At 60.5% G+C, this 50124-nt stretch carries 43 protein-coding genes (1 of these 43 only partly in view); 23 read left to right on the top strand and 20 right to left on the bottom strand.

What is annotated here, in order from left to right:
* The 4 genes from traC to EP165_RS19535 form a co-directional block, all read left to right on the top strand.
* Positions 1-262, top strand: the 3' portion of a protein-coding gene (traC, locus tag EP165_RS19520; protein ID WP_127524530.1) for a conjugal transfer protein TraC. Its footprint begins 2 nt before the window's first position; the window shows 262 of its 264 coding nt (coding positions 3-264); only part of the start codon is in view: it crosses the left edge, with 1 base visible at position 1; it ends in the stop codon at positions 260-262.
* Between the two features lie 4 nt (positions 263-266).
* On the top strand, positions 267-482 hold the full coding sequence (gene traD / locus EP165_RS19525) for a type IV conjugative transfer system coupling protein TraD (RefSeq protein WP_127524531.1): 216 nt from the start codon (positions 267-269) through the stop codon (positions 480-482).
* Positions 469-2391, top strand: a complete 1923-nt coding sequence (gene traG, locus EP165_RS19530) for a Ti-type conjugative transfer system protein TraG (RefSeq protein ID WP_127524532.1) — start codon at positions 469-471, stop codon at positions 2389-2391. Before traD ends, traG begins: the two co-directional genes overlap by 14 nt.
* 77 nt (positions 2392-2468) lie before the next feature.
* Positions 2469-2756 carry a WGR domain-containing protein gene (locus EP165_RS19535; RefSeq protein WP_127524533.1) on the top strand — a complete coding sequence of 96 codons (288 nt, stop codon included), beginning with the start codon at positions 2469-2471 and terminating at the stop codon, positions 2754-2756.
* A 48-nt stretch (positions 2757-2804) separates the two neighbouring features.
* On the opposite strand, the gene EP165_RS19540 is transcribed toward EP165_RS19535, so the two are convergent.
* From EP165_RS19540 to EP165_RS20805, 4 genes are all read right to left on the bottom strand, one after another.
* Positions 2805-3122, bottom strand: a complete 318-nt coding sequence (locus EP165_RS19540) for a DUF736 domain-containing protein (protein WP_127524534.1) — start codon at positions 3120-3122, stop codon at positions 2805-2807.
* Between the two features lie 618 nt (positions 3123-3740).
* Entirely contained in the window at positions 3741-4535 is a 795-nt protein-coding gene (locus EP165_RS19545; RefSeq protein WP_127524535.1) for a hypothetical protein, read from the bottom strand.
* Positions 4535-5464, bottom strand: coding sequence for an ArdC family protein (locus EP165_RS19550; RefSeq protein WP_127524536.1), 930 nt, complete (start codon positions 5462-5464; stop codon positions 4535-4537). The genes EP165_RS19545 and EP165_RS19550 overlap by 1 nt, the downstream gene beginning before the upstream one ends.
* 276 nt (positions 5465-5740) lie before the next feature.
* Positions 5741-6121 (bottom strand): helicase, encoded by a 381-nt coding sequence (locus EP165_RS20805; protein WP_348629568.1) that lies wholly within the window; start codon positions 6119-6121, stop codon positions 5741-5743.
* Positions 6122-6311: 190 nt separating this feature from the next.
* On the opposite strand from EP165_RS20805, the gene EP165_RS19560 reads away from it, so the two are divergent.
* On the top strand, positions 6312-6983 hold the full coding sequence (locus EP165_RS19560) for a hypothetical protein (RefSeq protein ID WP_245440260.1): 672 nt from the start codon (positions 6312-6314) through the stop codon (positions 6981-6983).
* Positions 6984-7048: 65 nt separating this feature from the next.
* Here EP165_RS19560 and EP165_RS19565 read toward each other — a convergent pair whose 3' ends face one another.
* From EP165_RS19565 to EP165_RS19615, 11 genes are all read right to left on the bottom strand, one after another.
* Complete coding sequence (locus tag EP165_RS19565) at positions 7049-7636, bottom strand: hypothetical protein (protein ID WP_127524537.1); 588 nt, start codon at positions 7634-7636, stop codon at positions 7049-7051.
* A 357-nt stretch (positions 7637-7993) separates the two neighbouring features.
* Positions 7994-8230 carry a hypothetical protein gene (locus EP165_RS19570; protein ID WP_348629569.1) on the bottom strand — a complete coding sequence of 79 codons (237 nt, stop codon included), beginning with the start codon at positions 8228-8230 and terminating at the stop codon, positions 7994-7996.
* 107 nt (positions 8231-8337) lie between these two features.
* Positions 8338-8799, bottom strand: a complete 462-nt coding sequence (locus EP165_RS19575) for a UCP036055 family protein (RefSeq protein WP_127524539.1) — start codon at positions 8797-8799, stop codon at positions 8338-8340.
* Between the two features lie 87 nt (positions 8800-8886).
* On the bottom strand, positions 8887-10566 hold the full coding sequence (locus tag EP165_RS19580) for a ParB/RepB/Spo0J family partition protein (RefSeq protein ID WP_127524540.1): 1680 nt from the start codon (positions 10564-10566) through the stop codon (positions 8887-8889).
* A 255-nt stretch (positions 10567-10821) separates the two neighbouring features.
* Positions 10822-15927, bottom strand: a complete 5106-nt coding sequence (locus EP165_RS19585; RefSeq protein WP_127524541.1) for a helicase-like domain-containing protein — start codon at positions 15925-15927, stop codon at positions 10822-10824.
* Positions 15928-16013: 86 nt separating this feature from the next.
* Complete coding sequence (locus EP165_RS19590; RefSeq protein ID WP_127524542.1) at positions 16014-16412, bottom strand: DUF3085 domain-containing protein; 399 nt, start codon at positions 16410-16412, stop codon at positions 16014-16016.
* A gap of 8 nt (positions 16413-16420) precedes the next feature.
* Entirely contained in the window at positions 16421-17017 is a 597-nt protein-coding gene (locus EP165_RS19595; protein ID WP_127524543.1) for a DUF1419 domain-containing protein, read from the bottom strand.
* Positions 17018-17145: 128 nt separating this feature from the next.
* The gene (locus tag EP165_RS19600; protein WP_127524544.1) at positions 17146-18120 is read right to left on the bottom strand and encodes a DUF3991 and toprim domain-containing protein; all 975 of its coding nucleotides are present in this window, start codon (positions 18118-18120) and stop codon (positions 17146-17148) included.
* A gap of 479 nt (positions 18121-18599) precedes the next feature.
* A complete protein-coding gene (locus EP165_RS19605) occupies positions 18600-19040 on the bottom strand; it encodes a hypothetical protein (protein ID WP_025030042.1) in 441 nt (146 codons plus the stop codon).
* A gap of 166 nt (positions 19041-19206) precedes the next feature.
* Positions 19207-20253, bottom strand: a complete 1047-nt coding sequence (locus EP165_RS19610) for a nucleotidyl transferase AbiEii/AbiGii toxin family protein (protein ID WP_127524545.1) — start codon at positions 20251-20253, stop codon at positions 19207-19209.
* Positions 20250-20918: a DUF6088 family protein gene (locus EP165_RS19615; protein ID WP_127524546.1), complete on the bottom strand. Its 669-nt coding sequence runs from the start codon at positions 20916-20918 to the stop codon at positions 20250-20252. Before EP165_RS19615 ends, EP165_RS19610 begins: the two co-directional genes overlap by 4 nt.
* Positions 20919-21072: 154 nt before the next feature.
* On the opposite strand from EP165_RS19615, the gene EP165_RS19620 reads away from it, so the two are divergent.
* The 4 genes from EP165_RS19620 (at position 21073) to EP165_RS19635 (ending at position 31531) form a co-directional block, all read left to right on the top strand.
* A complete protein-coding gene (locus EP165_RS19620; RefSeq protein ID WP_127524547.1) occupies positions 21073-22344 on the top strand; it encodes a metallophosphoesterase family protein in 1272 nt (423 codons plus the stop codon).
* Complete coding sequence (locus EP165_RS19625; RefSeq protein ID WP_127524548.1) at positions 22344-25826, top strand: AAA family ATPase; 3483 nt, start codon at positions 22344-22346, stop codon at positions 25824-25826. Before EP165_RS19620 ends, EP165_RS19625 begins: the two co-directional genes overlap by 1 nt.
* 188 nt (positions 25827-26014) lie before the next feature.
* Complete coding sequence (locus EP165_RS19630; RefSeq protein WP_127524549.1) at positions 26015-28660, top strand: AAA family ATPase; 2646 nt, start codon at positions 26015-26017, stop codon at positions 28658-28660.
* A gap of 204 nt (positions 28661-28864) precedes the next feature.
* Positions 28865-31531 carry a UvrD-helicase domain-containing protein gene (locus EP165_RS19635; protein ID WP_245440262.1) on the top strand — a complete coding sequence of 889 codons (2667 nt, stop codon included), beginning with the start codon at positions 28865-28867 and terminating at the stop codon, positions 31529-31531.
* A gap of 96 nt (positions 31532-31627) precedes the next feature.
* On the opposite strand, the gene EP165_RS19640 is transcribed toward EP165_RS19635, so the two are convergent.
* Complete coding sequence (locus EP165_RS19640; protein ID WP_127524551.1) at positions 31628-33223, bottom strand: hypothetical protein; 1596 nt, start codon at positions 33221-33223, stop codon at positions 31628-31630.
* Between the two features lie 226 nt (positions 33224-33449).
* Here EP165_RS19640 and EP165_RS19645 point away from each other — a divergent pair, with 226 nt between their 5' ends.
* Complete coding sequence (locus tag EP165_RS19645; RefSeq protein ID WP_127524552.1) at positions 33450-34238, top strand: hypothetical protein; 789 nt, start codon at positions 33450-33452, stop codon at positions 34236-34238.
* Between the two features lie 130 nt (positions 34239-34368).
* Entirely contained in the window at positions 34369-34947 is a 579-nt protein-coding gene (locus EP165_RS19650; protein WP_164743107.1) for a poly-gamma-glutamate hydrolase family protein, read from the top strand.
* Between the two features lie 39 nt (positions 34948-34986).
* Here the strand turns inward: EP165_RS19650 and EP165_RS19655 are convergent, their stop codons facing one another.
* Complete coding sequence (locus EP165_RS19655; RefSeq protein ID WP_127524554.1) at positions 34987-36093, bottom strand: RHE_PE00001 family protein; 1107 nt, start codon at positions 36091-36093, stop codon at positions 34987-34989.
* Between the two features lie 260 nt (positions 36094-36353).
* On the opposite strand from EP165_RS19655, the gene EP165_RS19660 reads away from it, so the two are divergent.
* Positions 36354-37316: a recombinase family protein gene (locus tag EP165_RS19660; RefSeq protein ID WP_501981695.1), complete on the top strand. Its 963-nt coding sequence runs from the start codon at positions 36354-36356 to the stop codon at positions 37314-37316.
* Between the two features lie 85 nt (positions 37317-37401).
* Positions 37402-37611: a hypothetical protein gene (locus EP165_RS19665; protein ID WP_127524555.1), complete on the top strand. Its 210-nt coding sequence runs from the start codon at positions 37402-37404 to the stop codon at positions 37609-37611.
* A gap of 43 nt (positions 37612-37654) precedes the next feature.
* On the opposite strand, the gene repC is transcribed toward EP165_RS19665, so the two are convergent.
* The 3 genes from repC to repA all read right to left on the bottom strand — a co-directional run bounded on the left by repC (position 37655) and on the right by repA (position 41584).
* Positions 37655-38971 (bottom strand): plasmid replication protein RepC, encoded by a 1317-nt coding sequence (gene repC, locus EP165_RS19670; RefSeq protein ID WP_127524556.1) that lies wholly within the window; start codon positions 38969-38971, stop codon positions 37655-37657.
* 191 nt (positions 38972-39162) lie between these two features.
* Positions 39163-40167 carry a plasmid partitioning protein RepB gene (gene repB / locus EP165_RS19675; RefSeq protein WP_127524557.1) on the bottom strand — a complete coding sequence of 335 codons (1005 nt, stop codon included), beginning with the start codon at positions 40165-40167 and terminating at the stop codon, positions 39163-39165.
* A gap of 205 nt (positions 40168-40372) precedes the next feature.
* Complete coding sequence (repA, locus tag EP165_RS19680; protein WP_127524575.1) at positions 40373-41584, bottom strand: plasmid partitioning protein RepA; 1212 nt, start codon at positions 41582-41584, stop codon at positions 40373-40375.
* A gap of 518 nt (positions 41585-42102) precedes the next feature.
* On the opposite strand from repA, the gene trbB reads away from it, so the two are divergent.
* From trbB to EP165_RS19730, 10 genes are all read left to right on the top strand, one after another.
* On the top strand, positions 42103-43074 hold the full coding sequence (gene trbB, locus EP165_RS19685; RefSeq protein ID WP_127524558.1) for a P-type conjugative transfer ATPase TrbB: 972 nt from the start codon (positions 42103-42105) through the stop codon (positions 43072-43074).
* Positions 43064-43435 carry a TrbC/VirB2 family protein gene (locus tag EP165_RS19690; RefSeq protein WP_127524559.1) on the top strand — a complete coding sequence of 124 codons (372 nt, stop codon included), beginning with the start codon at positions 43064-43066 and terminating at the stop codon, positions 43433-43435. The genes trbB and EP165_RS19690 overlap by 11 nt, the downstream gene beginning before the upstream one ends.
* A complete protein-coding gene (locus EP165_RS19695) occupies positions 43428-43727 on the top strand; it encodes a conjugal transfer protein TrbD (protein WP_127524560.1) in 300 nt (99 codons plus the stop codon). The genes EP165_RS19690 and EP165_RS19695 overlap by 8 nt, the downstream gene beginning before the upstream one ends.
* 6 nt (positions 43728-43733) lie before the next feature.
* Positions 43734-46181, top strand: coding sequence for a conjugal transfer protein TrbE (locus EP165_RS19700; RefSeq protein WP_127524561.1), 2448 nt, complete (start codon positions 43734-43736; stop codon positions 46179-46181).
* The gene (trbJ, locus tag EP165_RS19705; protein WP_127524562.1) at positions 46153-46950 is read left to right on the top strand and encodes a P-type conjugative transfer protein TrbJ; all 798 of its coding nucleotides are present in this window, start codon (positions 46153-46155) and stop codon (positions 46948-46950) included. The genes EP165_RS19700 and trbJ overlap by 29 nt, the downstream gene beginning before the upstream one ends.
* Positions 46947-47150 carry a TrbJ/VirB5 family protein gene (locus EP165_RS19710; RefSeq protein ID WP_127524563.1) on the top strand — a complete coding sequence of 68 codons (204 nt, stop codon included), beginning with the start codon at positions 46947-46949 and terminating at the stop codon, positions 47148-47150. Before trbJ ends, EP165_RS19710 begins: the two co-directional genes overlap by 4 nt.
* Positions 47131-48297 (top strand): P-type conjugative transfer protein TrbL, encoded by a 1167-nt coding sequence (trbL, locus tag EP165_RS19715; protein WP_127524564.1) that lies wholly within the window; start codon positions 47131-47133, stop codon positions 48295-48297. Before EP165_RS19710 ends, trbL begins: the two co-directional genes overlap by 20 nt.
* A gap of 8 nt (positions 48298-48305) precedes the next feature.
* A complete protein-coding gene (locus tag EP165_RS19720) occupies positions 48306-48968 on the top strand; it encodes a conjugal transfer protein TrbF (protein ID WP_127524565.1) in 663 nt (220 codons plus the stop codon).
* Between the two features lie 121 nt (positions 48969-49089).
* Positions 49090-49869, top strand: a complete 780-nt coding sequence (trbG, locus tag EP165_RS19725) for a P-type conjugative transfer protein TrbG (RefSeq protein ID WP_245440274.1) — start codon at positions 49090-49092, stop codon at positions 49867-49869.
* Positions 49870-49873: 4 nt separating this feature from the next.
* On the top strand, positions 49874-50124 hold a 251-nt coding region (locus EP165_RS19730; RefSeq protein WP_501981696.1), incomplete at its 3' end, for a conjugal transfer lipoprotein TrbH.

A 50124-nucleotide genomic window follows, 5' to 3' on the forward strand; every position in this document is an offset into this window, starting at 1 on the left:
GAGAAAACCCTCATCGAAAATCAAAGAAGACATCGCCAGACTGCAGGAACAGCTCAAAGTCGCTGAAACACGCGAGGCCGAACGCATCGGCCGGCTCGCGCTCAAGGCCGGTCTCGGAGAGATCGAGATCGACGACGCAAAGCTCGTCCAAGCTTTCGAGGATTTGGCGAAACGGTTTCGCGGCGGAAGCAGCGAGACCCGGAAATCTCCGCTCACGCAAAACCCGGCTGGCGCGTCTTCGGGCGCGAATAACGAGGCTTGAGCGCATGCGGCAGGCGAGCCAGTCCGACGCGCGCAGGAAGGACACGCGCGAGAAGATCCAGCTTGGCGGTCTGATCGTCAAAGCTGGTCTTCGCTATGAGAAGCGGGCGCTGCTGCTAGGACTGCTGATCGACGGCGCCAGCCGGATAACAGCGGACGAAGCGGAGCGGGAGCGGCTGACAGCGATCGGAGCGGAGGCGTTTTCAAATGACTCTGAATAAGCTTCTCCTCGTGATCGCTCCGGTCGGTTCTATGATCGCAGTGTGTCTTGGGCTCACCGGCTCCGAAATCTGGTTGGCAAGGTTCGGTAGTTCAGCCGACGCGCAGCAGACGTTGGGGCGGATCGGCATCGCCCTGCCCTATGTTGTCGCCGCAGCCATAGGGATTGTCTTCCTCTTTGCAGCGCGCGGCGCCATGGCGATCAAGTCAGCCGGTGTCGGTGTTCTGATCGGTGCGATCGGCGTGATCGCCGTTGCAGGAATGCGCGAAGTGACGCGCCTCAGCGATTTCGCGGACGCGGTCCCCGATGGACACCGGCTGATCGAATATGCCGATCCTTCGACGGGCATCGGGGCGATGGTCTGCTTTGTCACCGGCTTTTTCGCCCTGCGCGTTGCGCTGCGCGGCGATGCCGCCTTCGCAAGCATGAAGCCACGCCGTCTGACGGGCAAGCGCGCCATCCACGGATCAGCGGACTGGATGTCACTCGGCGAGGCGAAACGGATGTTCGGAGAAGATGGCGGGATCGTTGTGGGCGAGGCCTATCGCGTCGACAGAGACAGCGTTACGAGCCACACGTTTCGCTCCGATGACAAGCCGTCCTGGGGGGCCGGTGGCAAGTCGCCGCTCCTGTGCTTCGACGCTTCGTTCGGATCGACCCACGGTCTGGTCTTCGCCGGGTCGGGCGGTTTCAAGACGACATCGGTCACGATCCCAACAGCGCTCAAATGGGGCGGCGGGCTGGTGGCGCTTGACCCATCCAATGAAGTCGCACCCATGGTCATCGATCATCGACGCAAGGCCGGACGTGAGGTCTTTGTGCTCAGTCCCAAGGATGCCTCGGTCGGCTTCAACGTGCTCGACTGGATCGGCCGGTATGGCGGGACAAGGGAAGAGGATGTCGTCGCCGTAGCGAGCTGGGTCGTCACCGACGTCGGCAGGCAGACATCCATGCGGGACGATTTCTTCCGGGCTTCGGCCCTGCAGCTCATCACCGCGCTGATCGCCGATGTCTGCCTGTCCGGGCATACGGCAAAGGAAAAGCAGACGCTGCGCCAGGTGCGCATGAACTTGTCCGAACCAGAACCGAAACTGCGCGAGCGCCTGCAGTCAATTCACGACAATTCCGAATCCGGGTTCGTGCGGGAAAACGTCGCCGCCTTCGTGAACATGACGCCGGAAACTTTTTCCGGCGTCTACGCCAATGCGATCAAGGAGACCCATTGGCTGAGCTATCCGAACTATGCGGCGCTCGTGTCCGGATCGAGCCTGTCGACGGACGATCTCGCGAACGGAAAGACGGATATCTTCGTCAATCTTGACCTGAAAACCCTTGAGGCCCATCCGGGCCTGGCCCGCACGATCATCGGCGCATTGCTGAACGCGATCTACAATCGGAATGGAGAGACGAAAGGCCGGACGTTGTTCCTGCTCGATGAGGTCGCGCGGCTTGGCTATTTGCGCATTTTGGAAACCGCGCGGGACGCCGGACGCAAATACGGGATCAGCCTGCTTCTCCTCTTTCAGTCCATCGGGCAGATGCGCGAGACCTATGGCGGTCGCGATGCGACATCGAAATGGTTCGAGAGCGCGTCCTGGGTGTCCTTCGCCGCAATCAACGATCCGGAAACCGCCGAATACATCTCGCGGAGATGTGGCAACACCACCGTCGAGGTCGACCAGTTGAGCCGGACATCGCAGATGTCGGGCTCGTCTCGAACGCGCTCGAAACAATTGGCGGCCCGGCCCCTGATTCTGCCGGAAGAAGTGCTGCGGATGCGCGGTGACGAGCAGATCGTGTTCACTTCGGGCAATCCGCCGCTCCGCTGCGGGCGTGCGATCTGGTTCCGGCGGGAAGACATGAAATCGGTCGTGGCGACGAACCGGTTTGATCAGGTAGACCGAAGATGAATGGCGTGAATCGATGACGGGTTATCGATTCATAGAACTGATTGGACACAAGAGTCCCACTCGGCGAGACTCTTCTCATGTCCCTACGTGAACCCGAGCCGGTCCATCTTCGCCGCATCGATCCGGCACAGAACATGCGGCGCTTTTATAGCCTGAGCGTTCAGCCGACGCTGTTCGGCGGTACCTCGCTCATTCGCGACTGGGGAAGGATCGGGAGACGCGGCCAAACCATGATGGAGACATTCGACACGGCCGATGATGCCGGTCTGGCATTCGAGCGTCTGAAGCGAAGCAAGCGTCGCCGCGGGTATCGCGATGCGTTCGGGGCTCAAGCCGCATCGGTGGGTGCGATCGATCAGCACTGACATGCAAAAGGCCTCGCCTTGCGGCGAGGCCCTTGACTTCAGGGGAGATCAGTCGCGATTGGTGTTCGGGCGCGACCAGATCAGCTGCATACCCTCTTCGCCTTCCACCTCGACCAGGGTGGCGTAGATCGGAGCCGGGAAGCTCGGGTCGTCCAGCTTGACCGAGAGATAGTCGCGTTCGGTTCCCTTGGCCTGCTTCTGCCAGGCGGCGCCCAGTTCGACGGCGCCGGAGAAGATGCGGAACTGCGGGCCATTGTCGGAGGGGTTCTCGACGCGCTCGAAGCGGGCCTTGACGTTGAGGGCGAGGGTCTTGATCTGACCGGTGAAGCCGTTCTTGGTGGTGGTGAAAGTGCCGATGTTTGCCATTGTCCTATTCCTTTTCGATGTTTCGGGCCGCGCCCATCGCGGCCTCGATGGCTGTCAAAGAGACCGGTGACGATCGGCGCGCACCTGAAAGGCCGGAATGAAATGGAGGACGGCGGTCCGGGGCTTTCTTGTATCGCGAGGAATGGCGGCGCAGCCGCCAGGGGAAGAAAGTTCCGGACCGCCGTTGCGACAAGCCGGGCGAGGCGAAGCCGTTTGCCGGTCAGACATGCCAAATCGAGACCGCGTTGGGCGAGCTCCGTGAGAGACGACGGAAAAAGGAATAGGCCATGACGCGGCGAACATCCCCACTGTCACCCTTCACGGACGCACATTCGGCAGATCGACCTCGGCAGAGTGCAAGGTAGCCCAACTGCCGGATCGGGAATCCTGGCACTATTGGTCAGCCATCTGCCAATCTTCGGTGACCGAACGCGCGATCGGAAAATAGAGAAAAGGCAACGGTACGAAAGTGACATCCCTCTGCAAGGCACGCGGTTGTTGCGGGGGTTCTGCTCCTGCACGGCATGGTGAGATTAGGCGAGCGCTGCAGGAGCTCTGTCGGCCTGACCATCGTACTGAACTCTGATGACGAGAACGCACCGCTGAAGCGGACTGACTTCATATGCCGCACATCCCCTCGCACTCGCTTGGCCAGAGATCGAGCTCCTCGAGAGGAACACCGGACCGGTGCAAATAGACCTCGCCGCGAATGCCACGGATCCCGGTTCGGATCGCACGGTCGACATCAATCGCATCGCGCCAGGCCTCCTCGTCATGATCGCGCATGGCGCGCCATCGGGAATTGTCGTGGAACGGACAACCGATGCAGGCGGATTTTGGTGGATCGGGATAGCCGCGTTCCCGCAGCCAGGCGAGGCAGTCACGGCGGGTCATCCGCTCCTCGATCAGCGGCCAGCGGTTGCGCTGCCAGGCCTCGCGGCTCGGTTTCATGCGGATCACTTCGTCGAAGGAAATCCCGATCCACTGCTCGACGACCGCGAAGACTGGCGAGCGTTTGCGGGTGAGCTGGATGAGTTCCCGGACCTTGCGGCGGATCATGCCGATTGAGACATTGCCGCGACGGTCGATCGACTTGGCAAATGCGGGGATCGAGGCCCACCGCTCGCCGCGACCGGCGGCAAGCAGATTGTCGCGCATGTTAGCCGGCCCGACGATGAAGACCGGAAACGGCAGCACGTTCGGCGACATGAGCCAATCGAGATGCTCGTAAACGGCTCTCGGCTCCCAGCCGGTATCGGCAAAAATCGCACAGTCCGGCATGGGCCCGACCGCGCGATGCGCCGCCATCAGGGCGAGCGTCGTCGACTGCACGCCAGCGCCGAGCGACAGCGCGCGCAGCCGAATGGCGGAGGGCTGGTCGCCCTTCGCACCTGCATTCGAAAGGGAGAGCATCAGGCCGCCTCCCGCTGTTCAATCACATCGGCGGGTTGAAGCCCGTGAAGGTAAGTCACCGCGCGTTGCGCATGCGCCGCTGCTTGGAAGATTGCCCGCTTGTCATCCTTGAGCACACGCAACCACGAGTGAAGGTAGCTTGCGTGATCGGGTCGGGGCTCGAGCTCCGGCACGATGCCGAGATCGGCGCAGAGGAAGCAACTTCCGAGCTCGGCAATGAGTTCTTCGCGGGCACGTTCGGAGCGATCCTTGTGATAGCGGGAAAGATCGCGTCCGACGCGGTGCTCTGGCGCTGTCCAGTGGGTGGCCTCATGGCTGAGAACGGCGACGTACGATTCCGCATCCCGGAAGCTCTCGAAAGGCGGCATCTGGATGTGGTCGCTGGAGGAGGCGAAGTAGGCCTTCGACCCGCCATGGCGGATCACCGCACCGGTGTTTTCGAAGAAGCGGTCGGCATGCTCGATCCGGGACACCGGGTCGATGATCTTTTCCGGCCGGTGATAATAGTGATCCGGCAGCCCATCGATCTGGTCGCAATTGAAAACGGTGTAGGTTTTGAGAAACGGGATATCCCGCTCAACCTCGTCGCCACGGGAATCCGTTTCGGTCTTGGTGAAGCGGCTCGCATAAACGACCGTCGTGCCGGATTCGCCCTTTCGGACCTGCGCACCGATTTGCGATGCCTGCCGATAGGTCATCCAGAGCGGCGCTTCGAAACCCCGGGCGATACTCTCCGACCAGAGGAGCAGCACGTTGATGCCCGTATAGGGCTCGCCGGTGTGCCGGAGCGGTCGCGTGATCCGGCCTTCGAGACCGCCCGCGCCCCAAGGTTTCATCCAGGGGCGGACGCCGTTTTCCAGATCGGCGACGATCGTCTCGGTGATCCGCGCATAGATATCGATGCGCGGGCTCTTCTCTTTCCTTCTCATTTTCAGACCTCCTGATTTTCAGGACCGCGCCGATCGCGGTCCGTCACGAGGTCCGATCACGGCGGGGCTTAAGGCAGGAGCGGCACCCGAGCCTGGGCCCCGGTGCGCGCAGCGCAGCGGGGTGGCGAAGGGCCGAAACGAAGAGGAGGACGGCGAAGCCGTTGCCGGTGCTGCCGGCTCCGCCCGGACCTTACCCGGGACGGACCACGGTCGGGGCATCCGCGGAGCGGAAAGGCGGCGTCTGGCGCCGCCTTCGAGGAGTGAGAGGATTGGCGGTCAGTGGACCGAGTGACCGCCGGTGTAGGGGTCGTATTCGAAGAGGATAACGATCTCTGCGTCTTCAACTTCGTCTGCAGGAAGGACGCCGTATTCGTCGTCGGACTTAAAGAGGACGATTGGGGTCATGAGGGTGCGGGCGAGGTTCCAGGCGTGCTTCTGGGCGAGGGAAAGATCGTGCTGCATCTGAGGGCTCCATCGTTGGAGCGGGCCAATCCCGCTCTTGATGGCTCCGTCAGTGTGCGGCTTAGCGGACGCGATCACCGCGCAGGCCAAAGCCAAGCGGCCGCCGCTTGCGAGCGGACCCTGTACGGGTTGATCGTGGAAGTCCGCGCCGCACCAGGAATGCCATCTCTCAAAGAGCGGGATTGGATCGGCCATGATGGACGCCTGGTGCACAGATTGAGACGCGCAAATAGGCGAGACCGTCTCGGCGACCGTGCGGAACGACGGGGTCTGGATCAAGGCCGGAGAAGGCACACGCCTGCACACGATAGTTGTTTTGCGCACGGTATTGATTTTTCATGCGTAATCTTTATATTTGATGCATAACAGCGACATTGCAGGGCCTATGATCATGGCTTTTCGAGCAGACGAAGCGGCAACCAACGGATTTGAGCGCGCCAGGAATTACCTCGTTTCGAGAAACTTCTCGCCGGAAGAGCGCGAACGAAGCGAAAAGGCGTTATTGGACATCATCGACGAACACGGCCCAGTGGTGGAAGGCTATCCGACTTGGCATCCCTTGGTGGTCAATCACGACGACCGCAATCCAGAAACATATCCCAGCGACCGCTGCGGATACCGGGGGCTTGATCACACGATCCACTTCGCCCACGCCTTCCTGACCTGCCCCTATGTGAGCGGCGAGGAAGTCGTCCGGTCGGTGGAGGAGCTTCCCTCACACCCGTGCGCTACGGTCAGCGCGGATATCCTGGACGTGCCCTTTTACAATACAAATACGCAGCCGGTGCTGGTGAGTTGTGAATGGGAATCGTTGCTCGATCCGGGACATATGATTCCAAAGAAGTTGGCCGTACCGCTGATGCTGGAGAAGGAACTTCCGGTATGGCGCTGGTCGTCCCGCGCGGAGAACTGGGAGACCATGCGGCCCTACATGCTGGGCGCGCCCCATGGCAGCAGGTCATCACTTTTCGTCAGTCAGGACACGGCCCTCGCGATGAAGAAAATCTATATGGCGATGGCGGAGAGCGGGATGTTTGGTCCGATGAAAATGGGCTGATGTCCGGCTCATAGTCGCCAATCTAAAGGCGATATCGGGCGGAGCCGAAGCTCCGCCCGAGCGGCTCAGCCAAGCGCCGCCATCTGCAGTTCGGCCGCCTTTCGGTCGACGGTCTGGCCGGGATTTTCGACCTGACGTTGGAAGGGCTTCCACGCTTCGCCGACGACTTCTTCGTAGGCGGTCACGGCGCCTTCGGCCGCGCAGCGAAGCGCATGGGCCTGAATGCCCATATCGGCTGCGAACTCTCGCTTGCGTTGGGCATTGCTGTCGAACCCGACAGGACCGTCAAGATCCTCGTCGCGCATATCGTTGGCCAACTTCGCGGTCGCATCTCGGGCTTCGGAGACCGCCCGGGAATAGAACTGCCCGGCCCCATGGGCGGAACCGACATAGGAGCCGACGATGCGCTGAAGATGGATCTGCATGGCCCGGTCGCCGAGGCCTTCGTTCAGGGAGTCGGCCGTCTCGACGATGATCTTGTGATGGAGATCGCGAATGCCGTCGCTGTCGATGACGGGAAGACCGAAACTTTCGGAAATGAGGGAGGCCTGGGCGCTGTCAGGGCAGGCGAGCCGGACCGTTTCGAGGGAAGCGCCCTTGCGGAGCTGGACGATCTTGCCGGATTGACGGGAGGAACGAGCGTTGCTGGTCATGTGAGGTCCTTTCCTTCACTGTTTGACCGAAGGCTCGAGCCGGCCCTGCCGGCCTTCCCTTCGGGCGCGGGCAAAAGAAACCGGCGGAAAGACGGGGGCTTCAGGGTCCGCACGGACCGAGCCGAGCGAACCTGTCCTGCGGGCCAGCAGGGCTTTTCAAGCCCTCGCGCAGTCTCGCGGGGCCGGTTTGGCGAGGATGGTCCGGGCGGCCGCACCGCGGCGCGTCAGCGGCCTTGAAGGCTCCGGCCGCCGGTTTACGACCGCGACCAGAACCGAAGGGAGGGCCGGCAGGGGTGGCATTACACCGGCGCCCAACGTGAAGGATATGACCGTGGCCCGCTGCATATGCTACTGCCGTCACGATAAGGCTTGCGCAACCGCTTTGCTGGTTGGTCCGTAGCTGATGGTCTTTGCCCTGACGACCGTGATCGCATGCTCCTGCCGGGTGAGCTTTCGGTTGAGGGCATCGATTTCGCCGCGCCGCTCGAAGTTCAACTGGTCGACATATGCCCGAAAGAGGGCTTCATCCGACCGTGTCCAGCGCGATCCCCCACGGGGATGTCTTCGGGCCTTCGCCTTGGCGGTCGTGGTCATGCGTTCCGCCCTTGCCGATATCTGACGTTCTATCCGTTCGAGATGCGCCCTCGTCTGACGGTGGGCTGCTTCCATCCGGGATCGTTGGTTTGTTCCCCCGGGGAGACTCACGCCGCCCTCCCTGTATCCGGCGCCGGCGCCGTGACCTCCTGCAGCTCGGCTTCGGGATAACCGTGCCGGGTGAGCCAGTCTTCGGCGGCGCTGCGGTTTGCGGCAAGATGGACCAGCTCCCCGAGGTCGCCCGGGCGGCTCATGACGAGGACCGAGCCGGGTTCAGGCAACTCCCGCATCGTAAAGTCCCGTGCTGAGTTTACGTCGAAGGTCTTGTGAACCCGCATGACGATCGTGCCGTTGGACCCGTAATCGCCCTCATGCAGAGTGAAAGATGCGGGGATCGCATGGGCGCCGCGCTCGACGGCGGAACGCTTGCAAATCAGCCGCCCAACCCCGTTGCGGTTTTGCCAGTCGGCAAGTTTCCTGCGGTGACGCTCCGGCGGCCGCGGCGTGCCGTCCGAATAGGCGATGATCTCGCCAATCGGCGCATGGTCGAAAATGAGTTTGGCGGACATGGTGTGCTCCTTGTTCAAAGTGTGGAAACGAAAACGCCGCCGGACGATGCCGGCGGCGTGACGTGCGTTCGGAAGGGAAGAAGACCGCTATTCGGCGGCTTCGCGGAAACCTTCGGAGACAGCATCCGGGTCGATGTCGGCCTCATCCGGCTCCTCGACGGAGCCGTCGACATCCCCGGCGTCCTCGTCTTCGGAGAGCTCATTGCGTGCCTTCCAGTCGGCGAGTTCGTTCGCGTCAGGCGCGAACAGCGCCGACCCGTGGACGAAGCGTTCCTCCTGGAAATGCTCGACGAGCGCGGAGCGGGTGTCGCGGACCTTGTTGCGCGGCAGTACCGAAGTGTCCGCGCACGCGCCTTCGAGGGCCTGCCGGGAGAGGCACAGAAGAAAGTCTTCGGTCCCCATATTGGGCAGGAAGCTGTCGGCCCCGACGACCGCGCCGGCGATCCGCGAGACGATGCCGCTGTTCGACATGTTGCGGCGGCACGACAGCACCTCGATCAGCACCGAGCGGACCACGATGCGTAGCGTGTCCTGGTCGAAGGTGAGATTGCCACTTTGATCGACGAGCGTCGCGGCATGGGGTGCGATCTGGCTGCGGAACGACCCCGTATTGCCCGATCCGCTATCGACGCGGACGTTCTGACCGGCGAAGGCGATGACGAGCAGCGCCATCAGCGTGTCGTCCTCGATCGGCGCGCGTTGAAGCGCTTCGTGCAACGCGTCGGTGCGGAAATCGCCGATCATGTCCTGCCCCTTCTGGGTGACATCGGGGCGCTGCGCCGGCGCGACGGCGCCGCCGTCCCGACCCTTGCCTTTCGCCGACATTCCGTTTGCTTTTTGGGGCTCGGGCATCCGGTAAACGACCGACTGCACCTTGCCCTCACGGTCGAGATACATGGCCGTGCAATCAGACTTCTTCGCCTTGCCGTAGACGCGCTCGGCCTTCTTCGGCAGTTCCGGACCGTTCCAGCCATTGATCTCGGTGATCATGCCGTTCTTGGGCAGATTGTTGGTCATCCATTCCTGCTGGGCACCAAGGAACGCCTCGACATCGGTCGTATAGCGGCTGTCCTCGTCGGCGGGCGCGAAGAGGTCCTCGACCCAGGCGATGCCGTAGGCCTGAGCGAGCTCGTCGTCGAAGCTGGCGTCGCGCGCATACATGCGGGTCTTGGAGAGGCCATTGGCGACCGACCACCAGGACGTGGTCTCGTTCTTCTTGGGCTTGTGGGCCTTCCAGACCTCTTTCTGCTCGGCAATCGAGGCGGCGGCAATGGTCCTGAGCTGCCGCTCGTCCGGCATGTCGCCCTTGGCCATCTGGTCCAGCATGGCGGGAAGCACATTGGCAAGCAGCCGGAGCTTCTTGATCTGGCGGACCGATAGGGACAGCGCCGCCGCGATCCCCTCTTCCGTCCAGCCGAGCGCGACCAGCCGCTCGATCGCGCGCCATTGATCGACGGGGTTGAGCGGTTCGCGGGCGATATTCTCGACCATGGAGCGCATGGCGCCGCCGTCATCGGCGGGATCGGTCACAATGACCTCGATCTCCTCGAGCTCGGCCGCGATCGCGCCCCTGATGCGGCGATGGCCGGCCTGGATGATGAAGCCGTTGCCGCCATCGGCTTCGGGGGAGACGACAGGCGGCTGGATGATGCCGACGGCCTTGATGGTCGCGGCGAGCAGCGCATCGCCCTGCGGCGTGGATTTGGACTTGCGGGCATCGTCGGGATTGTCCTTGAGCGCGCGCGGGTCGATCTTGATGATATGCATGGGAAGCTCCTGTTCACGGTTGTGGGTCCGGCATGCCGCCGGCTCCCTTTCTCGTCTTCTTCTCGAAGACATCCCCGGGACCGCGGAGCGGGCGGGCCGGTGCAACTGCGGCCGAGCATCCCTGCCCGGCCGGACAAGCGGGGCTCACAAGCCCTGCGAAGGACGCCGGGCCGGGATGGCGCAGGCGGCGGTTGAGCGGAAGCGTCACGGGACCCGACCGATCTGCGACCGGTCCCCCTCTCGCTTCTTCTTTCCTCAGGCCGCCTCCATGGCCTGCTTCCCCTCCTTCAGAACCTCATCCGCCAGATCGGCCTCGATGGCATCGAGTTGCCTGCGTTTGTCGGCAAGCTCGTCCTCGAAACCGAATTCCCCGCCCTGGCGGGACTGGTAGGAGGCCAGCCGTCGCTTGGCGTCGTCGAGCCGGAACCGGTACTGCGACCGCTCGTCCTCGAAACCGGCCAGGACATGTTCGATGCGCGAGACAGCGCCGAGCGGCGTGACGGTCAGGCCGAGATCGATGTCGGTCTCCGCGCCGGTTCTTGCGAGCACGACATCATATTGGAATTCGTCGTTTCCGAAGCGCTGGCCGGAGAAGATCAGATCGAAGCCGCCGATCTTGGCGATCATCTTTTCATCCTCCTCTTGCAGATGCACGAGCGTCATGATTTCCTTCATCAGGGCGCGGCCGGCGGGCTTGCGCTCGGTGAAGGATTGCCCGCCTACCGTCATGGCGAAGGCTTCGCCGGCGGTCGGAGTCCTGCGCCCGATGTCCTTGGCGATCTCAGCGATGCGCCGCGTATCATGTTCGATATCGCGCTCGGCATTACGGATCTGGCGGCGAACGGCGAAGAGATCGTCGCGATGGGCCGCGCGCAAGCGCTCAAGCCGGGCGATATCGGCCTCGAGGCCCGCCTTCTGCATCAGGCGTTGATCGCCGGACGCGATCGCTTTTGCCATGGCGAACTGGTTGGCCTGGCCCTCGCCGAGATCCTCCAACCGGCGAACGGAGGTGTCGCCGGACAGCGCCGCGGCGATGAACCGGGCCTTGCGCTCGTTGTTCTGCCACATCTGCGCGTCCATCGAGCCTTCGGTGGCGTAGGCGAAGATGTCGATCTCGTCGTGCTGATTGCCCTGCCGCTCGATGCGGCCCTCGCGCTGTTCGATCTGCGAGGGAAGCCAGGGGACGTCGAGGTGATGGAGCGCCTTGAGGCGAAGCTGCGCGTTGACGCCGGTGCCCATCGTCTCGGACGACCCGATCAGGAAGCGGACCTTGCCGGCATTCACGTCGGCAAAGAGCCGGTGCTTCGCCTCGGTCTTCTTGTAATCCTGGATGAAGGCAATCTCGGAGGCCGGAACGCCGAGCCGGACGAGTTCGTCGCGGATCCAGCGATAGGCGGAAAAGCCTCTGCTTTTCTCGACGCTGATCGTCCCGAGATCGGAGAAGATCATCTGTGCCGCGCCCGGCAGGTCGAAGGGCTTGCCGTCGCGGGTCAGGTAGGTGTTGGCGGCGGTCTCGCGCCAGATCCGGAAACTGTTCTCGATCAGCTTGTTGAGTTTGTTATCCGGCTCGTTGTCATTATCGCGATCGACCAGCCTGAGATCGATGGCAGCGTGCCGCCCGTCGGTGATGACGGAGAGGAGAATGTCGTCGCCGGGCTGCGCCGGACCCTCGCGCTTTTCGATCGCCTTGATGCGTGCCTCGAGCACCTGCTGATAGAGCTTGAAGTCGGCGGTCGGTTTGGCGGTGACGATCTGCCGTTTGCCCGTCGAGACGGCCGGGATTTTCACATATTGCTTCAGGTCCTCCGGCAACACGACATCGGCGAAGGAGCGGAACATGGCGATCAGTTCCGGCACGTTGACGAAAGTGGCAAAGCGCGAGACGGGCTTGTATTTGCCGGACGGCTGCAGCTCGAGTTCGGTCGCCACATCGCCGAAGGTCGAGGCCCAGGCGTCGAACTCGTGCAGCCCGCGTTCCTTGAGCGCGTCGAAGCCGAGGAAGCGCTGCATCGAGAACATCTCGCCGAGCGTGTTGGTGATCGGCGTGCCGGAGGCGAGCACCAGCGCCCGGCCCGGGTTCTTCGTCTCGATGAACCGCGATTTGACATAGAGGTCCCAGGCCCGCTGCGACCCGTTCGGATCGACGCCTTTCAGGGTCGACATGTTGGTGGCGAAGGAGAGTTTACGGAACTCCTGCGCCTCGTCGACGATGATCTGGTCGACCCCGATCTCGGAAATCGTCAAGAGGTCGTCCTTGACCGAGCCGAGCGCCTCCAGCCGGTCGCGCAATCCCTCCTTCAGCCGCTCCAGACGCTTGCGCGACACCCGGTCGTCGCTTTCGACCCGGGTGAGCAGCTCCTCGTAGAGCGCGAGCTCGTCCTCGATCATCTGCTTTTCGAACTCAGTGGGGACGGCGATGAACTTGAAGGCCGAATGGGTGATGATGATTGCATCCCAGTTCGCGGTCGCGGCGCGCGACAGGAAGCGATGGCGCTTGTCTTTGGTGAAATTCGTCTCATCAGCCACGAGAATGCGGGCAGTCGGATAGAGCGCCAGGAATTCGCGGGCGGCCTGCGCCAGGCAATGGCCGGGCACGACCAGCATGGCTTTCGAGATCAGGCCGAGCCGGCGTTGTTCCATGATGGCGGCCGCCATCGTCATGGTCTTGCCGGCGCCGACGGCGTAGGCGAGATAGGTCGCGCCCGACGAGATGATCCGCCAGATGCCGCGTTTCTGGTGGCCATAAAGAACAAAGGCGCCAGAGGCGCCTGGGAGTTTCAGATGGTCCCCGTTAAAGGATCGGGGCGCGATATTGTTGAAGGTGTCGTTGTAGACCCGCGCCAGCCGGTCGGTCCGATCCGGATCGGACCAGACCCATGTCTGGAAAGCGGTCTTGATCTTGGTGAGCTTCTCCTTGGCCGCCTCGGTGTCGACGACATTGAGGACACGCCGTTCGCTGTCGCCATCCTTCACCGTATCGAAGATCTGCGGGATACGGCTGTTAAGCGCATCGGCGAGCAGTTCGCCGGCATGCCGGCGCTTGGTGCCCCATTCGGACGTGCCCTCGGCGCGATAGGCGAGCATGCGGGCATCGACCGTCCAGGAGGCGAGTTCCGGCATGTGACGAATGCGGATGTCGGTCGCCATCGTCTCTTTGACGAAGTCGACGACATCCGAGGCTGGAATCCACGGCGCGCCAAGCCGCGCGGTGATCTCGGACGGGCTGAGGTCGGCCGGTTGGACCGCCTCCAGAGCCTCGACATTGCGGCTGTAAGCCGGGTCGAGCTCGGCGGCGGCCTCTGCGATCGCCAGCTTGTCGCGCACAGGACCGGAGAGGTAGGCGTCGGACATCTGCCATGACCCATCCGTTGGATCGCGATAGATCGCGCTGCCGAGTTCCTCGATGACCGTGTCGCGGTCTTCATGCAACAGCTCGGCGATATGGTCGGGATCGACATGACCGCGTTCGTTGAGAACGACCGCAAGCGCATCGGCGGCACTGGTGATCACCGGTGGCGACGGCGGAGCGATGACCCGCTCGGAAAAAATCGGGCCGGGCTTGGCCGTGTCCGTATCGAGATCGTAATTCTCGATGGAGGCGACCAGCCAGCAGTCCGGATCGTCGAGGAAGGGCTGCAGGTTTGGGCGCCGATGCGTTTCGCGGGTCTCCCCCGTCGCCTCGTTCTCCGTGATCGACACCCTGGTGTGGTTGATCGGCCCGAAGTCGCGCACGAAGCTCGACCAGGCGATGCGCAGCTTCACCTGCAGGTCGCGCCACGGCCGATCGGTCTCCTGGGCCTTGAGGACCGCACGCACAGCGTCCCGCACGGGGATCAGCTTCCTGACGATGTTGATCTGCTCCTCCGAAAACCCTTCGCCGGACCGGCCCTTGCGGACGGGAACCGGAAGGGGTTTGCCGTCGAGCACCTGCATCAGGCCCCTCGACGCATCGAAGACAAAACTGCCCTCGCGCACATGTGCATCCTCGGGTCTGACGGCATCGGTCAGGCTCGTCCCAAGTTCGAGATCGATATCGATCTCGGCGGGCTCGCCGTCATAAAGGGCGTCCGGAAGAGAGAGGATGGCCGCATCCAGATCGGCCTCGAGATCGCCCTCACCGGGCAGGCACGTATAGGCTTCGCCGAAGGGACCGGATGTGGTCGCGTGGCGGCCGAGCACTTGGTCGAGATGGTCGGCGAACCAGCGATTGACCCGGATGGCCTCGCGGTTTTCGCTGGCGGGAACGACCTCGGCAAGGTCCAGCCAACTCACGTCGCCCTGTGGCTCGCCTGGCTTACGCTTGCGGAAGAACAGGATGTCGACGACGACATCCGTGCCAGCGTCCTGGCGGAAGCAGCCCTCGGGCAGACGGATCGCGGCGATCAGATCGGCGGACTTGGCGATGTGCTCGCGGGCCGTGGCGTCCGCCTTGTCCATCGTCCCCGACGACGTGACGAAGGCGGCCAACGCGCCGGGTTTTAGAAGATCGATCGACCGGGCGATGAAATAATCATGCAGACGCAGACCCATCGAACGATAGGCGCGGTCGGACCGCACCGTTCGGTCCGAAAACGGCGGGTTGCCGATGGCAAGATCGAAATGCGCCGGCAGATCGGTGCGCACGAAATCGCCTTCGATGATGCGGGCGACCGGCTGCAGGAGCCGGGCGATGCGCGCGGTGACCGGATCGAGCTCAACGCCGGTGACGAACGAGGTTTCCCGCAACGCCTCCGGCATCAGGGCCGGAAACAGCCCCGTCCCGATGCCCGCTTCGAGCACACGGCCGCCGCGCCAGCCGAACCGTTCGAGCCCCTTCCAGATCGCCCGAATGATGAATTCCGGCGTGAAGTGAGCATATTGCGTGCAGCGGGCAAGCGAAGCGTAGTCGGCCTCGCTTACGGCCTCCCGCAAGTTCTCGCCAAGGTCCTCCCATCCCTTGCGGAACCCGTCCTCGCCGGGCCGGGTGAAGACAGCGTTCGCCAGATCGGAGGCGCCGAAGCCGGAGAACCGGATGAGCCGCTTCTGTTCTGCCGCTGTCGCCGGCCGATCCTCGGTCGCGATCGCCGCGGCAAGAGCGATGGCGTCGAGATTGTCCCGCGCCCGCGCCTTCCAGCCCTTTGCCAGAGCTCGGCTTCCGGAAAGATGAAAGTTGGTGCCACGCTCGGGCGCTTCGCTGGCCGTCCGTTTCGCGGCCTGCAGTCTCGCGGACAGCTTGGCCGATGCTGCCGGCGACGGGATGTCTCCGTCGGGTTCGGTTGCGGGTCTTTCGGCGAAAGCGGTCACGCCGATGCCGAGTCCGGAGGACAGGGCGTTCTGCGAACTGCCGAACATGTCGAGAGTGAAGGGGTCGTTGTCGGACATGATGATGTCTCCTGTGAGGTGGGCGCACCAAGCCGCGCCGCCGGGAGGCCCGGCAGCGTTCGCCACGTGCGGATTTGAGAAAAGGGTTAGCGGGTGATCAGCGAGAACGAGATGTCGTTCTCGGTGAGCTGGATACCGAGATGGGTGATCCCGAAGCTCCGGCTAAAGCTTGGAACCAGCAGATCGGCATCGATGAACTCGATGCCGTCATCGCCGCCGAAGTGCCGGCGCTTGTAGTCCCACCAATCGGTATCGCCCTTCGGGTGGCACTCGGTCGAATAGACGACGAGCGGTTTTTGGCCCGAGGCGAGCTTGCCGTTGGAAATGATGTAGACGCCCTCGTCGCCAACGAGCCAGAAGCCGGGTTTCTCGCCCTCCCCCGGACGGGTGCCGTAATAGGGATTGCGGAAGCCGCCATTGGCCGCGGCATCCTCTTCGCCGCGCGCGATGACCTTGCGCACCGCAAGAATCGGGAATGTGAACATGGCGGACCTCACGCGGCTTCAGGCAGCGGCAGGTGGCGGAGATGAACCGGCAACTTCTCGGAGATCTGCGCGTCGGTCAGGCTCTCGAGCAGTTGGAAACGTGTGCCCGGCTTGCCGTAAACGATGACGGTGCGTTTGCCGCGATGCTCGGGCCGGAAGTCGGCTCCCGCATAGCCGCGATAATCGTCATGCGTGGCGCTCCAGATGTGCTCGATCCGCTCGCCGCGCGTCATCGCCTTGACCGGGCGCCGCTCGCGCTCGACGATGGCGTCGCGCATCTCATAGGGCGAGCGCGGGTCGGACAGATCGCAATAGGCGTGGAAGTATCGCGTCACACCGTTGATGCTGAGCGTGTAGAAGACGCTGGTGATGCTGCAGGTCAGGAATTCGCGCATGGCGAACATCTCGCCACGCATCCAGAGCGGCGGCAGGATCTCGAGCATGTAGTCATGCTGGGCTTGTGCGATCTCGAACCACTCGCCGGTGTAAAGCGCGCTGTCATCGTTCTGCCAGCGGTTGGGCCGCTGGGCATGGCGGTCGAATAATCTGAACATCAGGTGGCGGTCGGCAATGCCGAAATAGATCTTGCGGATGGGAGAGGTCATGGCGGGCTCCTTCGGGGCCTGTCCCGGGCTGGAGCGCGGCGCACCCTCATCGGCATCACCATCTTCTTCAACCCTTCCGGACCCTTTCCCGCGGCCGCCTCTCCGTCCGGCCGGGTCAAGGGCCGGCGTCAGCCGGGCGGAGCTTCACCCTTGAGGCGGACGGCGGGCATGCGGCAGCCGTCCCTCACCTCCTCCCTTTCATGCTTCTTTCTTCTTTTTGCCTTCAGATCCTCGTTCCAGTCCTCCAGCTCCGGCCTCAGCCGCACGAACCCGCAACCGGCATCGGCGGCGAGCGCTTCGAGCCTCGCGGCAAAGGTCTCCCCTTGCGCATTGTTGTCGGTGGCCGCCACGAGATGCGCACCTTTCCGAACGGCGAGATTGAGCAGGGCCTCGGAGCTCGCCGGCGACCAGCCGCCTCCGGTGCTCAGATAGCGCGTGTCGGGGCGTTGGTCCTCGAGTGCGGCAAGGCTCATGGCGTCGATCGCCGCCTCGGCGACGCACAGGCGCAGCGACATTTCTGCACCGAATGCAAAGAGCAGTTTGGCGCCGCCGGAGGCAAAACCGCGCCAATCCGGCCCGCGCTCTTCCCAGCCGGTAACGGCGCCCGTGCGATCGCGGTGCGCCGCCCACATGCTCCCGTGCGGGCCTTCCCGCAGGATGTCCTGTGCAATGGCGGCTCTCAAGACAGCTTCTGGAATGTGGCGCTCGTCGCGCAGATAGCACCATGTGGCTGATCCGCGCCAAGGCTTGCGCCGCGCGTTCCATCGTTCGGGGATGGTGAGGTCGGGCGCGCGCTTCCGCGACTGACGCTTCCATTCAGGCTCCTTAGGCACGAAACCAATCAGATCGGCGACGACATAAAGCGCGGCCGCAAAGGGAAGGCCATCGAGATGCTCGACCAGACGGAAGACGTCGCCCTTGGCGTCGGACAGGGGATCGAACCAGCCCTGGCCATTGTGGATGACGATAATGATCTCGTCGCCGCGGCGGTATTTGACCGCGCGGCGCGTGCTTTCCTTGGGGTCGACCGCAAAGCCGGCGGTCTCGAGCACTGCACCGCAGGCGACCTTTCCCCTCAGCTCTTCCAGGTCTGCTTTTTCCATTTACTCTCCGCGTTTCGCGCGGTCCTCTGTCCGGTTTCCGCTCCCTTTTCTTTAGGGGCGAAACCCGGAGGCCGCGAAGAGCAAGGCAGGACAAGGGCGCGTCTGGCAAGTCGGCACTTGTGCCGGGTCGCAATTTTCGGGGCCAGGTGCGGCGAAGCTTCCCTTGCCGGCCGTTGCGCGCAAGCGGCACGAGGGGCGTTTCCGTTGCTCTCCAATTCTCCCGGCCGCCCCCGCGTCAGGGATGGCTGCCCGCATGGGTGAAGACCACTTGTGGGCTTCAGCTTTGCCAACAGCCCGGCCCGCAGGGCGACGTCAAACACCGACCCGAGGTGGTCGCCAGCGAGTCACGATAACTGAGAACTATCAGGGCCTCAGAAGCGCGTAGCAATCGCCAGCGCTCTGTCGGGTCAGGCCTGTTAATAGCCCGTGTGTTCTGGCTACTGACCAAAGATTGTATTTAATCTTCGGTCAGTAGCTGCCTATCGTGCCGTCAACAAACGGCAGGCCAGTTCCCGGTCGCCCCAACGTGTCGAAAAGGTATCGGAGACTTCGAACCAGCTTCCGTCGTTGCCGGCACCGTGGTTAGCGCCCATGCATGAACATTGGCACTCATGACCGAGCGCTTCCTGGCATGCTCTCGCGCAGATCTCCTGCTCGCGGTAGGGCTGAATGATGTAGATCTTGCCATATCTGACCAGCGCTCGATCGACGAGGTCATTGAACCAGGATTTCGGCAACTCCCAGTAAGCTTCTGTGCCGCCGATCCATTCGGGAGCAGTTCGCCGCCCGTTCTGAAGCCAGTGCCGATTGTCGTCGGCGAATGGTAGTCGCACGCGAATGCGCTCGCCTCGCCCCGTACGGCGCAGCACAACAGGTATTTGCTTCTGCTTCCAGACGTAGGAGAGGGTGAGCTGATCCATCATCTGCCTCAGCTTTTCTCAGAACGCAGGACACGGGACTAATTCTAGTGCTCCGGATTGCCAACGCCCGATGGTTCCGTCTGTCCTGCTCCCAATGGACGTATCACCAGAGTACCAACGCAGCTCTCACCTCTGTATTCTGGCGTTTTACGTCCTTGTTCTCGCATCAGGTTGCGACCTTGTTCAATTGATGTTCGATCGCTGCTGCGGATGCAAGCACGTCCTCAAATTCAGGCGCCGTTCCGAAGATCATTGCGGTCGTGTTGGCGTAGTCTTCCTTGAGCGCCGCCACCATGCCGTCGACAGGCTCAATAGCGAATGTACCCGGCATGGCCGAGGCGAGGTCCATGTCAGGTCGGTTGAAGAACATCCGCGCATGTCGGACGCAATCTGCACCGAGATCAAAATCTCCGAGGGCAGCCAGGCCCACGTCTGAGTTTAGGAGGCAATGAAGATCGTAATAGTGCCGCGACACGCGTTGACCTTCTTGGCGAAGGACGCCACGCCGCTCATACCAGCGGCGCAAGCCATGCGCGATGACAACCTTGTCCCAGAAGGTCCGTGTTGCCTCGACAGTGGTTACGTCAGCTACTGCCAAATCCAATGATGACGCCTCGTCGGCGATGTAGGGGCGGATCGTGACGGGCCGGTTAGGATCAAGCGCTGACTTTGCGCCGGATTCGATTCGAACGGCTGGGCGCACATATGCGCCGTCGCGCGGCTCAACCTCTGGATACCAGACCAGAAGTGTCTGTCCATCGGGATCGGCTTCATCGATCTCGATCCGCCCTGCACCGCTGGTGATGTCGGCGAGTTGCTCGGCAAGAAGTTCTCGTAGCGGGCCAGTGATATAGGTGCGGCACGCATCCCGGACTGCGTCCAGTCTGGCGCGACGCTTCTTGTTCGAAAGCGTCTCAAGTTCTTCGACCGATGCTGGTTCGTCGAGATCATCGCGGAAAACGGTGATGTCGATATCCTCGGAGAACCGTTGAATGAGACCGTAAGCCTTCGATAACGATGTGCCCCCTTTGAAGAGTAGGCGCGGTGCTCTGGCAGGTCGCTCGTGATACAGCGCGTTCATGGTCCAGCAGACCCAGAAATCCTTCTCGATATTGCCCACTGGCGCTCCGAGACGGTTGGCTGTTGCCAGGAATAGATCGAGCCGGTCCCGCGCAGGAGATTCCATGACCTGCTTGTATGCGGCCGAGCTCATTGCTCGACCTCGTTGGTATCGACAGGAGTGATCAGGTCGCGCAGGTATTCCTGCATCCAGATCGGCAGGGCTGAAAGGCCGGCGCGAAGGTCGTCATGGATCGCTTTTCCGTGTTTCGGATCAGCGAACAAACGGCGCAGCACATCCCCTACCCGGTCTCGCTCGTCGTCATGGGACAGCATATCCTGCATCCAGTACAGGGCCTGGACGACGCGCATGGCCGGTCGGTCGGCCCAGTAGAGGCGGCTCGGGGCGGCGAACTTGAAATGAATTTCCTGCTTGCCGAGTTTGATCGGCTTCAGCCGTGCATCAACCAGCACTTCGATGCGCGCCGGGACAGCGGTGGTAAGTCCGAGATCGTTTGCTGCGGTCATGCCATCGACAACAGCCCGCGCCTGGTCGCGACGGGTTACAGCTCGGATCACAGCCCGATAGTCCGGAACGGTGGGCTGTCCCGTCAGAGAGTTTTTACGCGGCCGATCATAGAGACCGCGATCAATGCGGCGGAGCTCGCCGGCGGCGGCGAGCCGCTGCAGGGTTTTGTCTATGGCGGCACGCCCGCCGAGATCGGCGAAATCGGCAGGCGTCCAGACCTCGTCGGGCTGAGACGCAACCCGAGCAAGCAGTTTGGAACGCAGATCTGTATCTTGAGTTGGATCCGTCATGTCCGAAATATGCTACATTTTTCGGACATCAACAAGAGAGTCCGAAGAATGTCACATTTTTCGGACTCGCCTCGACCGCTAAGCACTGACCGATTCGCCGTGAATTGCATAATTGCGTTTTACTTTCATCGCTCAGGTAATGGACAATGCACCTATGGCATTCCGATTCATCCATACCGCTGACCTTCATCTCGATTCCCCGCTACGTTCGCTTGCACTCCGCAATGGTAACCTCGCCGAGCTGATAGGTGACGCTACAAGGCAGGCCTTAGTGACGATCGTCGACCTGTGTATCGATGAACAGGTCGATGCGCTGATTATCGCCGGCGATCTCTATGACGGCGACCAGACATCGATGAAGACTGCCCGGTTTCTGGCCAGCCAGTTGCAGCGGCTCAACGAAGCCGGCATTGCGACCTTCATCATCCGAGGGAATCACGACGCCCTTTCGCGCATCACGCAGGAACTGATCCTGCCGCCATCGGTGACCGTTTTCGGCGGGCGCGCTCATTGCGTCGACATCACCAAAGACGGGCTCGCACTTTCCATTCACGGCCTGAGTTTCGCCAAGCCTCAGGCTCCGGAAAGCCTTCTTGAGAAGTATCACCGCCCTACTCCGGATGCTGTCAATATCGGGATCATGCATACTAGCTTGGCGGGCGCTCCTGGGCACGATCCTTACGCGCCTTGCAAGCTAGCCGACCTCCAGGGCTGGGGATTCGATTATTGGGCACTTGGACACGTCCATGTCCGGACCGAATACGCCGGCGATCGCGTAGTGGTCATGCCAGGAATGCCTCAGGGACGGGACATCAATGAAGCCGGGAAAAAGACAGTCACCCTCGTTACGGTCAATGACGATCAAAGCCTCAGGATCGAAGAACGCACGACAAGCACCGCCCAGTTCGAACGCGTGACGGTCAACATGTCCTCGGCGGAGACCTGGCGAGAGGCAGCCGATCTGATTGAGGCAGAGATTTCTGGAGCACGCGAACAAACACGATCTCAGCACCTTGTGGCTCGTCTTCGATTGACAGGTGCGACCCCGTTGTCGTGGCGGCTGCGACGCGATCACGATTTGCTGCTGGCTGAAACCGAGCAGCGCGCAGAGACCTTAGGAAACACCTGGATCGAAAAGATCGATTTGGAGACAACAGCGCCGGTCAGCAAACCGGTTGGAAGCGCGACCGCCGATCCAGTCCTGGAACTCGGCGAGTTGATGCGAGACGACATCATTCAACAGCATGGCGTTCGACAAATCGTGCAGGACCTCGTCAAGGAACTGCGCGATGACCTGCCGCCGGAAGCGCGCGGTTTCAGCGGCAACAACGAAGACGAGTTCAAGGCGCTGGTCGATCAGTTGCTGTCCGAAGGAAGCGAGGACATGCTGGCTCGGCTCAAAGCCAACGCTCCGGAGGTCGACTGATGCGCCTGCGCCGGCTCGATCTTACCCGCTACGGCAAGTTCACGGATTATTCGATCGACTTCGGGGAGCATGAAAGCGACACACCGGATTTGCATATCGTCTACGGCCTGAACGAAGCCGGCAAATCGACGGCGCTTTCCGCCTATCTCGATCTCCTGTTCGGCATCGAGGAACGCACGCGCTACAGCTTTCTTCATCAAGGCAAAGCCATGGAGATCGGCGCCTGTCTGGAGTTCGAAGGATCGGCCCACGAGTTCAGGCGCGTCAAGCAGCGCAGCAATTCCCTCCTGGATGCAAACGGGCAGCCGGTCAACGAGGCGGTGCTGAACGTCCCGCTCGCCGGTCTGACACGTGACGCCTATCACATGATGTTTTCGCTCGACGACCAGACACTCGAGGATGGAGGCAACGCGATCCTTGAGAGCAAGGGCGATCTGGGCGAACTGCTATTCTCGGCAAGTGCTGGCCTGGCTGGCGTCAATTCCATTCTCGAAACCGCCGCGGCCGAAGCCGACGGCATTTTTCGGAAGCGCGCGAGTTCGACCGCAATTGCAGGTCTGAAGCGACAGATCGCGGAGCTGAAATCAAAGCGCGACGAAATCGATGTGCAGGCCTCCTCTTACAAGGCGCTGACGGCAGCGCTTGAGCAAGCCCAGACTGCCTATGACGCCGCCATGAAGGAGATCGCGACGGCCAAGGTGCGTCATGAGGAGATAATCCGTACTCTGCGCGCCTACCCTTTGGCGACCGAATACCTTCAGGGGCAGGAGAAGCTGTCGGAATACAAGGACATGCCAAACCCTCCGGAGGAATGGGCGACCGCTCTTCCCGAGCTCATCGTCGAGGAGACGCGGCTTCAAACACAGACTATCGGCCTCAAACAGCGTGAGCAGAAGCTTCGTGACGAACTCGCGGGGTTGATCGTCGAGGACCGTCTGCTCGAGGTGGCAGATGATCTCGATCGGCTTGGAGACGCCGCCGCACGCTACACGACGGCTGCAGACGATCTGCCGAAAAGGAACGACGCGCTGGCTGAATGCACCCGCAAGATCGATCTTATTCTCGTGACCTTGGGACAATCCAATGTCGACGACCCCAAGACACTTCTTGTTCCAGCCTCCACGATCGGAGCGCTTCGTGATCTGATCACCCAAAAAACCGGCATCGATGTCGCGCACCAATCAGCCGAAAAGGAAGAAGCGTCCGCCCGGCAGGCTCTGGAAGATGAGCAGCGCGCTCGCCAGGCGCTTGACGGACAAGGCGTCGCGGTCGACGCGGGCAAGATCGCACAGCTTCAATCCGTACTGAAACGCCTGCGCGACGGAAACCTGGCTGCCGAACTTCGCCTTGCGGAGCGAGCCCTTCCCGAGAAGAGACGCGCCTTTGAAGATGCTATCCACAACCTCCATCCCTGGACTGGCGAGGGGACGGAACTACGCAAGATCTCGCCGCCCGAACCCGATCAACTGGCCGCATGGAAACTGATTTTTGACGGGATCGAGAAGAGACGCGCACAGATCGGCGAGCGGAAGCGGGAGCTCTCAACTAAGTGCAATGAGGACACCGCCAGGATCTCTTCCCTGCGCGAAACATCTAGCATTAAGGATGACGAGGAGGCGAAATCTGCCCTAGTTCAACGTGACGAAGCGTGGGCACACCACTTGTCCAGCTTGGATCGAGAAACGGCCGATCGTTTCGAAAGGGAAATGCGATCGGCCGATGCGATCCTCGATATACGACTAAACGGTCTCAAAGAGCTCGAGGAGTTGCGGTCCCTGTCGGCGGCGTTGTCGGTCGCAAAGGCACACCTCGAGCAGCAAGATCAATTGCTGCAAGAGACCGACAGTGAACTGGAAGCCTTGCGCCGCGAAATCCGGTCCGAGACGCCAACCGAGATCGAACTGGCTGCGGACAAACCCACGCATGCCTGGCTAACATCAGTCAGCAGCTGGGCTGAGGCCCGCACCTCGGCACTGGTTGCACATGATGACCTCCGTCGATCTCTGAGCGATATTGACGAATCGAAGTTAGCGATAACAACGGAAAAGGATTTTCTCTCTGAATCCTTGATGACCATTGGGATCGATGTCGAGGGACTGGATTTGGCTGCATTGATGCAGGCAGCTGACAACATTCTCACGGAACACGCTACCACCCGAACCAGACGCGTCGAAGCAGACAAACGCCTCGCGGAGTTTCAAGCCGCAGCGTCTCGGCGAAAAGCGGCATTGGACGAAGCCGTAGCCGCATTCGAAGAGTGGCAGCGTGCTTGGGGGAGCATCCTCTCCAACACCTGGTTTTCCGATCGTCAAGGCAGTGTCGGCGCGATACGAGAACTCCTCGACGCGATGACCGGTCTCCCCGAGGCGTTGCGCGAGCAGGAAGACCTGAGTCATCGCATCGCGTCGATGGAATCCGATCAGGCAGCCTTCGCTGATACAGTCGAGCGGCTGCATATGGCACTCGGAGAAGCGTACGATGGCAACAATCCGCTCGCCGCAGCCAAGGCATTAGTCCGACGGCACGAAGAAGCCAGGCAGACAGACGCGAAACGACAGGAACGAAACCAGGCCCTTGTCGATCTCGAACTCGAGCATGAGCATCTGGATGGAGAGATCGCAGTTCATGACTCGCGCAAGGGGGAGATGTGTGAATTCTTCCAGGTCAACGAGCTCGCCGATGTCCGACAGGCGTTGGAGCGCTGCAAGAAAAGGGACGAGTTGATCACGGAACTCGGCAAACTCGAGCGGCAGATTCTCGGGGAGACGCAGAGGCAATTTATCGAAGAGGCGGTATCCGACCTCCGCGATATCAATCTCGGCGAACTGCAGGCAGAACAAGCTGAACTCGATACGCGCCTCGCCGACCTCGACGGACGCGCGAAGGATCTCTTCGCTGACAGGGCTCGCGCAACCGACGCATTGAACGCTATCGGAGGCGATGACGCTGTCGCCCGCCTCGAAGCGAGCCGCCGGACCTTACTTCTCGAAATCGAGGATCTGGCGCTGCGATACCTACGCCTGAAGACCGGAAGCCTGGTCGCTGAATATGGTATCCGCGCATATCGGGAGAAGCACCGTAGTGCGATGATGAACCGGGCATCCGAAGCCTTCCGGTTGATTACGCGTGATGAATACTCCGGACTTGCCACACGGCCGGACAAGGATCGTGAGGCGTTGATCGGACTGTCGCGGCAAGGCGGGTCCAAACTCGCGGTCGAAATGTCAAAGGGCACACAGTTTCAGCTTTATCTGGCGCTTCGATTGGCCGGATACGAGGAGTTCGCGGCAGCAAGGCCTTCTGTACCGTTTATCGCTGATGATATTATGGAAACGTTCGACGAACCGCGATCGGAGGAAGTCTTTCGGCTGCTCGGACAAATGGCTCAGGTGGGCCAGGTGATATATCTCACCCATCACCGGCACCTGTGCGAGATTGCAGTGCAAGTCGTGCCAAATGCAAGAATTCATGAGATTTCATAGCATAACAACGGCCAAGAATCCGTATTTGCAGCGGGTCTGATAACCGGTTGCTGGGCGACAAGGGCCATTCCACACATTGTAGTTGATCTTAGACCAAATCATCTTCTGTGATAATCGGACGTATGGCAGGCAACACGGTTGTCGGTTTCAATGAGGCACATGTTCACAATTGCTGGTTAGGGGCCACAATGCCGAATGCACCGATCGACGATATCGAGGAATGGTCGACAAAGCTCTCGCCATGGAAGCGCGACGCTCTCAGGCGGTTGGCGACGACCAATAAGCTCACGCAGGCCGACTTCGACGACCTGATGGCCATGCTCAAATCCGCTGCCGGATTTGAGCTTACCGCTCCGGCCCCAACTCCCGTTCCGTTTGCTAAGCCCCATTTCAGCGGCGAAGAAAAAAGACGGAATATTGTCCTAAAGGGGATAGCAAATGTTGAAAACGTCAACCGCTTGACCCCAAAGGCGTCAGTCAATTTCGGGCCCAACTCCCTGACGGTCATCTACGGGCGCAATGGAAGCGGCAAAAGCGGATTTGTCCGAATCCTGCGCACTGCGTGCCGAACCCGGGTGGAAAATGTTGCCAAACTGAAAGTCTTATCAGACGTATACGGCGGCTCATCGGGACCACAGACCGCCGAGATTCTAATCGATGCTGGATCTGGAGAAACGCCAGTTCAATGGACGTCAGGTGCCACCGCACTGCCGGAGCTTACCCAGGTTGCCGTTTTCGACACGGCTTCCGCAGAGCTTTACGTCGACGGTGGAAACCAGATCCGCTACCTCCCTTTTGGCTTGGCCCTTCCCCACCAACTCAACACCGTCTGCATGGAACTGAAGGAAAAGCTCGACGGGGAGCGTGCGAAGGTTATTGGCGACAAAGTTGGTCTGTCATCGGTATCGTTTCCCTCGCAGCGAGACACAAAATCGCAATTATTCGAGCGGTCGGTCAACAAGAGCACCACCGATGATCAAATTGTAGCTGCAACGACGTTTACTGCAGAGGATGAAAAGCGTCTCGGAGACCTGACGGCAGCGCTCTCCGCAGGTTCGTCGGCAGCTGCTGATGTGAACGCTTTGGTGAACTGGACGAGTGCTCTTCAGGCCGAATGCGCCAAAATCAATGCTGAGTTCGGTGACGCTGCCCTCGAAACATCGAAGAGGCTCAGGGAAGAAGCGGATGCTGCGCGCCAGGCGGCGAAAGTGGCAGCGGATGCGCTTTTCACAGATGAGCCGCTTCCGGGGGTAGGTGGTGAGACCTGGCGGGTGCTCTGGGCGGCCGCCCGCAACTACTCTTTGAGCGAAGCCTATCCGGAAAGCGAATTTCCGGTCCTTGGGAACGGTGATGAACCCGCTGCGTGCGTATTGTGCCAGCAACCGCTCGCCGAAGACGGCCGTGCTCGGCTGCAGCGGTTTCAAAAGTACATGGATGACACGCTCGATGCGACAGCCGAAAAACTGGAAGTTTCTGTCACTGCGGCTGTTGAGAACTTGATGCAGCTCGCTTGCCTTGGAGCGGAGGACTTTTCCGATCGCGTTGAGCAGGTTCGCAAACGCAGTGATCAACTGGCCGACAGCCTGTCAGCGCTTCGGACTGCAGCCTTGAAGCGACGGGATGCCAAGCTTGCACTCCTTAATGGCCAGCAAGTTGATGGCTTGCCCGATCTAGTCATACCTCTCGAGGGTATCAGTGCGTTCGAAAACGAAGTCAAAGCCGAGCAAACAGCTTTGACCCAGGCGGCAAATTCAGAAGAACGAGAGAATCTCAGTGCCGAGAAAGACGAACTTGAGGACAGGAAGATAATCGCGGCGAACAGGGAAAAACTGACCACACGACGCAATCTCCTGGTGATGGATGCGGCGTTTGAGAAGGCGTTATCCGACCTCCAAACGAGAGGAATTACGCAGCGCGCAAATGAACTCGTCGATTCCCATCTGACGAAGGCGGTCACCTCGCATTTTGATGGAGAACGCGAAACCTTCGACATCATGCATTTGAAGGTAGGACTTGCTCGAAAAAGCAACCAGACAAAGGCGGAGTTTCAAGTCGACCCACAGACTAAACTCACCAAGGTGACATCCGAGATTCTTAGTGAAGGCGAGCAACGAGCGTTGGCTCTTGCCGGATTCTTGACCGAGGTTGCTCTCACAGACGGCTCCGGTCCCGTCGTAATTGACGACCCAGTTTCGTCGCTTGATCGCGACCGAAGTGCCAAGGTTGCAGCTCGGCTTGCACAGGAAGCTTCGCTTCGACAGGTAATCGTATTCACTCACGACATCACGTTCTTTAATGAGCTTTGCCGTGCAGCCGATGAGGTTGGCATCGAGGCGGAAACCGTTGCCCTTTTCAGCGACAAGTCTGCTGCCGGTAAAGTCGACCCAGCAGGAATGGTGTGGAAAGGACTGAACGTCAAAAAACGCATTGGAAGGATCAAGGACGACGCCGCGAAGTTGCCGAAGCTACACACGTCCAGCCCTGCTGATTACGAATTCTTCGTGAAGAACCTCTACGGCAGACTGCGCGATACATACGAGAGGGTCGTCGAGGAAGTCATCTTTTACAACATTGTCCAGCGCGGAGTGGACGTGGTCCAAACCCAATTGCTTCGCTATGTGCGGCTTTCCGACGAGTTAGCAGTACGATTTCACGAAGGAATGACACGAGCAAACACGCACAGTCATGACAACCCTGCTGCCGACACCGTACCAGTACCGACACCGCCAGAATTCATGGAGCACATCGCTGAGCTTGAAACCCTTATCAGCGACCTGAAGGCAGAGAGCCAAGCTGCTGAAGCGGCGAGACCTCAAATGAAACCGAAGAAGTAGCCTTACATCAGGCCTTCTGCCCAACGGCGGCACGCCCTCGATGCAAGGGCAACACCCTGGCAGACCATCGGCACGTCATGGCGGACACCCGTTGGCGTGACGATCTGTCATCGATATGGCACCTATTTCAGAATGTCTGGCAGCACACGAACATATCGACCTGGTTCTTTCGCGCGGTTTCTACCGTCCGGACGATGGAAGCTGGTGCTCAACCCTTCCAAACCAACGATGGTACGATTGATTGCAGGCGACAGTATCGATCTGCCATGCCTCGATGTGGTCGCCATATCAGTCAGCAAAGCACTCCTGTGGCACAGCGTCGAAATCCGATCCAACCACCGAGTCTACAATCTTGCCTGTCTTGGAGAACCGGACGCAACCCGACTCGCTGCTGATCTCTACAGCTTCGTCAATACCCACCTTTTCGGCTTGATCGTCTCTGAGGCCGACCGGCTGAATGAGGTCGACATCCAGCTTCAGGCCATCACGGAACGTCAGGGCCAGTATCTGGCCCACGCGGATCTTGCGCAGGCGATTGCAGGTGTCCCGGGCAACGCTGCAGCTGCATTGTCCCACCCACTTTTCGATCCGGAGACGATACCCTCTCGATTGAAGGCCACACTGCCGCCGTCGTTCAGCTTCCTCATAGATCCCGCTGTTCGTCGACAGTATAACGATGAATTCGTTGCCGCCGAACTCACCAGATATCGTTCGTTCTTCGACGATCTCGACAGCCGTTCACTGTCAGGCCAGCAGCGGGAGGCCTGCATCCGCCTCGAAGACAACAACCTGCTTGTCGCCTCAGCCGGATCTGGAAAGTCCGCGACCATGGTCGGAAAAGTGGCCTATGTTCTCGAAAAGCAGCTCCATCGGCCCGAAGAAATCCTGGTTCTCGCCTTCAACAAGAGCGCGGCGGAGGAATTGAAAGAGAGAATTTCCCGCCAACTCGGCGTCGAAGTAGCTGACCTGGAATGCCGGATAACGACCTTTCATGCCCTTGGACGCAGCATTATAGAAGAAGTGGAAGGTCGGCCGCCGCAACTCGCCGAATGGGTTGAACACCCTGCCGGCGAGGCGAAGGTGATCGAGCATATCGTCGAAGAATTGCTGGGTTCCGACCCTGAATTCGCCAGGCTGTGGGTTAACCTCCTTGTCCTTCATCCGAAGGCGGACATCCCGGCCGAGTTTTTCGACACGAAAGCGGACCACGAGCGCTATCTGTCAGTACGCCGGCAGAAGGGACGCGCGACAATTGGCACAATGGCCGGCAATTATGTGAAGTCGCTGCAGGAGCAAACCATCGCAAACTGGCTTTGGCTGCATTCTGTCGAGTTTGAATATGAGCGCCAAATCGAGATCGAGGAGGAAGACGGCACAATCCGGCACGTGCATCCTGATTTCTATTACCCCGCCACCAAGTCAATCCATGAACATCTGGCGATCAACGCCGACGGCTCATCGCCTTTTGCCGACTACGTCGCCCATGCAGAAAGCAAGCTAACCGCATATGAAAAGGCGGGGCTGGATGTGTTCCAGACCACCTCCGCCCAGGCAAGTGAGGGACTATTGGTTTCGACACTTGAAGGCGAGTTGACAAAACGGAACATAGCATTCAAGCGAAAGAGCTACTCAGCGATCGTTCAATCTCTCGAACCCGTGGTAATCAAACACTATCACAAGCTGATCGCCGTTTGCATCAAACACATCCGCGCCAGCCATCTGAACCTGGACATGTTGCTCGAGCGGGCCAAATCCCTCCATGATCACAACCGCGCTGAGGAATTTGCTCGCACGGTCTGGAAACTCACCGAAGCCTATTCGCGAAGGTTACAGGAAACGGACCGTATCGACTTCGATTCGATGATCGCCAATGCAACGCGCCTCGTTGAAACCGGACGATACCGAAGTCCCTATTCCCTTATCCTCGCCGACGAGTTCCAGGACATCTCGGAACCGAGTGCAAGGCTGATTAAGGCCTTGAAGCACCAAAAGCCCTTCACCAAGCTCTTCGCTGTTGGCGACGACTGGCAGTCTATTTATCGCTTTGCCGGCTCCGACCTCACGATATTCACCCAGTTCGAGGCGAATTTCGGAACGAGTTGGCAGGGCCGTCTTGAACAGACCTATCGCTGCAATCAGTTGATCGCCGAAACGGCAGCTAGCTTTGTGCAGCGCAATCCAGCGCAGCTCAAGAAATCAGTCCGATCGAAAAGGCCGGCGATTTCGCGATCGATCCGCGTCATTCCGGTTGAAGGAAAAGGAACCAAACCGGATTTCTCTGACGCCTGCGGTCGGCTACTGACACGCCTCGATCGTTTCCTTGGCAGCATCTCGGACCAATGGCAGAGCGCTGAGCATCAAAAGCTAAAGGTGATGGTGCTATGGCGCTACAACCTGCTTGATCCGCTCAAGAGAGCAAAACCCGAGTTCAAATACATTGAAGTTTTCGGGCTGTCGTTCCATCGAGCAAAGGGGCTCGAAGCCGACTACACCATTCTCATCGGCATTAGTGAAGGCGAGTACGGGGTGCCGAGCCGGATCGACGACGATGAATTGCTCAATCTGGTACTGCCCCATCCCGAAGCCTACGAGTATGCCGAGGAACGGCGCCTCTTCTATGTCGCGCTGACACGCGCGAGCCGCGGGGTGTACTTACTGACGAATAGCCGGGAGCCGTCTCGATATATCCGGGAGCTCTCAGAGATCGCTGGCGACAATTTGCGTTTTGAGACGATCGATGGTGATCCGGTACGTCAATGTCCTGCCTGTCGTGTTGGCCAGCTTGTAGAGCGGCAAGGCCGAAACAACCAACGGTTCCTTGGATGCAATCAGTATCCTGATTGCGGTCATACGGAGCAAAGGCGAACCTAACGCATCGCTTGCGCGATCAAGACAAACGCGCCGATAAATTCGGCGACCCAGTATCTACGCCGCGAGGCGGACCAGAAAATGCGCCCGGCATTCCCCTCATGCACTGAGCCTTCGAGCCAGGCGCTTGATTGCGACACGGTCGGAGTCAACGATGAAGAAGTAGGGTGTCGGATATCCGTCAACCCATGCACCAGAGACACGCCCTTCGCCGATCTCGGAGATGATGAGTCCGATCGCGGGATTGAACCGACGCAGCGATAACCCGCTCTCAACATGCAAAGCAGGGACGTCCACCGTTTCCTTGGACAGCACAAGCGGAATGAGCTGGAGTGCGTCGGCGACGGGATTGGTTTCCATGCAATACGTATCGAAGGTCAGGAACAAATCCTCACAGACTCGTACCCGTGGCAATCGTGCTGAGATTGCGTGGGAAAGGTCCAGGTAGTCATCCTCCGCAAGGTCCGCCAAAGCCTCTGAAATCTGATCCGTCGACAGGTCTGGGAAGGAAGAGATCAAGGCCTCTTCGTCCAGTGGTCCGGGCAACCCGTCGATAGATGTTTCGCAGATCCATTTCCCTATAGCCGTGCCCTCAGGGCTCAAGTCGCCAATGGTGTCTTCCGGTGATTGCGCATAGTTCTCTTCGTCCTGATCCGCCGGAGGTGGGAGCGGCGCCTGCGCCAACATGTCATCGATACGGCGGACGACTTTCTGGCACAGGGTGCCGAAGGTCCGTATGTCGGCTGCCACCAACTCGACAGTCTCGCCCAGCTTGGCTTCCTTCGCGTGTTGGGCGAATTTGGCGTCTACGACGCCAAGATTATGTCCGATCAAATGCCGCTTCTGAATGTTCAAAGATAATGCCGCAAGCTCCTTTGCGTCGAGCTCTGCGAACGGGTCGAACGAGAACTCATCGAAACGTCTGCGCCCCTTTTCGATGTTCTGAAAATCGTTTCCAACCTGTTTGACGGGCGCTGATCCTGGACCACGATTCTGCGCCAGATGGAGGTATACCACCTTGAGGGAGGCCTCGAAGGCGGTAAGCACATCTTCGTGGGCATTGCCGAGCAGTCGATAGGCCAACTCTTGCTGCTCGACACCCAATCCTTCCGCAAGATCGACCTGCTGACCGACCAATTCAGCCTCTCGGGCAAAGTGGAGTGCCAAGTTGGGGGCTCCACAATCCGGGCAAAACAGGGAAATTGCGAAGACGCCGTAGTCCCGCCCGCAACAATCGCAAACCAATAGCCGCATCAGGTCACGACGCCCAAATCGCGGCCGAGGTTTGCTTTTTCTGGGTGCTGGTTTGTAAGTAAGCGATTTGCTGCGCCGTGCGACGCCGGCCAGCATTTCGGAAAACGCATCCTGCATATCCTGCAATGCCGCTTGCTCAACAACCTTCACGGCCGCCTTGCGATCGTCCGGATGCATGAATTCCTCATCGTCGGCTCTAACACCGCTGTAGGGACAGACGGTACCGGCGGTACCGGGAGTATATTTCATGCGTTCCGCCTTGGCTGGGTCTGCCGCGAACCCTGCGACGGTATCACCAAGTACGAAGTGGCGGGGATGGGCGTCAGCATTGGGCGAATATCGGTAGACCCGACCGTCGGGTGTCTTGGGAATCGGGATGCTGAGCTGCATTTTCGTGCGCGTTCCACCGCTGCGCATCTTTTCAAGTCGTTTCAGCTTCATCTGCTCGCTCTCATACCAACTGGTCTCTGCAGGGCAGAGCATCCAGGTTCTCCGCGATCAGCCACCGGTGCCGTCAAAACAATGGGCTGGTGGCCGCTTTGTCGCCCCGTCTGACCGTATCACCCAAAGTACCCGAAAGCGTATGAACTATTCTTATTTCCGGTCCCGCTGAGTCGGCTGCTCCAGACTACGGTTCGATAATAGATCAAAGAAGGAGAAAAGCAGAATGGAAGACGGAAGAAAGGCAGTGGAGACGATACTTGAAGAGCACATAAGCTATAATACCGAAAATGGTATCCTTCCCTCCGAGACGACCGCCTGCAGGCGATTGCTGACGCGAAACACCGAACTGATAGAAGCGTACAACGAGCTCTGGGCAAAGGCGAACCACAGCGAGTTTTACTTGCGGGTGTTTATTGACGGACTGCTCGGAACAGCCGCATTTTGGAACCCCGCCAAGATGGTTGAGGCTCGACGGATGCGTGCCAAGCTGGAGGATGTGAACCAGAAGATCTCGGGGGTAGCCACGGAATTGGCCGAACTGCTACGAGAACGCACAAAGCTCCATGATCATTCTGGCTTCATCAGCGAGACGCACTATCACGTGCTGGAGGTGCTTAGTGAGGCCGCGACGAACAATCCCCGCTTCACGTCCTTTGTGCAAGAACCTCTTGAAGCCGTTCGCAGCCAATTCGACCTGAAATACTGGCCTTCCATTTCGGATTTCGTCTCCGTATTGGGGAGCGACGCCGCGAGGGCGACCGTTTATGCCCATCAGTCGCTGACTGCGGCCGGAACAGCATCCTCCCGCCCGTCTCGCGCTGATTTCTTCAGGGTGTTGTTTCAATTCATCGATGAAAATCGCGATGACCGGCACCTGCCGACCGAGTTCAGACTCTCTGACGCAACATATGCCTCACTTGCCAATTGTGCATTGGATCTTGGACCGGACGATCTTGCGAGCGCTGAATACGTGAAGCGCTTGCGTCAAAGAGATCGGGAAGAGGATCGGTGATGAGAACGATCTGATCCGATCGCAAACAAGTATGCGTGGCGTGGAAATCGACAAAGGCGGACCTTTGTCGTTCTGAATGGTATTCCTTTGCCGACAGGATCGAAAGTCACCCCGTTCGGGAGGAGACAAGATGTCGCGCGAACACGAATACGAAGACTTCGAAGCGCTCCGCCAGAATGAGCAAGAAGACGTGGACTTTAGCGTGACGGCGCGCACCGTCGCTGAGAGTAAAGTGGCAATCGTCGCGCCGCATGGCGGCGGAATTGAACCTCTCACTGCGGAGCTTGCGGAATCAATCGCAGGAAGCAACCACAATTATTACGCGCTCCGAGGCCTTAAGAAACGGGGGAACAAGGTCCTGCATATTACCCCACATCGCTTCGACGAAGAGCGGGCACTGACGCTGATCGGGCCTTGCGAGAAGGTAGTTACGGTTCATGGCTTAGCGGGGGATAAGAGATCTCTGCAAATCGGTGGACGCGATGAAGCGTTGCGAAACCGTGTTCATCAGGCCCTGGAAAGCGCGGGCTTTGAGAGCGAAGTCGTCACTGACGGAGCATATGGCGGCATGGAGCCAGGGAATATCTGCAATCGCGGAAGTACGGGCGCTGGTGTGCAACTCGAAATCCATGCTGGGCTTCGTCAGATGATGAAGGAAGACGTTGCCACTTATGACAGGTTTGTCGATGCGGTTCGGTCAGCGTTGTAGTAGCCGCCTTCCGAGTTCCACGCGCGGCTTCGCCTACGGCTAGAGTACGCCCCACGCACGGTAACGCCCCCTCCCCGTCATTTCTCGAACTCCGAGTTCGCTGACCAGGTTCAAAGCCCCTCGCGGCGTAATCCTCGCAGCCTTCGCGACCATGTGCGCCGACACGATCGGCCGCGACATCAGCAGATCAACGGCGACCGGAAGGCTACTGGTCGTCCGCCGGCCTGATGCCTTCCGCTCAAGCTGCCGTTTCGCGAGCGTCAGTCGGTCGATATCCTTCATTCCGGCCGCGGCGGCCGCGCTCATTGCGTCTAGATTGGCAACCAGCCTGGTCGTTCGGTCGCGCGCGCGCCTCCGCTCCCGTGGCATCTCCCGCAGGCCGACTGCATATGCCAGCAAATGAGATCGAACCTTTCCGCGCGACCGCAAGAAATCCGAAACGAGCACCTGCCCGAGCCAGTGTTGACGCTGCAGGGGTTCGAGATGTTCCCATGCGTCCCAGAGAACAGCCGCAGCCAGTGTGGCCGGAAGCCGTTCGACCCTCTTGGCCAGCTCGAGCCACTCACCGATCCGCTCGCCTTCATCCCAATCCGGATCGCGGATGAGGAGTTCCCCGACGCTGAGCTCGGACTCCTGCTTGTTTCGCGCGGAGAGCTCATTGTCATCGACCAGCCATTTCGTGCGGGCGAGGACCTCTTCGATCTCGGCCAGCTCGGGCGACAGCGCATCGTGATCGACCAAGTCGAGCTCCACCCCCTCCCCTCCCCTGTCGACGGGATCGGCTTCGACGGAGGTCTCTTGCGCGACGCCAGCGAGCGCCATAATCCCTGACCGCGAAACCGCCCATCCGGGCTCGTTCCGCGAGATCCTTCGTCTGGTCCGTACAATGCGGTGCGCAATGACGAGTTCATGGCTCGGCGCCCGAATGTCCATCTGTGCGTCGTGGAGAACCAGGTCCTCAATATGGACGAGCTCCCCGCCGACCCACATACTGGAGACGGACTCGAAGAAATCCGCCCGCTCGGCAAAGCCTGGCCCGACCTCTGATCGGGCGACGCGCTCATCGAGCCGGGCAAGAGCGTCCTCAGCGGCCGCAATCGGCCCCAGGAGGGTCTCGTGGTTCAATCTTCCGATTTCATAAGTCATTGATAACACGGTGTTTCAATTATTATACGGAAGCTAACATGCTTCTTGCTTCCGTCACACCGGTAATTCGTTTGCCCTTCTATATATAATGAGCGCTGTGGCCTTCAGGATTGTACAGAGACCAGGCAATCGGCGCTCAGATCGACGAGAGAGCCGCTTTTCTGGGGTTTTCGGCGCTTCCGGCCATCAAAATGGCCATCAAGAGACGTTTACAAACGATCAGTTATCCGTATCTTCTATGTTTGTAATTCTGGCTCTCAATGACCACTCAGGCCCAGCAAATGGCCGTTAGCAAGCAAATTCGGACGTCGCGTCGACCACAGGGACGGCTTATCGGCTATGCACGCGTCTCAACAGACGAGCAAGCAACACAGGCGCAAGAAATGGAGCTGAGGTCGGCCGGCTGCGATACAATCGTCGAGGAACATGGATCCGGCGCCTCTCGCGCCCGCCCCGCCCTTTCAAGGCTTGTGCAGGCCATCGGCGCCGGCGACACGCTCGTCGTGGTACGCCTCGATCGCCTGGCGCGTTCTGTCAGCCATCTTCTTGACGTTATCGAGGACTTAACGGCAAAGGGCGCGCATTTCCGGTCGCTGAGGGATCCGATCGACACCAGCACGCCCCAGGGCATGTTCTCGCTGCAGGTGCTTGGCGCCGTGGCTCAGCTCGAGCGGACATTGATTTCCGAACGGACTAAGGCTGGGATTGCAGCGGCAAAAGCCAAGGGACGCCTACCTGGCAATCCGGGGATCCGCGAACGGCGACCTGAGATGCTCTCGAAGATGACACTGGCCCAGAAGGCTGCCTTTGGTGAACGGCTCCAGGCAACCGCCTCGCAATGGCTTCCGACTGTGAAGCGGATGCGGCCGGATCATACGTGGGATGACATTGCCCGGGTTCTCAAACAGCGCGGTTTCGACTGGACGCCGGAAAGGTTGCGGCGGGCGGTCAAATGGATGGTCTCGGAAGGCATGGCCGATGCATCGCTCTTGCGGAAATCGCCGCCGCGGCCGCCGGAACATCGACTGATGACCCTAGTTGCCGGCATCCATTCGTCCAATCCGGAGCTCACACTACGCGAAATCGCGAACCAACTCGAGCGATTGCATGAGCGCACGCCGCGCGGCGGAACCAAATGGGCGCCCTCTTCCGTCAAGAACCTGATCGACCGTGCGAAACGCAGCGGCCTGATCGACGCCGGTGAGACAGAAGTGCCGGGGTGATAGACAGGCGCGAACGCAGTACAAATGGCGCGCCTCGACCGTAGGCGAAGCATGGCAAACAAACCGTAAAGCCGGGAGCAAACTCATGGATACGATGGTCATCAACAATCGCGAGGAGTTCGCGCAATGGGCCATCGAGCGCGCCAACACGATCATCGTTGAGCAAGGTTCTGCGCTTGCCACGGCCGCCCGATCCGGGGACGAAGCGCAGCTCTCCGGCGCGGCCAATACTCTCGGCCAGACGATTGTTGACACCCTGCTCGATGCCTTCGACTGCCTCGTCGACAGCGACTGACGCACGGGCCTGGCGAGAACCCGCTCTCCTGCCCCGATCCGCGTCATGAATTCCACTTTTTCATTGACTGACGAAGTGCATCAGATACTTCGAAGCCCCTTTCCCGGCTCTCCGGCGTTTGCTGGGCCTGAGAAGACGCCTGGGCCGCGGCCTTGTCCGCCTCGAGCTTGGCGTTCAACAGAGCCATGATCATTGGCCAGGCCGAGAATTTCCCTTCCCGCGCCTTGTCGGTCAGGCTGCGCAGATAGCCGCCGGGACTGTTGATCTGATCTGCCCGCTGATAGATCGCAGCGAGCGTAATCGTCGCGTGCTTATCGCCGAGAACCTCGCATGCCTCGCGCCAGGCGCTCGGACTGACCCCCAGCATCACGCGGCCGACCTCCGCAGCCGCCAAAAAGTCCCGCCAGTTTCGGATTTCCCCGTCTTTGGCCAGATCGCGCCAGCCCTTGCACGCATCCAGCACAATACCCAATGGCAATTCCCGCTTCGGCAAGCTCCGCAGGTTGTCGTTTTCCTCGGCGGTGCCGCTCGCTTCATTGTCTTTTCGAGAGCCTTTTTCAGATTCAGATATGGAGTCTGGGTTTGAATTTTGTATATGGCGCTCAGAATGAGACTCATTGGCGCTCATATTCTCTGATTTCGTGAATGATTCCAGTGCGTCATGCACTTCCGCCCACAGCAACTCCAGATCCTCGCAGATGGTCTCAAGAACCTGGCGTGGCGCCGTGCGGGGAAGCCTGGTCATGATTTCCTGATAGGTTCGCGTCATGAGGCCCCAATCGCCCGGTACGCCCTCCTCGAGGCCGGCGTCAATCATCTTGACGATATCCCGCCGCAGCAGGGTCAGGCGCTCTCTGACGGCCTTGTAGGCGCGTTTCTCGGCCTGGACGGCCTCTGCGAGCTCCCCGAACTCTTCGGCGCGAGCGACGATCGGCGAGAGATCGAAGCCATAGGCCTGTTCAACCTGGCCGCCCCTGCCCTTGCGCGCGAACCGTTTGCCGTTCGGACTGTCGCGGCGGATGATCAGCCCACAGTCGACCAGGCAGGCCAGATGACGTCTAAGCGTCGCCGGCGACATACCGTTGGCCCGAGCCGTCAGTTGCTCGTTGGAGGGCCAAACGATCAGTTCGCCTTCTGCGGTCAGCTCGTTTTCCGGATGGAACGACAGCAGTGCGTTGAGGATCGCCAAAGCACGATCTGTGGCGCCAAGCGGCTCCTTGGCATCCCGGATCGCGTGGAAGGTCTTCCACTTTTCGACCCTGGCGCCTTGCGGCATGGATTTCGCGGCGGCTTGGCTTGCCATCAGGCCAAGCGTCATCGGCCGCCGCCCAAAGGGCGTCGTTGTGATATGCGTCTGCATTTTCTTTCACCTATCGCTAGGCAATAGAAAACTGCTCGCCGAAAAGGCGCTCACGACTCAAAAGAGCCTTGACTGTGATTCTCGGAAGTGCGATTCTTTAGCTGCTGAGACTAAAGAAGGGGCTTCCGGAAGCGATTTCGGTGGCCTTTTTCTTTGCCAATTTTCCCATGGCCGAAGGTTTCGGCCGTGATTCAGTCGCCGCCCTCCTCTCTGCTAGATTGAAATTGCCGATAAAGGTCGTCGAGCTGCGCGGAAACGTATCGCGCAAACTCCGGAACAACCTTGTCTTCGAAAGTGAGCGTCGTTCGCCCGTTGCGGTCCTCTATCTTGGCCGCGCGCTTTCCGGTCGGTGTTCTCCAGATGTTCGAGCTTGCGGCTTTCTTACCCGACTTCTTGGGCTCAACCGCGCGCAGAACAGCCTGAAACCTCGCGTCGCTGTTCGCGCCTGCAAGCCTGTCATCGCTAAAGATCGTGTCTGCCTCGAAGGAATCGCCGGCGTGCTCAAGCCCATCCGCCAGTTTAAGCCAGCGCGCTCGACCAGCCTTCGGCGCTGGTCCGATGCGCTTTACGAGGTGTTCCGGGACGCGGCGTGCAACAGCTATGTATCTGCTGACGTCAGCCTTGTCGGAACACAACGCCGAGACAATTGTCGACCGGTCGCAGCCGGAGTCTTCCAGATTCTTGGCAAAGAACGCCTTCTCAATGAATGAGAGATCTTCGCGATCAAGGTTTTCACGACCTTGTGCGACGATCAGTTCCTGGTCCGTGAGCTTTCGGATTATGGCCCGAACCGGCCGGTTGAGCATCTTCGCAGCTCTTAGCCTGCGGCGACCATATGCGATCTGGAATCGCCCTTGTCCCACAGGACTTGGCCGAACGAGAATTGGGACCTGCTGGCCATTGTCGGATATGGACTGCACGAGCTCGTCAAAGGCCGGATCAACATCAGTCGGGATGCGATCTGCTATAGGCGACTGCTCGATCGTATCGGGTTCGATTTGAACGACGACATCGCCTTTCTCGAGCTGCTCCTGCAGCCGGGTCGCCAGCTTGGCGCCATCGGTCATCTGTTTCAGGGAAGTTCCCATCGCCGAAATGGCGCCGGTGCGTACGCGCTCCGACGGCTTCTCACTTTCGCCGCCAGCAGGCTCCGGCTTCTTGAGATAGAGGGAGTTTATTGCGTCTTTGCGGCTCATGACTGCACACCCGAGTTTGGCCATCCGCTTCGGGGCAGGGGGCTTGTTGGGAGCTCCCAACAACACTGTTTTGGGACAATTGCTCTGTCTGCACGGCGGATCTGTTGCGAGCTCCCAACAGCCACGATAATTGGCTCACGTCGAAGGAAACGTCGCGTGTTGGGAGCTCCCAACACACTCGCTTCAAACAGGCCACCAGCGTTCGTCATGATCGCCCCCATGCTGCGCGCATCAGCTCTTCGATCTCACCATTCACCGCGCTCAGGGACTCCATTGCACGATCGTATGTGCTTCTCGTGAGGTTGCCGGGCCCGATCTCGTATAGCGTCTGTTTCGTTAGACCAGCGTCGGAAATCGCGGCTGACTTGACCATTGGGTTGGTGAGAACATGGTCATCAAAAAGATTACGGAGCAGCGCAACCACTTTGGTTTGCGGAGCGTCCTGCGGCTCGTAGCGCGTCAGCAGGTATCGGACGAAGTCGAACTTAAGCTGTCCGCCAGCGTCACGAACCACCCCAAGCAAGTCACGGGTCATCAGAAGGAACTGGCTCATCGACGACACGTCCAGCATTTGCGGGTGAACCGTGACAATCATCGACGTAGCAGCACATAAGCCGCTGAGCGTCAGAAACCCGAGCTGGGGAGGGCAATCGATTACGACGACATCGTAGTCATCAGCGACGTCGTCGAGGGCACTTGCGATCCGCGCAAAGAAGATCGCTCCTCCGTCGGACGCACTTCCGTCTGCAAGGGCTTTCGGCGTCGTATGTTCGAACTCCATGAGCTCGAGATTGCCAGGGACAAGATCGAGACCGTCGAAGTACGTGTTGCGTATCACATCACCTAGTGGCCGACGGTCTTCGTCATATCGAATCGCCGCGTAGAGCGTCTCGTTATGGCCGACGTTCAATTCGGGAAGAACACCCAACAGCGCAGACAGGCTCGCTTGAGGATCAAGATCAACAGCGAGCACGCGATACCCCTGAAGCGCCAGATACTGTGCGAGGTGCGCAGAGGTGGTAGTCTTGCCTGAGCCGCCCTTAAAATTGGTAACAGCGAGCACCTGGAGATGCTCGTTCTCCCGCCTGTGCGGAACGAACTCGATCGCCTCGCGCCCACGGGCGCTTCGCGCGAACATCCGCCTTATCTCGTTTATGTCGGAGAGCGAGTATAAGCGTCGTCCGTTTGTCGTTGTCTCTGGTTGTGGGCCTTCACCCGCCAACGACATTTTTCGCAGGGTCGAATCCGAAACACCGATCAATTTCGCCGCTTCGCCTGAAGTGAATTTTCGAAGCGCCTTGCTTGCTGCAGGAGGGAAGAGCGCTTCGCTGATGCTGTGCAACTGCGAGCCGAGGAGTTCAGCGTGAGCGCCGATTACATCGTCGACATCAGGAAGGTCTGATCTGTTAATCTGCATCGGAGCGTTCACGCTAATCTCTTCAATCACGGTTATTTCGCAGAACGGGCGAATTTCCGTGATCATACCCAGGAAGCGTGGCCCAGCAAGATTATTTTGGTTAACGAGCCCTTAACACGAGTCGGCTGCAAATCCGAAAGTCGCAACCAAGAGGGCCGTTTTCGTGTTATATTTCAAGCTGTTGTCGCAGCGCGGTCAAAAACGTCGCCAGATTCTTTCCCCGGCATATTTGCCGGGGCCCATTGATAAGTCTTCCGATCGGCAGACTTCGACAAGCCGGAATCCGCAGAAATCGGCCAAACCCGAACCCGACTCAGCAAAGTGAGTCGCCTCAAAGCCCCAGCCAAGAACCGTTCCAGCAACAATCAGGGGACGACCCCGGCAGAACTGCCGGGATGACCGACTCCGCCTCATGCGGCAAAAGCCGCACCTCACCTTTGAGTGGCAGCGGCGGATGTAATGCAAACCATGTTTGGTCGAGTCAGTAGTGCCCAGGTTGCACCGAGCGGAGGAACGCTATGACTGCGTCATCCTCCCGGTCACGGCTGATCCGCAAGCTGCGCGACGCGCTTGGTGAGACGATCTGCGCCGCGCTCGAGGACGTCGACGTTGTCGAGGTCATGCTCAATCCTGACGGCCGGCTCTTCGTGGAACGGCTGGGGGAGGAGATCGAGAGCATCGGCGAGCTCAAGCCCGGCGCGGCCGAGATCATCATCGGCAGCGTCGCCCATGCCCTGCAAACTGAGGTCGACGACGAACAGCCGATCATCTCCGGCGAGTTACCGATCGACGGCCATCGCTTCGAAGGCCTTCTGCCGCCGGTCGTCAGTGCGCCGAGCTTTACGATCCGCCGGCGCGCATCGCGCCTGATCCCGCTGTCGGACTATGTGTCCAGCGGTGTGATGACCAAGCTGCAGGCCAGCCTGATCCGCCACGCAGTCCACGATCGCCTGAACATTGTCGTCTCGGGTGGAACAGGGTCGGGCAAGACGACCCTGGCCAATGCGGTGATCGCCGAGATCGTCAGCGAGACGCCGGCGCACCGTCTGCTCATTCTCGAAGACACCGCCGAGATCCAGTGCGCCGCGGAGAACGCGGTTTGCCTGCACACGACGGACACGGTCGACATGGGCCGGCTACTCAAGAGCACCATGCGTCTTCGGCCGGACCGGATCATTGTGGGCGAGGTTCGGGACGGTGCAGCGCTGACGCTCCTGAAGGCCTGGAACACCGGTCACCCGGGCGGGATCACGACAATCCACGCAAACAACGCGCACTCCGCCCTCAGGCGCCTCGAGCAGCTCACCGCAGAAGCGAGCCAACAGCCAATGCGCGAGGTCATCGCGGAAGCGGTCGATCTCGTCGTTTCCATCGAACGAACCGCCACAGGTCGCCGTGTCCGCGATGTGATGAGGCTCAAAAGCTTCGACGGCGCGGCTTACGAAACCGAACATCACGCACAGATCGATGAGGACAGCCATGCCGCATAATTTCCGCCACCCCGCGACTTTGGGGCTCTTGATTGCCGCCGCCTGCGTCGCCGCGACGCCGGCGCTTGCCAGTTCCGGCGGCAGTCTCCCGTGGGAAGGGCCGCTGCAGACGATCCAGGAGTCGATCACCGGTCCGGTCGCAGGCTTCATCGCGCTTGCCGCCGTGGCGGTCGCCGGCGGCATGCTGATCTTCGGCGGCGAACTCAACGATTTCGCGCGGCGGCTGATGTACGTCGTGCTGGTCGCCGGCGTCCTGCTTGGCGCCACGCAGATCGTCGGCCTGTTCGGCGCATCGGGCGCCTCGATTGATCTCCCTGGTCAGGCGGACCTGAGTGCGGCGGGGGAGAGGAGTGATGGCTGAAACCGTCGCTCCCCTCACAACCGCGCGGATCCATCGCGCGCTGTCGCGGCCGAACCATTTGATGGGCGCCGACCGAGAACTGGTGCTCGTGACCGGTCTGGCGACGGTCATCCTGATATTCGTCGTGCTCACCTGGTTTTCCGTCCTGCTGGGCATCGCGATCTGGATCGGCGTCGTCGGCGTGCTGCGCATCATGGCGAAGGCCGACCCGATGATGCGGCAGGTCTATTTGCGCCACATCGGATACCGGCCGAACTATCGTCCGACATCGTCCCCCTGCCGGAGGTACTGACCGACCATGGTGGCCCTCAAACAGTTCCGAAACTCAAAGCCGTCCTTTTCCGACCTGTTGCCCTATGCGGGTCTGGTCGCCGACGGGGTCATCCTGTTGAAGGACGGCTCGCTGATGGCCGGATGGTATTTTGCCGGGCCGGATTCAGAGAGCTCCACCAATATCGAGCGCAACGAAGTCTCGCGGCAGATCAACGCCGTCCTCTCGCGGCTCGGGTCCGGCTGGATGATCCAGGTCGAGGCGGTTCGCGTGCCCACGACCGCCTATCCCGCCCGCGAGGACTGCCACTTTCCCGATCCGGTGACCCGCGCGATCGACGAGCAGCGGCGCGATCATTTCATGGCCGAGCGCGGCCACTATGAGAGCCAGCACGCGCTGATCCTCACCTACCGGCCGCCGGAGCCGCGCCGTTCGGCCATGGCGCGATACGTCTATTCGGACGAAGGAAGTCGCTCGCAAACCTATGCCGACGCGGTGCTCGCTTCCTTCCAGACCTCGATCCGCGAGGTCGAGCAATATCTCGGCAATGTCCTGATGATCCGCCGCATGGTCACGCGGACGGTCGTTCATCCAGAGAGCGGCGACGAGGCGCGCTACGACGAACTCTTCCAGTTCATCCGGTTCTGCATCCTCGGGGAAAACCATCCTGTCCGACTGCCGGCAATCCCGATGTATCTCGACTGGCTGGTGACGTCCGAGTTCCATCACGGGCTCTCGCCCATGGTCGACGGCAGCTACCTCGCAATTGTCGGGATCGACGGGTTTCCGGCCGAGAGCTGGCCCGGCATCCTCAATTCCCTCGATTTGATGCCGCTCACGTACCGCTGGTCGAGCCGCTTCATCTTCCTCGACGATCAGGAAGCGCGGCAAAAACTCGAGCGGACCCGGAAGAAGTGGCAGCAGAAAGTGCGGCCGTTCTTCGATCAGCTCTTCCAGACCCATAGCCGCTCAGTCGACCAGGACGCCATGACCATGGTTGCCGAAACCGAGGACGCGATTGCCGAGGCCTCGTCTCAGCTCGTCGCCTACGGCTATTACACGCCAGTTATCGTCATGTTTGACTCAGACGAAGCTCGCCTGCGCGATCAGGCAGAGGCCGTTCGGAGGCTCATCCAGGCCGAAGGCTTCGGCGCCCGCATCGAAACTCTCAACGCCACCGAGGCCTATCTCGGCAGCCTGCCGGGCAACGCTCAAGCCAATGTCCGCGAACCGCTGATCAACACCCGCAACCTTGCCGATCTCATTCCGGTCAATTCCGTCTGGGCGGGCAGCGCCGTGGCGCCTTGCCCGTTCTACCCGCCAAACGCCCCGCCACTGATGCAGGTCGCCAGCGGCTCGTCTCCCTTCCGGTTGAACCTGCATGTCGACGATGTCGGCCACACGCTGATCTTCGGCCCGACCGGATCGGGCAAGTCCACCCTGTTGGCGCTGATCGCCGCGCAGTTCCGGCGTTATGAGCATGCGCAGATCTTCGCCTTCGATAAGGGCAAGTCGCTTTATCCGCTGACCAAGGCCGCGGGCGGGGATCACTATGAGATCGGAGCAGGGGAGGGGACAGCGCTCGCCTTCTGCCCACTGGCCGAGCTCTCGACGGATGGTGACCGTGCGTGGGCCGCCGAATGGGTCGAGACACTCGTCGCCATGCAGGGCGTGACGATCACCCCGGATCACCGCAACGCAATCGCTCGCCAGATCGGTTTGCTTGCCAACGCCCGCGGCCGCTCGCTGTCCGATTTCGTCAGCGGCGTGCAGATGCGCGAAATCAAGACTGCTCTGCAACACTACACGGTCGACGGGCCGATGGGGCAGCTACTCGATGCGGAAGAGGATGGTTTGACGCTCGGATCGTTCCAGACCTTCGAGGTCGAGGAACTGATGAATATGGGCGAGCGAAATCTCGTGCCCGTATTGCTCTATCTCTTCCGCCGCATCGAAAAACGCCTCACCGGCGCACCGAGCCTTATCATCCTCGACGAGGCCTGGCTGATGCTCGGGCATCCGATGTTCCGCGACAAGATCCGGGAATGGCTGAAGGTGTTGCGCAAGGCCAATTGCGCGGTCGTGCTGGCCACGCAATCGATCTCGGACGCGGAGCAATCCGGCATCATCGACGTGCTCAAGGAAAGCTGCCCGACCAAGATTTGCCTGCCCAATGGCGCGGCGCGGGAATCGGGAACGCGCGAGTTCTACGAACGCATCGGCTTCAACGACCGGCAGATCGAAATCGTCGCGACGGCCATTCCCAAGCGCGAATACTATGTCGCCTCGCCCGAAGGCCGGCGGCTCTTCGACATGGCGCTCGGCCCCGTGGCGCTCGCCTTCGTCGGCGCGTCCGGCAAGGACAATCTCAAACGCATTGATCAGCTCAGCGAGACGCACGGCAGCGATTGGCCGGCGGCCTGGCTGGAAGAAAGGGGAGTGGATGATGCCAAGCGCATTCTCACGCACAGCTAGGATTGCGGTAGCCGCGATCCTCTCAGCCTCGTCGGCCACAAGCACCCATGCCGGCGGTGGCGGGTTCTTCGGAGCGACGGAATTCACGCAGATCCTCAACAATGGCGAGTTGGTAGGGCTCGTGGGCCAATCGGCCGAGCAAATCCAGAACCAGGTCACCCAGATCACGCAGCTGGCCGAGCAGATCCAGAACCAGCTGAGAATCTACGAGAACATGCTGCAGAACACGCTGACGCTGCCGAGCCATGTCTGGGGTCAGGTCGAAAGCGATCTGATGCAGTTGCAGGGTCTCGTCCAGCAGGGTCAATCGATCGCATTCTCGATGGGCAACGCCGATGACGTGCTGCGGCAGCGGTTCGAGAGCTTTGCTGATTTCAAGTCAGGCCTCGCCAATGGCCAGACCTTCTCCACGAGCTATCAGGACTGGTCGGACACGAACCGCGACACAATCGGGGCGACACTGAGGGCGGCGGGACTGACGGCCGACCAGTTCAGCTCCGAGGAATCGACGATGAGCCAGCTACGCTCGATGTCGCAGTCATCCGTCGGCCAGATGCAGGCGTTGCAGGTCGGCCATGAGATCGCCGCCCAGCAAGTCGCCCAAGCACAGAAGCTGCGTGGGCTCGTCTCGCAACAGGTGACGATGATGGGCACTTGGTACCAGTCCGAACAGGCGGCGAAGGACCTCGCGCAGAACCGTCGCGAGGAGTTCTTCAACTCAACCACGCCCTCGACATCGGGCGGACAGACGATGGAGCCACGCTGGTGATCAGGCTCTTCATCATCGCGATCTGTGTGGTCGTTGTTGTCGTCATCGGCATCGTTGTCTGGAACGCAACGACCGAGCCGGAAGTGCCTGCGGCGACCGTCGCCCCGGAACGGCAGCACTACGATCTCGAAGGCGGGCAGGAGATGCGACCGCGATGGGGCAGTAACGAAGGCGGGGCCGATGGCACGTCCGGAAACTAGGCTGGCCCTGTTCGCAATCGGAGGCATCGCTCTCGGGGCCAATCCAGCATTGGCCCAGGAAGGCAGTCTGCTGACCAATCTCGAAAACGAGATCGCGACGGCGGCTCAGGGGTGGGAAACCACGATCCTCAATGCCGCCAGATCGCTCTTCTGGATCCTCGCCGGCATCGAGGTTGGGATCGCCGCGGTCTGGCTGGCAATCTCCACGGCCTCTCTCGACACCTGGTTCGCCGAGCTTGTTCGCCGCATCATGTTCATTGGCCTCTTCGTCTTCATTCTCGAACAGGGGCCGGATTTTGCGAAGGCGGTCGTCGACAGCCTGTTCCAGATCGGCGCCGGCAGCGGTTCGGCTTCCCCCGCGAACGTCTTCAACGCCGGTCTCGAAGTCGCCAGCGCCATGTCGGCCAAGGCGCAGTTCGGCCTGTTCGAGGACAATGCGCTGGCGATCGCGGCCGTCTTCGCCATGGTCATCACCGTGATCTGCTTCAGCCTGGTGGCGGCAATCTTCGTCTCGGTCATGGTCGAGATGTATGTCGGGCTTCTCGCCGGCATGATCATGCTCGGCCTCGGCGGTTCGAGCTTCACCAAGGATTTCTCGGTTCGCTATCTGATCTATGCGTTTTCCGTCGGCATGAAGCTGATGGCGCTGGTGATGATCGCACGGATCGGGTCTGAGGTTCTGATCAACCTCGCCAATTCGCCGACGACGGGCGACGAGTTTCTGGCGACGCTTGCAATCGCCGGCATCTCGGTCGTGGTGTTCGTCATCGCGATGTACGTCCCCAACATCGTGCAGGGCATGGTCCAGGGCGTCTCCGTCACGGGCGGAATGGAAACCATCCGCCATGGCGCCCAGGCGGCAAGCTTCGCGGCAGGCGGTGCGGCGATTGCCGTCGGCGGGGCGAGGGCAGGGGCCGCCGCCTATTCCGATGCCCGCGCCGCCGGCAGTTCGTTTGGCGGGGCCGCACTCAAGGGCATGGCGAGCGGGATGGGCGCTGCCGGTGGGGCTGCCGCCTCGGCCGCCCGCGACAAGGCGATCGGTGTTCCGGGCACGTGGGGCGCTTCGACCCTTGGACTTGCCAACGCCAAGCTTGACCAGTCCCAGGGCCGTCCCGCTGCCCGCCCGAACCGTGACGAGAAAGCGTGACAGAAATCATGGCCAGAACCAGTATTCCGGAAACTCCCTACGTCGCCGCACGCCAGGAATGGAACGAGCGCTACGGGTCATATGTGAAGGCAGCCGCAGCTTGGCGGATCGTCGGCATCACCGGCATGGTCATGGCGGTCATCGGGTTTTCCTACGCGCTTTATCAGAGCACGCAGGTCAAGCTCGTCCCCTATATCGTCGAGGTCGACAAGCTCGGGACGGCGGCGACGACGGGATTTCCGCAGCAGATCGAATATGCCGACCCGCGTGTGGTGCGCGCGACACTCGGGAGCTTTGTGTCGAACTTCCGCTCCGTGACGCCCGACACTGTCGTCCAGAAGCAATATATCGATCGGGCCTATGCGCATCTCAGATCGTCGGATCCGGCGACCGAGAAGGTCAATGCCTGGTTCCGGAGCAACTCACCGTTTGACCGCGCGCGAGAAAAGACGGTGGCGATCGAAGTCACGAATATCGTGCCGCTCTCCAACCAGAGCTACCAGATCGACTGGACTGAGTATGAGCGGGACCGCCAGGGCAAGGAAGTCGCCACCAGGCGGTTCCGTGGTGTCGCAACCGTGACCCTGACACCGCCGCAAGACGAGGCGGTGATCCGCCTCAACCCCATCGGACTTTATTTGAAGGATTTTGACTGGACGGCGCAGCTCTGAGCCGCGTTCGCGCCAGACGGCAACGTCTGGGGCAAAGGCACGCGGCCCACCTGAATGTGCCCCGGAGGATAGGTGAATGAAGAAAGAGAATATCCGCGGCATCGCGCTTTGCGCCGGCGTGATGATCGCGGTGGCAACATTGCCAGCACATGGGCAGCAACTCACAAGCAATGAAGCGCGGGGAACGCAGCTCTCGGGCCAGTGGCAGCACCGGCAAGGCGTCGTCACACGCGGCGCCGACGGCAAGGTGATCTTCCTTTATGGGGAGGTTCAACCGTCGGTCGTCTGCTCGCCGCTACAGGTGTGCGACATCGAGCTTCAGGCCGGGGAGGTGGTGCGCGATGTCCTTCTCGGCGACACCGTTCGCTGGAAGGTCGAGCCGGCAACCTCCGGTGCGCCGAGCGGACAGGCGATCCACCTGATCGTCAAGCCATCCGAGGCTGGCCTGGTCACCTCAATGGTCGTCACGACCTCGCGGCGGACCTATCACATTCAACTCAAATCGCATCACAGCCAGTACATGGCGCGAGTCGGCTTCGACTATCCCGAAGACATCAACGCTCGGTTTGCAGAGATCAACGCGCGGATCGCGGCGAGCATTGTGCCCGGAGCTGGCGTTCCGGCGGATCAGCTGGACTTCGCGTTCCACATCAGCGGCGCGGCGCGCTGGCGGCCGACGCGGATCTACAGCGACGGCGTGAAGACCTACATCCAGTTTCCGTCATCTCTGTCAGGGCAGGAGGCGCCAGTTCTGTTCGTCGTCTCCGGCGGTGAGAACCGGATCGTCAACTACCGCATGAACGGCACGATGATGGTGGTCGACTACAACATCGATCGGGCCATTCTGGTCTCAGGCGTCGGCCGCCAGCAGCAGAAGATCACGATCCGGCGGGGCGGGTAGGGCGATGCGCGCGATCAGAACCCTTCTCTGTCTCCCGTCCGCCCTGATGCTCCTGGCGATGCTTGCTGCGTGCCAGACGATGAACGGGCCCGGCCTCATCCGGAGCGAAGTCACGGCCGAACTCACGCCTGAATCGGCGAATGCCATCGCCGGCGACATGGTGGGGCGGCTGGCGGAGCAGGTCGGGCCGGGCACGACCACGATCGAGCTGCGCGGCGATGATGACGTGTTTGGCCCGGCTCTCGAGGCGGCGCT

This window comes from Mesorhizobium sp. Z1-4, from assembly GCF_004000235.1.
Classification (GTDB): Bacteria; Pseudomonadota; Alphaproteobacteria; order Rhizobiales; family Rhizobiaceae; genus RCIO01.

Bases quoted from the DNA above. Each gene is read 5' to 3' on its own strand.
- EP165_RS19645 (WP_127524552.1), top strand. From the start codon at position 33,450: ATGGAAGACGGAAGAAAGGCAGTGGAGACGATACTTGAAGAGCACATA.
- EP165_RS19620 (WP_127524547.1), top strand. From the start codon at position 21,073: ATGGCATTCCGATTCATCCATACCGCTGACCTTCATCTCGATTCCCCG.
- EP165_RS19720 (WP_127524565.1), top strand. From the start codon at position 48,306: ATGGCCAGAACCAGTATTCCGGAAACTCCCTACGTCGCCGCACGCCAG.
- EP165_RS19655 (WP_127524554.1), bottom strand. From the start codon at position 36,093: ATGACTTATGAAATCGGAAGATTGAACCACGAGACCCTCCTGGGGCCG.
- repB (WP_127524557.1), bottom strand. From the start codon at position 40,167: ATGAGCCGCAAAGACGCAATAAACTCCCTCTATCTCAAGAAGCCGGAG.
- EP165_RS19575 (WP_127524539.1), bottom strand. From the start codon at position 8,799: ATGTCCGCCAAACTCATTTTCGACCATGCGCCGATTGGCGAGATCATC.
- EP165_RS19595 (WP_127524543.1), bottom strand. From the start codon at position 17,017: ATGACCTCTCCCATCCGCAAGATCTATTTCGGCATTGCCGACCGCCAC.
- EP165_RS19590 (WP_127524542.1), bottom strand. From the start codon at position 16,412: ATGTTCACATTCCCGATTCTTGCGGTGCGCAAGGTCATCGCGCGCGGC.
- EP165_RS19545 (WP_127524535.1), bottom strand. From the start codon at position 4,535: ATGCTCTCCCTTTCGAATGCAGGTGCGAAGGGCGACCAGCCCTCCGCC.
- EP165_RS19695 (WP_127524560.1), top strand. From the start codon at position 43,428: ATGGCTGAAACCGTCGCTCCCCTCACAACCGCGCGGATCCATCGCGCG.
- repC (WP_127524556.1), bottom strand. From the start codon at position 38,971: ATGCAGACGCATATCACAACGACGCCCTTTGGGCGGCGGCCGATGACG.
- traG (WP_127524532.1), top strand. From the start codon at position 469: ATGACTCTGAATAAGCTTCTCCTCGTGATCGCTCCGGTCGGTTCTATG.
- EP165_RS19535 (WP_127524533.1), top strand. From the start codon at position 2,469: ATGTCCCTACGTGAACCCGAGCCGGTCCATCTTCGCCGCATCGATCCG.
- EP165_RS19690 (WP_127524559.1), top strand. From the start codon at position 43,064: ATGCCGCATAATTTCCGCCACCCCGCGACTTTGGGGCTCTTGATTGCC.
- EP165_RS20805 (WP_348629568.1), bottom strand. From the start codon at position 6,121: ATGGCCGATCCAATCCCGCTCTTTGAGAGATGGCATTCCTGGTGCGGC.
- EP165_RS19580 (WP_127524540.1), bottom strand. From the start codon at position 10,566: ATGCATATCATCAAGATCGACCCGCGCGCGCTCAAGGACAATCCCGAC.
- EP165_RS19630 (WP_127524549.1), top strand. From the start codon at position 26,015: ATGCCGAATGCACCGATCGACGATATCGAGGAATGGTCGACAAAGCTC.
- EP165_RS19665 (WP_127524555.1), top strand. From the start codon at position 37,402: ATGGATACGATGGTCATCAACAATCGCGAGGAGTTCGCGCAATGGGCC.
- trbJ (WP_127524562.1), top strand. From the start codon at position 46,153: ATGCCAAGCGCATTCTCACGCACAGCTAGGATTGCGGTAGCCGCGATC.
- repA (WP_127524575.1), bottom strand. From the start codon at position 41,584: ATGCAGATTAACAGATCAGACCTTCCTGATGTCGACGATGTAATCGGC.
- EP165_RS19540 (WP_127524534.1), bottom strand. From the start codon at position 3,122: ATGGCAAACATCGGCACTTTCACCACCACCAAGAACGGCTTCACCGGT.
- EP165_RS19565 (WP_127524537.1), bottom strand. From the start codon at position 7,636: ATGACCAGCAACGCTCGTTCCTCCCGTCAATCCGGCAAGATCGTCCAG.
- trbG (WP_245440274.1), top strand. From the start codon at position 49,090: ATGATCGCGGTGGCAACATTGCCAGCACATGGGCAGCAACTCACAAGC.
- EP165_RS19585 (WP_127524541.1), bottom strand. From the start codon at position 15,927: ATGTCCGACAACGACCCCTTCACTCTCGACATGTTCGGCAGTTCGCAG.
- EP165_RS19650 (WP_164743107.1), top strand. From the start codon at position 34,369: ATGTCGCGCGAACACGAATACGAAGACTTCGAAGCGCTCCGCCAGAAT.
- EP165_RS19550 (WP_127524536.1), bottom strand. From the start codon at position 5,464: ATGAGAAGGAAAGAGAAGAGCCCGCGCATCGATATCTATGCGCGGATC.
- EP165_RS19615 (WP_127524546.1), bottom strand. From the start codon at position 20,918: ATGACGGATCCAACTCAAGATACAGATCTGCGTTCCAAACTGCTTGCT.
- trbL (WP_127524564.1), top strand. From the start codon at position 47,131: ATGGCACGTCCGGAAACTAGGCTGGCCCTGTTCGCAATCGGAGGCATC.
- EP165_RS19625 (WP_127524548.1), top strand. From the start codon at position 22,344: ATGCGCCTGCGCCGGCTCGATCTTACCCGCTACGGCAAGTTCACGGAT.
- EP165_RS19560 (WP_245440260.1), top strand. From the start codon at position 6,312: ATGATCATGGCTTTTCGAGCAGACGAAGCGGCAACCAACGGATTTGAG.
- trbB (WP_127524558.1), top strand. From the start codon at position 42,103: ATGACTGCGTCATCCTCCCGGTCACGGCTGATCCGCAAGCTGCGCGAC.
- EP165_RS19700 (WP_127524561.1), top strand. From the start codon at position 43,734: ATGGTGGCCCTCAAACAGTTCCGAAACTCAAAGCCGTCCTTTTCCGAC.
- EP165_RS19605 (WP_025030042.1), bottom strand. From the start codon at position 19,040: ATGGATCAGCTCACCCTCTCCTACGTCTGGAAGCAGAAGCAAATACCT.
- EP165_RS19660 (WP_501981695.1), top strand. From the start codon at position 36,354: ATGACCACTCAGGCCCAGCAAATGGCCGTTAGCAAGCAAATTCGGACG.
- EP165_RS19610 (WP_127524545.1), bottom strand. From the start codon at position 20,253: ATGAGCTCGGCCGCATACAAGCAGGTCATGGAATCTCCTGCGCGGGAC.
- EP165_RS19640 (WP_127524551.1), bottom strand. From the start codon at position 33,223: ATGAAGCTGAAACGACTTGAAAAGATGCGCAGCGGTGGAACGCGCACG.
- EP165_RS19570 (WP_348629569.1), bottom strand. From the start codon at position 8,230: ATGACCACGACCGCCAAGGCGAAGGCCCGAAGACATCCCCGTGGGGGA.
- EP165_RS19600 (WP_127524544.1), bottom strand. From the start codon at position 18,120: ATGGAAAAAGCAGACCTGGAAGAGCTGAGGGGAAAGGTCGCCTGCGGT.
- traD (WP_127524531.1), top strand. From the start codon at position 267: ATGCGGCAGGCGAGCCAGTCCGACGCGCGCAGGAAGGACACGCGCGAG.